This window comes from Halalkalibacter sp. HAAS-P014 (genome assembly GCF_056619965.1).
The window spans coordinates 1-57,671 of record NZ_JBWQTV010000010.1; the positions used below are offsets into that span (position 1 = coordinate 1).

A 57,671-nucleotide genomic window follows, 5' to 3' on the forward strand; every position below is an offset into this window, starting at 1 on the left:
TTTGGGGCAATGGCTTCGTTCTCTGCGCGCCTGCCTGAGGAACCCGCTCAGGCTGGCTTAAAAGATGCAGAGACTTCGCTCATTGCTTCAAGCCAAATGACCAAGAGGAAGTTCACCTCTTTTTTGGGGCAATGGCTTCGTTCTCTGCGCGCCTGCCTGAGGAACCCGCTCAGGCTGGCTTAAAAGATGCAGAGACTTCGCTCATTGCTTCAAGCCAAATGACCAAGAGGAAGTTCACCTCTTGGTCATTTGGCTTTTCTATTCTTTTGTTTGTTTGATTAGTAGGTCGATGGCTGTTTGTAGTTGGTTGTCGTTTTCTTGTGATCGGACGAGTTCTACGACTCGTTCTTGTATCATTGGGGCTGTTTCTTCGTTAATTTCCCCTGTTGGGTCTAGGTTGTTTGCACGTTGAAAGGCGGTTACGGCATGTTCTGTTTGTTCATTAAAGTAACCATCTGTTCTTCCAGGTTCATATCCAAGACCTTTTAGCATAACTTGTGCGCTTCTAATTTGTTCGTTCATCATATCTAGTTTAAGTGGTCCGTCTTCTCCGATCGAGATCGGTGCCGTATAGAAGTAATCTGGTTGTTTTACTTCATGTGTCGGTTTTACCCCTTCACCATTAATATCATTTCCAGCAGATGTTAACCATCTAAATAAAGAAAGCTTCAACTCACTTCCATCACCAAGCTGAATTGTTTGTTGAACCGTCCCCTTACCAAATGTCTGCTCACCTACAACATCATAATCGCCACCTTCAATAAGGGCAGCTGCTAAGATTTCTGATGCTGACGCCGAAGCGCGATCTGTTAAGCCGATAATCGGATACGGCTTTCGCTCACTCAGATTGGAGATAGAGCGAACTTTCTCACCTTCTCGATTTTCAATTTGAACGATTGGCGTTCCTCCAGGAATGATCAGCTTTCCGATGTCCTCAACAGCATTCAGGTAGCCTCCCGGATTTCCACGTACGTCAATTAATAATCCATCGATCCCTCGTTTTTCCAGATCATGTAAATTTTCTTCAAAACGATCAGCAGTGTCTTCAGAAAAAGATGTAATTTCTAGTAATCCGAGTTTCACTCCATCACGCTCGATTACATCAGCACGAACGGTTTCAATTGGAATCTCGTCACGCACTACTGGTACTTCAAACAATTCATTTTGCCCAGCACGCTCAATCGTTAAGTTTACCGTTGTTCCTTTTTCTCCACGAATTTGCAGTACTGCTTCATATAAGGAAAGTCCTTCAATTGATTCCCCATCAATTTCAATAACCTTATCATTTGGCTGCAATCCTGCTTTTTCAGCTGGTGACTCACGGAAAGGAGCAACAATCGTAACCTTCCCATCTGTCATGCTTACTTCAGCACCAATTCCCTCAAAGTGTGAACCGAGCGATTCAACAAATTCATTTGCCGTCTCTTGGTCCATATAAACTGAGTATGGATCATCCAGTGTTTGGAGCATGCCTTCAATTGCACCTTCATATAACTCTCGCTCACTTACTTCGTCAACATATTGTTCTTGAATAATTTCTAAAGCTTTTTCAAACTTCACTAATAATTCTTCTCTAGATGCCTCTGATTCAACTTGCTCACCCTCTGAAGCAACTGAATCTGTCTCAATACTTGGTTGCGCTGATTGATAGAACAGCCCAAACACACCTAATGCAACAACGGCTGCTATAATCATTAAATACTGCCTTTTATTCACCTATACCAACTCCCACTACGTCTAGAACCGTCATTATCGCAACCAACCTCTTTCTTTTCGATAAAGAGATAGAAGCATCAACACACTAAAAAACCAATCTTTTTCTCTATCCTATGTTTTTCTTGTCCCGATTATGTTACGTTCTTACTCTTCATTTTAGTAAATGATCGCTCATAAGTCAAAACTCTCATCATCAAAAAACTTGACAAAATAAGGCTATTGTAATTGTTTGTAAAACTAAGGAAATCTATGAAAATCACTCGACAAAAAAGCCTTTATCTACTGTTACGTTAAAACTCAGTCAAATACGCGACAATAGCCTAAAGACCAGAAAAGTACAGATCTTTTCTGGTCTTTACGTATATAACGATTGCCAACTGTTTTAAAATTTAAATATGGTTTTATTTTCATCATACAGCAATGTGATCAAAATGACATATATATGGAGTAATCTCGTACAGTTGCAATTTGTATTGATAATTCATTTAATAATCCATCTAATTGTGTACTTAACTCAATTGTATAGGGGTGGGTTAACCCAAATTCTATTCCGACTAATACCATTTGCTGTCTCACTACTTCAATTTCCTCTTCTAATCTTTCTACTAAAAAAAGCTCATTCATGTACACCCAACCTCCCTATACTATAAAAGTATTACGTATTTCTACTCTTATCTTCTATTAATTTGCACGACTTGTATATCACCTTCCATTCTTATTTTTTGGCTACCTATGGTCCTATAGTAGGAATGAACAGGAAGAAATTCCTATCCCTCTTGGTCATTCCACTAAAATTCGCCCTGATATAGGAATACGCGACCATAAAAAAGACGGCTACTTTGAGCCATCCTTTTTTATGTTTATATTTAATATTAACGTGGAATATATTTTAATGGATCTACCGCATTAGATTTCGCACCATTCCATGAACCTTCATGAACTTCAAAGTGAAGATGAGGTCCAAATGAACGTCCTGTGTTACCCATTAGTCCTAGGCGTTGCCCTTTAGATACAGTTTGTCCACTAGATACTTCTAAATTTTCTAAGTGAGCATATAATGTTTGGATACGCTGCCCGTTTACTTGATGCTCTAAAATAACTGTATTGCCATAACTTGATGAATAATACGCTTGAACGACTCTACCATTTTGTACAGCTACAACTGGAACATCTCCGGTACGACCATTTTTACCAATGTCGATTCCATAGTGCATTCTTCCCCCGAACGTTGCACGTGGTCCAAATGTTGAAGTGATTGTACCAGTAGCAGGACGCATGAATCCAGAATTTGTTACAGCTGGAGCATCATGTACTTGCGATGAGCTTCGCGATGGTGTACTGCTGCTAGATGAAGAAGAGCTTGAGCTTGAATTGGAACTTGAACTAGAAGAGCTGCTAGTTGTTGATGCTTTCGCTTCTTCTTGTTTACGTTTTTCTTCTGCTTCACGACGCTTTCTTTCTTCTTCTTCACGTCTTTGTTGTTCTTCAAACGCTGCTAATTCTTCTTTTAATGATTTTTCTTGGTCAAGCAAGTTTCCTTCTGCATCTTTAATATCGTCTAAATCTTCGTATAGTTCTGATTCAATTTCTTCTAATCGTAACATTGCACGTTCTTTTTGCTTACGTTGGTTTTCTAGGTCTGCAACCAATTTCTCTAATTCTTCTAAATGACCTTCTAGCTTTTTAAGCTCCGTTTCAACTTGTTCTTTTGCTTCTTCTAATTGACGGTGATCCTCTAAATGCGCATCGAGAATGTTACGGTCTTGCTGTGCAATGACAGTCAATGCACTCACTCGATCTAACAAATCACTAAAGCTTTGAGCACCTAGAATAACTTCTATGTAACTAACCGTACCACCTGTTTGGTACATAGAGCGTGCACGTTCTTTTAATAACTCATCACGTTCTTCAATTCGCTCTTCAAGAACAGCAATTTCTTCCTGTAACTCTTCAATTGCCTCTTGTACTTCTTCGATTTCAGCACGCTTTTCACGAGCTTTTTGATTCGTTTCTGTATGTTCGTGGTCAAGCTCTCTAATTTCATCCGTAATTTCATTCATTTCGGCTTGTAGTGAATCAATTTCGGCTTGCGTCTTTTTCGCTTCACCTTGTACTTTTGCACGTTCTTGTTCAACTTCAGATATTTTATTTCGTAGATCACTATTAGCAGATGCCGTTTCGTTTACTGGGCCAAAGCCAAAAGAACCAACTGTTAAGATAGCAGCAATCGCTACCAGTCCAACCTTTCTATTCATTCACTCGCTCCCCCTCATGTTCTTCCATAACTTAGACATTTATCCAGCAAGGCAAGATGCCTTGCTGGGATCATATACTATACTTTTAAAAATTTGCGTACCGACATGATGCTTCCCCATGCCCCAATAAACACACCAACTCCTAATAATAAAGCACTGATTTGCCATATATATGGAGTTGCAGGTAAAAGGGAGAAGAACATCATTTCAATTCTTGAACCATAGTTACTTAGTAAATAGGAATAACCAAATCCAATTACGACAATCGGAATCAAAGCTCCCAAAGTTCCTAAGAGCATTCCTTCTATAAAAAATGGCCAGCGAATAAAACCATTTGTTGCTCCAACCAATTTCATAATTTGAATCTCTCGTTTTCTTGCGACAATTGTAAGTTTAATAGTATTTGCAATTAAAAACATTGCCGTTAGCATCATAGCAATAACTAAAATAACCCCAACCGTCCGAATAAAATCTGTCACAGAAAATAAACGCTCAATAAAACCTTGCCCATAATTTACTCTCTCTACGTTTTCCAGAGGCTCTATCATAGTAGCAACCTGTTCTGTTAGCTGCGGGCTAGTTGCACGAACAACAAATGAATCGTTTAATGGATTTTCATCCCGTATCGATTCAAATACTTCACCACTCTCATTTAAGCTATCAATTAACTGATCTAAGCCCTCTTCCTTATCGACATATACAATGCTTTCAATATTTGGAAGTCTCTCTATCTCAGCTAGCAATTCAGCTTGCTGCTCTTCTGTTGAAGTTAATTCAATATATACTTTGATCTCAACATCATCTTCAAAACTAGAAGCAACATTGTTCACATTCATCATTAACAAAATAAAGACTCCGACAACTAGTAACATTACTGCTACTGCACTAATCGAAGCAAATGTCATCCAACCATTACGCCCTAAATTCTTTGTCCCTTCTTTGACATGACGTCTAAGGGTTCTAAGCTTCATAGCCGTAGTTCCCCCTCACTTCATCTCGAACGACTCGTCCACCTTCAATGGCTACAACACGCTTTTTTATCGTGTTTACAATATCCTTATTATGAGTAGCCATGATAACGGTTGTACCACGGTGGTTAATATCATCTAAGATGTCCATAATTCCCCAAGCTGTATCCGGATCTAAATTTCCAGTCGGCTCATCTGCAATCAACAAGTCCGGACTATTGACAATCGCTCTGGCAATTGCCACCCGTTGTTGTTCACCACCAGATAGCTCATGTGGAAATGACCTTGCTTTATTCTTTAAATGAACGATTTCTAATACGTCCATGACTTTTCGTTTTATAACGTTTGGATTTTCTTCTATAACATCTAGAGCAAAAGCAACATTTTCATAGACTGTTAAACTTTGAAGTAATTTAAAATCTTGAAAGACTACTCCAATTCTCCGTCTAATATGTGGAATTTGCTTTTCTTTAATCTTAGCTAAATTGGTATCATTGATAAGAATGTCACCCTTTGTCGGTTTTTCTTCACGGTACATCATTTTGATAAAGGTTGATTTCCCTGCACCACTTGGTCCAACAATATAAACAAACTCACCTTTTTTTATATTAATGCTTATCCCATTAATTGCTTTTACATTATTAGGATAGGACTTCCATACATCTTTCATTTCGATCAAAACTGAATCACATCCCCTGCTATTTTCGAGTTCTAACATCTTTGCACAGGATACTAGCTCGTCCGACAAATGTAGAAATTAAAGTTATTTTCGTACCTCTTGTCGTTTCCTAACCCATTATACCACCTCTAAAAAAAAATAGTGGGGGATTTTTATTACAATTTCATTTCACTTCTTGATAATATTTTGTAAAGAAGCACAAAAAATCCCATTCCTTAAAAAGAATGGGATTTCAATGATTATTGTGCTTCAATCCAAAGCGCTAGGTTTTGCGCTTCATCGGCATCTAAGTCGATCGGAGGCATCGTTCCTTGACCATTTTCAATGATATCGACGACTTGTTCAGCTGTGAAACCTTCCCCAGCTATAGCAGGTCCCATGCCACCTTCTAAATTTCCACCATGACATGAAATACAGCTTGTTTCATATGTGTCACGAGCTGCCGTTGCATCAAAGTCACCTGCCGCCTCTTCTGCTGGAGCTTCCTCAACTGGTGCTTCTTCTTCTGCTGGTGCTTCTTCTTCTGCTGGTGCTTCCTCAGCTGGTGTTTCTTCTTCTGCCGGTGCTGGATCGTCACCGCCACCACATGCTGATAGGGCAACAACTGCACCAAGTGCTAGTAAGAACTTCTTCATTTTGTTCCCCCCCTTCATTATGTACTAAGAGTTTCCTCTTTAGGTATTATAACCCTTTTTTGAAATTTAGGGTCTTTTAAAGCCTTCCCCAAGTACCTCAGTTGCATTCGTAACAATGACAAACGCCTTTGGATCAACCTTTTTGACCACTTGTTTCAGTTTCGTGACTTCCGTTTGGTTCATGACGCACATTAACACGTCTCGCTTTGCATCTGTGTAACCACCGTACCCACTCAGTTTTGTCACACCACGATCAACGTCTTGTAGTATACTCTGTCGGACTTCCTCTTGGTGGTCGGATATAATAATGGCGACTTTGGCATAGCCCACTCCAATTTGTACCATGTCAATCGTTTTACCTGTTACATATAAACTGATAAGCGCATAAAGAGCAAGTTCAATCCCGAATGTGAACGCAGAGGTTAAAACAATCAGCCCATCTATAATAAAAATGGCCGCTCCAAGGGATAGACCCGTATACTTATTGATAATTTGAGCTGCTAGATCGGTTCCCCCTGTACTCGCACTGGCGCGGAACACTATGCCAAGACCAATCCCGACACCAATCCCACCAAACAAAGCGCCAAGTAGTGGATCTTCAAACCCGACGGACCAATCGCGTGTTAGGAAAACGACAAGTGGCAAAAACAATGTTCCGACAAGCGTCTTCACTCCATATTTTAACCCTCCGAGTAGCAATATCCCTAAAATAAAGAGGGGGATATTCAACGCCCACTGTGTAAAGGCCGGCTCAAATCCAACCATATGCGCTACAATCGTACTGATCCCACTCACACCACCGGATGCAATCTTATTGGGCAGCAAAAAGAGGTTAAACGCAATCGCTACAAACGCTGCCCCAACTAATATGTACGTATAATCAATAAAAAATTGCATCGTTCTTCCAGGAGGCTCTTGACCTCTTTTCGGTCGCATCATCATGCTGTTCAACTCCTTTATTCAATAGAATAACCAAATAAATCCTTGCGTAGTATAGCATTCGCTCCCAAATAAGTAAACGCGAACCCATTAATGCTGCAGCGCAATAAAGAGGGGACTGACCCCTACCCCCAGGGGGTAGGGGTCAGTCCCCAAAAAACAAGCTATCTCGTTATATTGAGATAGCTTGTTGGTTATTTCCCTAGCGATTGGCGCAAGTATGCATCAATGAATCCATCTAGATCTCCATCCATAACACCATTAGTGTTTCCAATTTCAAAGTTCGTTCTGTGGTCCTTTACCATGCTGTAAGGGTGGAAGACATATGAGCGAATTTGACTTCCCCAACCAATTTCTTTTTGCTCTCCACGGATTTCATCAAGTTCCTGCTGCTGCTCTTCAATCTTCAACTGATAGAGCTTGGCATTCATCATTTTCATTGCACGATCACGGTTTTTAATCTGAGAACGCTCCGTTTGACAAGTTACTACTGTATTGGTTGGCAAGTGCGTAATTCGCACGGCTGAGTCTGTCGTATTAATATGCTGTCCACCAGCACCACTTGCCCGGTACGTATCAATCTTCAAGTCCTCAGGTGAAATATCAATTTCCACACTGTCATCAAGCTCCGGCATCACTTCACAAGAAACGAACGACGTATGGCGACGACCTGATGAATCAAACGGTGAAATCCTTACTAAGCGATGAACACCTTTTTCAGCTTTTAAATAGCCATAAGCGTTATGACCTTTGATCAAAAGCGTCACACTCTTCACTCCGGCTTCATCGCCTGGTAAATAGTCCAGCGTTTCTACTTTAAAGTCCTTACTCTCTGCCCAGCGCGTGTACATACGTAAAAGCATCGAAGCCCAGTCCTGCGACTCAGTTCCACCAGCTCCGGGGTGAAGTTCTAAGAGCGCATTGTTTTTATCATACGGTTCACTTAATAGAAGCTGAAGCTCAAATTCATTCATTGCTTGGGATAACGCTGTCACGCCTTCTTCAAGGTCACTTTGCAAATCAGCATCTGCTTCTTCCTTTACGAGCTCATATGATACTTCTAAATCCTCAAATTGTTCATCTAACTCGAGAAATGTGTTAACTTGTTCCTTCAACGCATTCGATTCATTGATCACGACTTGCGCAGCGTCTTGATCATTCCAGAAATTTGGATCTGTCATCTTTTCCTCTAACTCAGCAATTCTCTCCTGCTTCTCATCTAAGTCAAAGAGACCCCCTAAAGTCTGTTAATCGTTTCGCTATCTGTGCCAGTTCTTGTTTCACTTCTACTAATTCCATCTTTTCACCTCATAAATAAGTGCAGAGGAGACAAACAAGAGATTTCTCTCATAATGGCAAACCCCCTCTGCCCTTAATTGCTATATTTTATTGTGTGCGACCACAGCAGTTTTTGTACTTGTTGCCACTTCCACACGTACACGGGTCATTACGTCCAACTGTGACGCCTTTTCGGATCGGCTTTTTCTTTTTCGGTTCTTGATTAGTCTTTTGTTGCATTGCCTTTCCTTCTGCTACCTCTTGACGTTTTAAGTTTTGCTGTACTTGTGCTTTCATAATGTACATAGCCACTTCTTCTTCGATCGATTCAACCATCGCTTCAAACATTTCAAAGCCTTCGAAACGATATTCACGCAACGGATCGTTTTGCCCGTACGCACGTAAATGAATCCCTTGGCGAAGCTGGTCCATTTGATCGATATGGTTCATCCACTTCCGGTCAACCGTACGTAGCATAATTACTTTTTCGAATTCACGCATATGTTCAGGCGTAAACTCTTCTTCTTTAGCATTATAATTAGCCGTTACTTTTTCAACGATTAGCTCGATCATCTCTTCAGGCTCTTTGCCTTTTAACTCTTTTTCCGTTAAATCATCTTCATTTAACAAGTTTGCCTTCAAGTAATTGACAATCGCCGAAAGGTCCCAATCTTCTGGGATTTCACTCTCAGGGGTATGCAAACGAACCGTACGTTCAATTACAGACTTAATCATATTTTCAACAATTTGACGGAGGTTTTCGGACTCAAGCACTTCCATACGTTGCTTGTAAATAATTTCACGTTGCTCGCGCATAACATCATCGTATTGAAGAATTTGCTTACGAGCATCAAAGTTATTGCCCTCAACACGCTTTTGAGCTGTCTCAACCGCACGTGAAACAAGCTTACTTTCAATCGGTTGATCTTCTTCCATCCCGAGTCGTTCCATCATATTTTTCATATTATCAGAGCCAAACCTACGCATAAGCTCATCTTCCATTGACAAATAGAACTGTGTAGAACCCGGGTCACCTTGACGACCTGACCGTCCACGGAGCTGATTATCAATCCGACGGGACTCATGACGCTCTGTACCTAATACATGAAGTCCACCTAACTCCAAAACACCAGGACCTAGCTTAATATCCGTACCACGACCAGCCATGTTTGTTGCAATCGTCACAGCACCTTTATGACCTGCATTCTCAATGATTTCAGCCTCTTTTTCATGGTTCTTCGCGTTTAACACGTGATGTGGAATCTTGCGCTTATTCAGCATCTTTGAAACAAGCTCAGATGTCTCAACACTTACGGTACCAACAAGAACAGGCTGTCCTTTTTTATGCAGTTCTTCGATTTCGTTAACGACCGCTTTAAACTTCGCTTCCATCGTTTTAAAAATTAAATCCGGTTTATCATCACGAGCGATCGGTTTATTCGTCGGAATAGCCATAACATCCATTCCATAAATATTACGAAATTCTTCTTCTTCCGTCTTCGCTGTACCAGTCATCCCAGCTAATTTTTCATATTTACGGAAATAGTTCTGGAATGTAATCGAAGCTAGCGTCATACTTTCTTTTTGAATATGCATGCCTTCTTTTGCTTCAATCGCTTGGTGCAAGCCATCACTATAGCGACGACCTTTCATCAAACGTCCCGTAAATTGGTCGACAATCACAACTTCGCCGTCTTCCACAACATAATCAGAATCACGATGCATCACGACATAAGCTTTCAAAGATTGGTTTAAATGATGATTCAATTGTACATGCTTAGAGTCATACAAATTATCAATTCCAAAAGCACGTTCAGCTTTATTAACGCCTTCTTCTGTCAGCTGAACATTTTTTGTTTTTTCATCAAATGTATAATCTTCTTCTTTTTTCAAAATGCGAATAAACGAGTTAGCTTGTTGATATAATTGTGTCGAACGTTCAACAGAGCCAGAAATAATTAATGGCGTACGAGCTTCATCCACTAAGATCGAATCGACCTCATCGACAAGGGCAAAATGAAGTGGTCGCTGTACCATTTGCTCTTTGTATAGAACCATGTTGTCACGTAAATAATCAAAACCTAACTCATTGTTCGTACTATACGTCACGTCAGCCAAGTAAGCTTCACGCTTTTCCTCTTTCGAAAGCTCATTTGTATTTAGTCCAACAGTTAGTCCTAGAAACTGAAAAAGTTCGCCCATCAATTCGCAGTCACGGCGTGCAAGGTATTCATTGACGGTTACAATATGAACCCCTTTTCCCGTTAACGCATTTAAGTAAACCGCAATTGTCCCGACTAACGTTTTCCCTTCCCCTGTTTTCATCTCAGCTATATTACCTTGGTGAAGAGCAATTGCCCCAAGTAACTGGACTCGATATGGAGTCATATGTAACACACGTGTAGATGCTTCACGAACAACTGCAAAAGCTTCTACTAAAAGATCATCAAGCTTTTCACCCTTTTGATAACGCTCTTTAAAATCATTCGTTTTATTCCGAAGCCCATCATCTGAGAGCTTTTTCATATCTGATGCTAATGCTTCTATTTTGTCAACGATCTTCTCATTTTTCTTCACTTGACGTTGACTTGGATCACCGATCACTTTCTTCAATAAACCTAACATCCAATTCGCCCTTTCTTTTTCAGCTCGTTTCGTTCTAACACGAGCATAACGCATTTTCAATACCCTTAATTTTAGCAGGTAACAGGTACTCTTACAAGCGACACTCATTTAGTGGGAATGTCGAATATCATAAAATTTTTGATTTTTAAAAAATCGTAAGTAGCCCTCTACCCACTTGGCGCATACAGTGACCATAAGGAGGGATTCGATGCAAATTTTAAATTGGGGGGTAGACTCCGCAGCAGCAGTCACAGAAGATTTGTATCAATGTGTTGTAGAAAACTTTGGTAGACCAGACTTTTGGGGCAGATACTTATCAACGATTCCTAATATTAGTGATGGTTTGACGCCACAGGAATATAACTTCATCCAAAATCGAGGAATGAAGCTAATGCCGATTTATAATAATTTTCGCCAAGCCGTCGGTGCCCGAGCTGGAACTGTCGCAGCAAGAAATTCAATTTTCAAAGCAAGACAACTCGGCATTCCTGAGGGGACTTTTTTGTTCGCAAATGTCGAACGATTTTTTGACGTAGATGCAGATTGGATCATTGCCTGGGTCGAGGCATTTTACGCTAGTCCATATCGACCTGGGATTTATGCAGACCCAGATGAAGGTCCATTTAATGAAGCTTATTGTCAAGCAATTGCGATGAGTGACCGAGTTCGTGAGCAATCCGTGATTTGGAGCGCTGAACCAGAACCCGGCCCAACAACCAAACGAAATGCACCACGTCAATTCACACCAAGTCGCCCTGATTGCGAGGCAAATGTATGGGCATGGCAATATGGCCGAGATGCTGATGAATGTCCAATCGATACAGTATTAATGGAAAATCGCCTTTATCAAAATTTAGCGTAAACACAAAAGGGAGCACAGCACTCACAGCTGTACTCCCTTTTTATTTTATGCTTCTGGCTCAATCAAACCATATTTACCGTCACGACGCTTATAGACTACATTTGTAGATCCATTAACGGCATCAGAATACACGAAGAAATTGTGTCCAAGCATGTCCATTTGTAAAATAGCTTCTTCAGCATCCATCGGTTTTAAGTTAAAACGCTTTTTACGAACAACCTCAAGATCGTCCGTTTGAAGTTCTTCTTGCTCAAGTGGTTCTAATTCATTTTTAAACATATATTTCAAGCTTCCCTCTTGGCGAAACTTGCGATTTACTTTTGTTTTGTGCTTACGAATTTGACGCTCTAATTTTTCAACAACCATATCAATTGCCGCATACATATCCGCTTTCACTTCTTCTCCTCTAAGTAACAATTGAGGCATCGGGATCGTAACTTCAATAATATGTTGGTTATTCAATACTTGCATACGCACATTGACATCGGCAATGGGAGTAGTATCAAAATAACGCTCCAGCTTCCCAACTTTCTTTTGTACATATTCTCTTAAAGCTGGTGTTACCTCCAGGTTTTCACCACGGATATTATAGTTCATAAAACAACTCCTCCTTTTCTATGTATATACTTCTATTTACCCCGATAAAACTCCTGCTTAAACGTTGGAAAATTAAAACAATGTGTCGCTTTTGTTAACATTTTGTCGTTTAGTTTATGAGAGGCGAGAGGTTGTTATGCTTTTTTTCGAGAGGGAGTTTGGGGTTGGGTTGGATCTCGTTGGGTTCCTGCCGCTTCTGCTCCGATTCCGGCCGGTCTCTCTTACTTTCCGGCTGCTTCTGCTTTGGTTCCGGCCACTTCTGCTCGGGTTCCGGCCGGTCTCTCTTACTTTCCGGCCATCTCTCTTTCCTTTCCAGCTACTTCTGATCGGATTCCGGCCGATCTCTCTTACTTTCCGGCCACTTCTGCTTTGATTCCGGCCACTCTCCTGCTTTCCGGCTGCTTCTGCTCGGATTCCGGCCGGTCTCTCTTGCTTTTCGGCAACTTCTGCTCGGGTTCCGGCCACTCTCCTGCTTTCCGGCCATCTCTCTTTCCTTTCCGGCTGCTTCTATTCCGATTCCGGCCGGTCTCTCTTACTTTCCGGCTACTTCTGCTCCGATTCCGGCCACTCCCCCTCTCTTTCCGGCCACTAGCTTCACCTCGGTACTTCTTCGCACTCCATCGCACGAAAACTACTGTACTATAATACTAAGAAATGTAAAAAGGCCGATCCCGGAATATACCGGGATCGGCCTGTATGGTCTTTAGCTATTATTCATTTTCCTACCCAGGAATGTGAATTAAAGCTTAACTACGTTCGCAGCTTGTGGACCACGCGCACCTTCAACGATTTCAAATTCTACATCTTGACCTTCGTCAAGAGACTTGAATCCATCTGCGTTGATAGCTGAGAAATGTACGAATACATCGTCTCCATCTTCGCGCTCAATAAATCCAAAACCTTTTTCTGCGTTAAACCATTTTACTTTTCCTTGCATGCTTTCACATTCCCTTCGTAACTAAAATACTGTGGATATGTTTTCCACATCTTTACTATAACAGCGCTCTCACGCCTTTGTCAAACGCTTAAACGTCAGACAACTCGCCAAATAACAACATAGACAACAAACACTCTGTCGAATTTTGACAGCGCTTACACCACATAGCTTTAATTTATCCCTTTTTTACAGATGCCCACAAATGTTTGTGAAAATAAATTTAACTTTCAATGAAATTAAATTTATTTTCTTTACCATGTATGATTACCTAACAAGGATTATTGTATTCATACAAATAAACCATTACAATATATTTAACAAGTGACAGAATAATCATAAAAATGACAATGTTTTCAAGTTTAACTAGATCTTTCTTACGGTGCCTTCCTACTTACTAGCGGCCCCTTGATCTTCGCAGTCCCCTTGCACGTGCCCTAGTGAGCTTCTGATGTACACTAACTCTAAAAGAGCTGGTGTACATTTTTTATTTCCTTCTTATATCCCTATAAATAACAGGTAATGTTTGGTAGAATGAAGAAATGTAAATTTAGCAAGGGGGAGACTGAATGGCTAAGATAAATAAATGGCTTATTGCATTAAGTACGATCGCCTTACTTACAGCTTGTAGTGAAACACAAACTGTTGAATCAGAGACTACCCAAGAGCCCGATTTAGAAACAGAACAAGAAGAAATACAAGAAGAGACTCTTACTGTTGATGACATTTTAGAAAACTCGCTAGATGCGATGGCGAACGTCCAAAGCCTTTCTACAGAGATAGAACTAACGCAAGACGTCATGATGCCAGATGAAAACCCTGTTTCAACATCAAGTAATTTGTATTTTGAAATGACACAGAAGCCCTTAACAATGCATCAAATCATCGATATGGAAGTGCCTCAAATAGGCGATCTTTCATCGGAAATTTATATGGTAGAAGACGGGATTTATTATAAAGATCCAATTGAACAAGCTTGGTTTACGTACCCAGAAAGCATTACATCAGATTTAATGGTGTTAGAGGAGTCTCAAGTTACTCCTCAACAACAAATTGAGTTACTTACTAAGCATACAGAGCATCTTTCTTATGAAGAAAATGATACACACTACATTATTACCATTGAAGGTTCAGGACAGACAGTGGAATCTTTCGCACAAGACATTACAAAGCTTATGCTTGATGAACTTGCTACACAGATGGAAGACTTGATGATGATGGCCAATATCGACGAATTGGATTACACATTGTATATCGATAAGGATACATTCTTGCAAACAAATTTAGAAATGGCTATGACGTTTGAACTTACAGTAGAGGGCGAGTCGCTCATCATGAAAACAAACACAAATGCGACTTTCGATAAATTCAATGAGATTGCTGAAATTAGAGTCCCGGATGATATCTTAGAGAGTGCAGAAGAGTTTACATTCGATCTATCTGAATTTGAAGATCTTGATGAATTTGATATTGACGCCATAGATGAACTTGAAGAATTTGAAGAGGTGGACGAGTAACATATATGAAGCGGCATCCAATGATGTCGCTTTTTGTGCGCCACCATGTTGCCCCTGCTCCCCACCGAACTCTTGTTCTCATTATAAACAGAACAGCCCCCTTTTGTAAACAGAAAATTCAAATATTTCAAAAGAAGCCAAACCTCTTGGCTCAGCTCCCTTCTCCCATTACCGATCGTAACTCTCAAACCGTTTAAATGTCATGACTGCTAAAATAAAAAACAAAACTGATAATAAGGTTGTACTTGTGACAACAAGCCAAACCGAACGAAGCCATTCCTGCTCTAGCAGCACAATGGACGCCTGCGCACGCAAGTTCCCGGGACTCCATTCCATGTATTTTGGTAGCAACGTTGGTAGCAGGCTCAATAGCGCTAAGAAGAGAATGCTAACTCCAGCAATTCCACCGTTACTTCGTAGCAACGTTCCAACCAAAACGGTAACAGCGACAATAAATACAATCCATAAACTATACACGACTAGGCTGCCTACCATCGCGTTCCACGACACTTGTGAAAACAATAAATTCGTATAATACCATGTCAATCCATAGCTAAGCACTAATGATACTAACAAAATACAGAGCTGCGCTGCAAACTTGCTTCCAATGTATTGCCACGCACTCACTGGCCGTACCATAACTAGCATTAACGAACCGTTTTGACGTTCATTAGAGATGATCCCCATTGTCGCAAGCACAAAGAGCAGTGTTCCGATTGTTCCATATTGAGACATTACTCCTATTAACACTTCTTCACCAGTTGGTGTCGGAATATCAATAACAGCACCTTCAGGAAGATTGCCAGCAGCCTCGAGAATTTGTGGCATGTAATAACTAGTAAGTGGCTGAGAGATGCCGATAATGATCAGCACAATTGGCAGCCAAATCCACTTGCCATTGCGCAAACTTTCTTGCATTTCTTTCTTGAATAAAACCCAAAAGTTATTCATCGCTCATCACCTTCATGTATGCGTCTTCTAAAGTGTCTTCCATTATTTCATACTGGATGAGCGTTGCTTTTTTTCGGAGTAACGCTTCAAGCAAGGTATTCGTTTCACTCATCTCTACCATTGTAATGATAGCTGTTGTTTCACCAAGATATTTTGCCTCTTTTATAAGCACAACATCTTCAAGCAATGGTTTGATTGGCTGTTCCGTGCGTAACTTAATGGAAAGTACATCGAACTCTTTTTTTAACGACTCCAGCGTTCCATCCCATTTTAAATGTCCGTCTTTTAACATAAGAATCTCTTCACATACTTGCTCAGCATCATGCAAAATATGAGTAGAAAACAAAATCGTCATTTCTGCTTTTAATTTTTCAATGAGTTGCAAAACATCACGTCTTCCAGTTGGATCGAGCGCAGAAACTGGTTCATCTAGAATCAGCAGTTCCGGCTCATGCAACAGTGCTTGTGCTAACCCTAGACGTTGCTTCATTCCCCCCGAGTACCCGGCAATTTTTTTGTTCTTCACATCTCCGAGACGGACAAATGCCAATGTTTCCTCGATGCGCTTTTGAAGTCGTTTTTTCGGGACATTTGACAGCTTACCGGCAAACAGCAAAAATTCTTTTGCTGTCATCCAGTTAAAAAACGATGGATGCTGAGGCAAAAAACCGATTAGCTCTCTGTAGTCTTTTTTCTCATAGCCAACAAATTCAACTGAGCCTGATGTCGGAGTTAAAAGACCAGCGAGCATTTGCAGTGTCGTTGTTTTCCCTGCACCATTTGGTCCGAGCAAGGCGATGCAGCGACCCTTTTCAATAGAGAAGGAAATCGAATCAACTGCTTGGTGCTCCTTAAAGCGCTTTGTTAGATCATGAATGTTTACAAGCATCGTTATTCCTCCTAATTATTTTTGCGACCAATTAAGAAATATAGAACAGCACCTAGTAAGTTCACAAACAAAATAATTATGACCCACATCCATCTCGGCCCGTTTGTCTCTTCCTGGTTAAACAGGCTGACAAGTGCAGCGACTGTTAAAATCGCCTGTAAAACTAAGATAGGCGCGAGAAGTGCCCAGTTGATTTCGTATAAAGCATCCATGATCATCTCTCCTTTTCTCTTTGTTTGGTTCTACGTTTTTGTGGCAAAATGACAAATAGCAAATAAAATAAACTCGGCAACGGAAATTGAATCAATCCCCAAATTCCCCAAAACCAAGCAAAGCTCCCTCTTTTCTTCGCATCAATAAAAAGAACAATACTTTGAACGAGCAACAGTATGACGACAAGTGGCATGATGACGTATAACTCAAAAGCTGTCATAAAATCACTTTCCCTTTTCTCTTTTTCAAAAGCAGATAGAAAACGATTGGCGCAACAAAGACAGCTATCAATTGAATCGTGACAAAAATAATTGGGGCTTGGAACACGCTTGTAATCACTACGCTCAATATGAGAACAGCAACTAGCATAAAGATGAGCAGTTCTTTATAAAATGCGCGTCTCTTTTCTAGCTGATGCGTTTCGAGTTGCTCTTTTATGTCGATTGCAGACAGTTGAGGTGGCTCGCTCAGTTCATCTAATTGCTCCCAGTCTCGCCGTAAATGACGGATTATCTCTTCATCCCTTCGCTTCATCATCCCACTCCTTTCGTACTCGCTTTAATCCATTGTGAACACGCGACTTTACCGTACCAGGACGTATCCCAAGCATTCCACTAATTTCTTCATAGGTATAGCCATAATAGTGATGCAACAAAATCGGCACCCGTACATCTGCTTGCAACTCGTTAAAATCAGCAAACAGATCACTCCACTCCATCCCTTTTTTGTTCGCCTGCCATAAAAGCTGACGTGAAAGAGACTGCCTCAATTGCTCATGCCACTTGCGCTCGCGCATTTCCTTCCGTTTCAAATCAATGTAGAGTCTCGATGCGATTGAGATCATCCACGTCGAGAATTTTCCGTCCCCTTTAAAAGATGACAGGTACAAGTAGCATTTCAACATCGTCTCCTGCGTAAGGTCACGGCTTACTTCCTCATCTAATGTAAGTTTCAGAAGATATTTATATAAAAATGAATGATAGCGCTGAAACAGAAGTGCAAACGCGTCCTCATTCCCGGAGCGAGCTTCTTCGATTAAAACCAAGTCTTCCTCTTGTTCCATAAGACGCCCCTTTCTTTGTGGTTAGTTATATGACGTTTCGCAGATATGAATCGTTCATTTGATTTTATAAAATTTTTATACATGAGAAAAGTCGACAATAATCGAGTCTATTAACCAGTTTTAAGAATGAAAACTATTATCAAGTATATAATAAAAAAAGTTTAATGAAATGAAAGGAGATGTATTATGTCATTAAGGAATCAGTGGGTGATTAGTGGTTTAATGATTCTTTTCTCTTGGTTATCCTTACTGTTTTTAGGTAAAAAACATATAAAAAGGTTTCTCCCTGCTGCTATCCTTATTGGGGTTCTTGAAAGTCTAACTTCTCAAATTGGGAAACGGCGCAAGTGGTGGGTGTTTCACAATAACCCAAAATCATACCTCTCAGGGGAATTCCCTTTTCAGATAGGCCCTTTTTTGGTCGGTTCATTGTGGATTTTAAAATGGACATACGGAAATTTCACTCGGTTTCTATTGCTTAACGCTATTGTAAATGCAGCCTTTGCCTATCCTGTATTAAAGATAATGAAGAAACTGAAAATAGCAAAACTCGTACGTATGAACCATTTTGAGTTTTTCCAGTATTTCTTTTATAAAGCATTTTTGCTATATGGATTTCAAGCGTTTTTCGATAAAATATCTAAAAGAAAAGTATAAGAAAAAACCAGCTCACTTTTCGAGCTGGCTCCCCTTACACCCCACGCTTGTCAAAGAACACTCCATCTGACGTTGGTCCGTCATATGGGTTCTCATACTTGCGACCTGTTTCTTTTTTTACTTTGATGTCTGTTAAGTTCAGGCGAAAACTCTCTCATTCGTAATGCTCCAAATTCAATCATTTGTTGAATGCGACGAATCGAAAACCCTGTTAAGTTAGCGATATCAAGAACCGTCAGCATTGGAGTATTCTCAAGTAAGTCTTTCACTCTCTGACAATCTTGCCTAAATATGTTATAACAATTTGTACAAAAAGGGAAAGTTTGAACTTCTTTTACTCTGCCACACTCCGAGCAAAACCCATCCTCTGCCATTGTCAACCTCCCAGTATGCATGTTCTTCATGGCGATAATCCATTCGTACCTCCATAAACAGGTAACCTTCCAACGCAAACCCTAGATATTAGTATAAATGAAGAAAGTCTATAATAGAAGGATCCTATAAAGAATGACTGCCTCTTCAGGGTCAGGCCCTTGATTTTGAGCCAGTCCTCTTGTTTCAGTTACTGGTCGCTACACTTTAAATTGATTTACAAGCATCTTCAACTCATCAGCTCTTTCAGCTAAGTGTGTTGCTGATGTATTAATTTCTTCAATTGTGGCTAATTGCTCTTGTGAGGCAGCAGCTACTTGCTGCGAATAGCCAGATGAAGATTTGGCAGAATTTGCAATTCCTTCAACTGCTGCTGACACTTCTTCTGTACTTGCTGACATTTCTTCTGATACAGCGGACATATCCTCTATTTGAAGTGATACATGTTCTATTTGTTCTAACATCTCAGCAAATGTCGACCCAACTTCAGCAATTAAAGAGATTCCCCCTCTAACATCTTCTTTGCTTCCATCCATTGAGGCGACTGCTTCACCCGTATTCTTTTGCATTCTATTAATTAATTCGTGTATTTTTGTTGCAGATTGGCCTGTTTGATCAGCAAGTTTGCGAATTTCATCAGCAACGACGGCAAATCCTCTTCCTGCTTCTCCCGCTCTAGCCGCTTCAATCGCTGCATTCAATGCAAGTAAGTTCGTTTGTTGTGAAATATCAGTAATTAACTGAATGATTTCGCCAACTTGTTGCGAGTCTTTTTGTAAAAGGTGTATGATTGATGTTGTGTCATCCGTGCTTTTATTTATTTGACTCATTTGCTCTGTAGCAGTATCAATCGCTTTTTGACCTTCTCTTGCCTTTGCTGTCATTACGTTGGATGATTCAGCTATCTCTGATGAGACTTCAGCAACTTTTTGTACACCGACAGAAATTTCTGACATTGCTCCTGCCGTTTCTTCTGAACTTTGTGCTGCCCCTTCTGCTCCTTGCGCAATCTCTTGAATTGATGCAGCAACTTGATGCGTCGCAGAGCTTGTTTCTTCAGAGCTTGCTTTTAGTTCCTCGGATGAACTGGCCACGTGTTCAGAAGTATCCAATACCTTTTGCATAATACCTCTTATGTTCATGATAAAACGGTTTGTCGCATCTGCCAATTGTCCGATTTCATCGTTGCTTTTGACATGGATTTTCTGCGTTAAATCGCCTCCATTTGTCGATAAGGCGTTTAGTTCATTTCTTAGGACTTCAATCGGTCTCGTTATTCCTTTTGCAAAAACGGACGCAATCAAAATGATAAGAAGTGCTGAGACTACCATAATTACAATAATCCATGTTTGTAACGAATGAACGGCTGACAACGCTTCTGCTTCATCAATTTCTACAATAATCGCCCAATTTAATCCGTCAATCTCTAACGGACTATAAGAGCTTAATACTTCCCGGCCTCTATAATCTGTAATCAGCTTAACGTCTGTTAAACCATTAAACACGTCACGAGTCGCTTCCGTATCAATTTCAACGACTCCAATTCCATCCTCACGTAAGCGTGATTCCGTTCTCATCAATAAATCTGAACCAACAAGATACGTTTCTCCTGTTTCGCCGAGCCCGTAGGCAACGTTTACAACACCATTGATTGCTTCATCTGAGAATTGCAGTGCAACAACCCCTAGCCTAGTACCTTGACTATTTTCTACTGGAGCAGCAATAAATGATGCCGGTTCCCCGGAAGGTTCATAATAAGCATAGTCAACAATCGTACTTCCCTCACTGGCTCCTTGAAATGCTTCGGCTAAACCAGAATCTTGATAAGGACCTGTGCGTAAATTGGTTCCCAAATCGTCTTCCTTCTCTACCGTATAGACAACTTCCCCATCCATATCAATGAAAAATAAGTCATAATACTGATACTGTTCAATATAATCCTGAAAGAAGCTCTGATACTCGGAATTTAATCGCTGATAACCTCGACTATTCATTCCATTTTCTTGAACCTCTTCGCTAAATGCGACTAGTCCCTCTTCAACCTCTGTTAGTTGAGATAAGATCGTTAAACCGGCTTGCCTTTCCGAAAAATACTGCTCAATATTAGCTTTTTTCACATTCATAATAGAAAGCAGTTGATTTTTTGCTGCTTCCTCAAGTGAATTGCTCGCCTTGTTTATACTTAACATACTAACAATAAGCAAAGGCACTAAGCTGATAAATAGAAACATGATGAGCATTTTCGTCGAAATTTTAAAACTGAACCCCTTTTTTGTCCTCCCCATTAGACCCTCCTACTTTCTACTTAAAATCAATACGACTTACCTTTTCCCCATTTCTTTTGTCACGAAACATGCGTTTGTGACAAATTGCAACATTAACCGGTAAAATTTTCATTGATTTACCAATCTTATTTTATCAAATTCGCTTGATATAGCAAGATTTATTATTTCATTAGAACGATTCTTTTTAGTGCTTTATTACCTTTTAGATACTTATATGGAGAATCATAAAAGTAGGAAAAAAGTCTGTTATGCCCCTCTTCAACCATTGCATACTGCCATTGAAAAAGCAGACCATTTGTTGTATAACTCAAAACGAAATGGTCGAAATCAAATCACTTTCGGATAAATAGGTAAAGGCTGTTCAGAAGGTTTTCCCTACTGAACAGCCTATTTTCCTTTATCTGCTTATTTCGTCTCCTGCAGCTTTTTTATCGATTGATACATTTGCGTAAAACGAGCGTCTACCTTAGAGAAGATCGTATTAGCTGGGAATTCGCCATTTGCATCACGAACATTTCCTGCACTAACACCTGTTAAAATCTCGATTCCATCGACAATATGACCGATTGCCCATATATGGAACTCCCCTTGTTTAACAGCTTCAACGACTTGCTCATCTACCATTAGATTTCGTACATTTTGCTTCGGAATGATGACTCCCTGCTTTCCTGTTAACCCTTTTTCCTTGCAAATATGGAAGAACCCTTCGATTTTCTCGTTGACGCCACCAATTGGTTGAATTTCTCCCCACTGGTTAACAGAACCTGTCACGGCAATCCCTTGATAAATCGGTACTTCTGCAAGTGATGATAACAGCACATACAGCTCTGTACTCGAGGCACTGTCCCCGTCAATTGGTGAATAGGTCTGTTCAAACGTAATGCTTGCTGCTAACGGAATTGGACGATTTTTCGCAAATTGACCAGATAAAAATCCTGTTAAAATCATCATTCCTTTATGATGAATTTGTCCACTTAACGCAGCTTCCCGTTCAATGTTCATAATCCCGTTTTTCCCAGCAAATGTTTGCGCTGTAATTTTCGTTGGGATCGCAAAAACGGAATCCCTTGTCCCCATAACAGCGAGGCCATTGATTTGCCCGACCCGTTCGCCGTCTGTATCAATCATAATCGTGCCGTTACCGATCATCTCACGATACTTTTCCGGCACATGATTAGAGCGTTGAAGTTTTTCAGCGAGCGCTTTTTCGATATGACTTGCATCAACAAAAGGTTCGCCTTCTTTTTTCGCCCAATAACTGGACTCAACCAGCACCTTCGTAATATCTTGAAAGCGCGTTGTTAGTTTCGATTGCTCCTCCACTAAACGCGAGCTATAATCAATCACTTTGGCAACGGCCCTCCGGTGAAACGGCAACAAGTTTTCCTGCTCTGCAAAATTTCGTACAAAGCTCGCCATCTTCCGGTTGTTCTCCTCATCTTTAGCCATCTCCGTATCAAATTCCACCTTCACCTTGAACAACTTATCAAAGTCCTCATCGAGCCTTGAAAGCAATTCATAAAGGTAGTAGGAACCGATAATAATCACTTTGCTTTCTAACGGAACAGGCTCAGGCTTGATCGTACTAGTTGGATACATCCCTCTTTCTTCATATGGATTCTCAATCTTCACATGACCAGTTTGCAACGCTCGTTTTAAACCAGCCCACGCATTAGGTTGTTGAAGCAGTTCAGCTGCCTGAACAATCAAATAGCCCCCATTTGCTAAGTGAAGCGCACCTGGTTTAATAAATGAAAAATCTGTTATCCAGCTCCCGAACTCGCCTTTGTACTCTAGCTTCCCAAAGAGATTATGGTACGTTGGATTCGTTTCGTAAATGACAGGTGCACCGTTAAGATTTTTGTTGTTAATAAATAAATTAACCTTATAACGATGCAGCTGCTGCTCCTTCGATCCTGTTAGCGCTATCAATATATCTTGATCCTCTTCTTCGTCTTCGAAAAAGAACGCAAAATGCTCAATGACATCCTCAAAATAAGACTGTAAATACGACATCACATTCTTATTTTCTTTGTACGTTTCCCTTAGTGGGTGGAATAAGCCTTCAACTGCGTACGACGTTGTCTTTTTCATAAACTCATGAATATTCTCTCTCAAGTCTTCTTCTATCTTCCGAATCTGGTACATCGTTTCTTGCAGTTTTTCTTCTACTAATTTCTCTTTTTCTTTTAACGTTTCTTTATGTTCATTTGACAACTGATTGTATTCCATCACATTCATCGGCTTCCCGAAGCGAAGAGGGATCGTATTAATTCCTGCTTGTGTTCGTTCAATTTTAAAATTTTGCTCTAACGCAAAAGCATCCACTTCACTTGAAAGCGTCTTCACCTTTTCACGAAAACGCTCCAAAATCTCACGCTTCTCTTTCTCATACACTTCACTCGAAAAAGCTCCTCGAATCTCGCGTTCAACATTAAGTAACAACGCCTCAATTTCACGTTGGAACTGCTGCCCCTGCCCTGCAGGAAATGACATCGCAAGTGGCCGATCAGGATTGTCAAAATTATACACATAGCACCAATCAGTCGGCACATCACGTGTCTCGGCAATTTTTGTAACACTCTCCTGTGTATACGTCATTCTCCCCGTCCCCGTTGGTCCAACAACAAATAAGTTATAACCCGTTTGCTCAACCGATAATCCAAACTCCATCGCCTGCTCTGCACGCTTTTGCCCAATCATTTCACTTGGACTTATTTGTAAATCATCTGTTGTTTCAAACGAAAATTGTTCAGGATCACACTCTGACCGTAGTTTAGAAACACCCAACTCGTGGATGGATAAGACACTTTGGTATTGTTCTTTGTTCATAAGAAGCCCCCCTAATGAGCATAATGCTAGAATCATAGGTAATATCGAAAACGGTTACATTCTTTACTCTACTAGTTTAGACAAAATTCTCTGTTTTTTCTGTGATATTTGTCATTGTTCATGAAATAAATACATCTTTAGGGGGAATATTCCTTTTCAAGAGCTAGAAAAATAGAAATAGCCCTACTCCCATTATGGAAGTAGAGCCATGTCCCGTTTCATATTGAAAACCAACGGAAGCAAAAACACTATCCTTTGCTTCCTACCCTTACTCTAAGTTTGCAACCAAACGTCCCGTTACTTCATGGCGTTCCAAACGTTCTAAGCCATCGGCGATCTCGTCAAATGTAATATCCGTTATGGTTGGATTTAAATGTCCTTGAGACATTAATTCATAAATGGCAGCGATGTCTTCTACTGTTCCTCCAACACTACCTTTTAATTGAACTGACTTTAAGATTAAGTTGCTTGTATTGATCGTAGTTTCTAATTTACCCATTCCTACTAGGACAACTGTTCCTCCAACACCAACTGTATCAATGGCATCTGCTGTTGTCGTACCGAAACCAGCAAAGTCAACAATTAATTCTGGTTGATATTCAGCAAGTTCTGTTACATTTTCTACAACAACTTTACATCCGATTTCTTTGGCCAATTCACGAGCTTCTGAACTAACATCAGCAGCGTAAACTTCACATCCAGCAACAACTGCTGCACGAGCAGCCATTTGTCCTAAACCACCAATACCAATAATCCCAACTTTCATACCTGCTTTTGCCCCACCTTTTTGAAACACTGCATGGTAAGAAGTCATCCCAGCATCAGTACCTGCTGCAGCTTGGGCAAACGATACATTTTCCGGAATCGGCACAAGATCAACAGCTGGGACTAATACTTTATCAGCATATCCTCCGTCACGTCCGTTACCAGGTCCTAATCCATCTTTTCCAACAGGACAAACACCAACACGGTCCCCAACTTTATAATCTGTTACCCCTTCTCCTACTTCAGCAATGACACCAGCGATTTCATGCCCTAAAACGATCGGAACTTTAGCTAATATATTCATCCAGCCTGGGTCGCGTAATGTCGCAACGTCTGAATGGCATAAACCTGCAGCTTTCACATCTATAATTACTGTACCTGGAGTTGCTTTTGGATCTTGCTTTTCTATTAATTGTAATGGTTCATTTGTTCCTGTAAATTGCCAACCTTTCATTTCCATTACCTCCATCTAAGATGATTTCGCTTACATTTAAAGTTTAGGTGTTCTTTTTAACCTCATCAATCATCAAAGAATTGTATTTGTTCATTAGTGAACAAATGTACTAGGATTGTATAGTATTATTTGCGAAACTGATCATTTTAGGAGATACTTATTTTGAGGTGAAACAAGTGACTGAGCATTATGATAAACGAGTTTTGCGATCAAAATCTGCTATCAAAGAAACCTTTTTAAACCTACTATATACAAAGCCTTATAATCAAATTTCCATCTCCGAAATTGTTCGTGAGGCCAATTATAATCGTGGCACGTTTTATGCGCATTTTGAGACGAAAGATCATTTGCTTAATGAGGTTGTCGATGATGTCTTACATGAAATGATTATTCAAATACGAAAACCTTACCAATCGGCCAATCGAGTCGATATGGAACAACTAAATATAAATGATGTCACTTTATTTCAGTACTTTAAAGAAAATGCCAAGCTCTATAAACTATTATTAAGTGACCACATCCAAGTAGACTTTCGTTTTCAAATGGCAAAAGCGTTGGAACAGATGTTTATTTCTGAATACGAGTATGAGTTAAATGATGAAGCATCCCTTGATATAAAATGGCTATATACGTATCGGGCGTATGGCCTTACAGGGCTCATTATCCGCTGGATTGAAGAAGACTTTCCCGATTCCCCTGAACATATGACGGAACAAACATTGAAACTGATGACGACTGCCACGAAGGTGTTTCATGTGAAAAATAAGCGCTTATAAGTGACAAGAAGCCAGCTCCTATTAAAGAGCTGGCTTCAACAATATTAAGGCTGATTAGGATCGTGGATAGACCACGATCCTACTTATATAACAACTAAAACATTGGATTGCCGTTTCCTCCCTTTAGCCTCTACTAGAAAAGATTGACATTCACTAGAATATTATTTTAAATAGTAGGTACTTAGAAGGAGTGATTGCATGTTTATCCGTAGGAAAATACTCTTGCTACTAGTCCTCGCTAGTTTAGTAGGAGTCGGTGGTTGTGACTTTAATGTAACGATTACAGTAAATGAGTCGGAACCTGATAAAGAACAAGTAACAGCTATAAATGAACCTGTTCGTGAAGAGGAGGAAGCTGAACCTAACGACGCGCAATTTGCGGAAGAACCGGAAGTTCAAGAAGAAATACAGATTGATCATATCGAGGAAGATTTAGAGGTAGACTACGAGCCACAGATTTATCAAGAAACAGACGATACCGGTACAGAAATGTGGGATGAAAACCTTGAATATGAAGTAGGGGACACCGGTGTTGCTGTAACAGAAGAAGAACTAGCTGCTGCCCAGCACAGCGATGGTATAGAAACAGGAATGGATGATCCCTATGAACAGCAACAGGAAGGTTATAGGGAGACAATGAGAACAGCAATGGATCTGACTATCGGAATGAGCAGACAAGAGGTCAATTCCACGCTCGGAGAAAAAGAGGATCCTTATGATGACTATGCTTATTTCCCTCTTATTTTATACTACAAAAATGAAAAGTTAATTGGGTTGCATTACGTATATGCGATGCCTCACGAAAATGATATTACCAAAGAAGGAATTCAGCGCTCTGATTCCTTTGAAAAAATCTATGATACATACAAAAACTATGATATGTCATTTTATTATGTTGATGCTTTCGATTATCCGAGATTCATGTTTGTAAATGTTGCTGATGAAATCTATTCCTTTGAATTCTCTGAATGGGATTACGATGGAACCATTTACCTGGTTGGATTCGGCAGAGGGAATGAAGCATTTATTGAAAGATCTCCAATTATTTCTCATCGTGACCTTACGGAAGGTAGGAAAGACGGCAGGTAACGTAATCTAATAAAAAAATAGGACGGCTGAAAACTGTACTATGATCGGACTTATTTGAAGCGCTCTCGAGAACCATTAAGGAACGTGAAACGAACATAAACAAGTTTTACTAATTTAAAAGATCTACGAAGGAGGGATGGACGGTAGATATTCAACTGTTACCATCCACTCCTTCTTCTATCTTCCTCAGCTTCTTGGAACGAGACAGGAGAATAATTCCCTTCTCGTGCTTCCAAGACAACAATAAATCTTTCTCCATTAAAAAAGTCCCCTCCCTTCGTCCTAACTACCGATACACGGGCATATTGATCATCGCGGCTATTTAGTGTCGCTTGATAAACCACATTCTTGCTAGGTTCAAAGTGCATCCTAACAAAATCTTGAGCGAGTATTTCAAGATGGCGATCTGAATTAGGCTGAATCACATTAACCGCTTCATAGCGCTCACTTATGACATTACCATCCTCATCTTTTTCTACAAATAAAACCTCGGTCAATCCGTCGTCTTCCTCAAGTTCGGCACTTTCTGCTTCTAATCTGTCTAATTCCTCTAATTCCTTTGCGACAGCTTCATAATCAATATCATCCATTGGCTCCCCAGGAAGTTCAAACTCCTCAAACGGTTCCACTTCAGTACTTTCTACCAATGGTATTTCTACTTCTTTCTTGTCTTCTTCTAGTAATTCACTTTCATCTATTTGTTCCTCTACCTCAACCTCTTCTGCAACAACTTCTGCTTCGGTCTCTTCATCTATTTCTTGTGTACTCGTTTCTTCCTTTGCTGATGGAAGCACCCCCACCTCTTGCAGCTCTGAAAAAAGAAGATAGTACACAAAAATACAAGCAGGTAGCAATAAACAGATCAAAAAAGAACCTATCATTGGTTTAATCACATAATCACCTATTCTTTTGGGTCACAGGATAAAGATATCGCTTTTTCTCTCATGACTTTTTGTCCTTTGATTCTATTTTACCATATTTAACTATAACTGCAGCCTATCTAGTACGTAAAAAGCTCTCAAATAGCTTTGAGAGCTTTAATTTAAAACATTAATGTAAAAACTGTCTTATAGACTACGTTTATCAATAAACGCTCCTTCATTCGTGGTTAATTCGTACGGGTTGTCATACTTACGGTTCATCTTCTTTTTTAAATGCATCTTATCGATATCCACTTTTACTTGTAGCTTTACCCGTTTTAAATTGGCTTCGATTTCCTTATTTAACTGAATTAACTTTTTCGCCAATTCTATTTCTTGAGGGCTTTTAGCTGGAGACTCAATTGTTGTTATTAACGATTTTCTATCTGAAAGAAGTGACTCAACTTTTGTAATCTCTCTCTCCCTCTTCCCAATATCAGAGGCAGTCATTGAATGTAAAAGCTCGAGCAACTCATTTGAGATCTCAATTAAACGGTTAATAATTACAATCATTATCCTTTACCTACATGACGGCTTTTGCGATCAATTAGCAATGCTTCTTTCCAAGTATCGCGAAAATCTTTGATTAACCCTTCTGCTTCATTAAGCTTTTCCATGCTGTTTTCTGTATTTGCTTCTGTTAACCGATTTAAAATAAAATCATATAGTGCTAACATATCTTTCCCAAGCTTTGTATCAGTCTTTAATGTTACCATTAACTCTCTAATAATATTTTGTGCTTTTACTAGGTTTTGATGCCGCGCTTGGATATCTCCATCTGCAATTGCTTTTCTTGCTAGTCCAACAAATTTTAGACAGCCATTGTAAAGCATAAGTGTCAGTTCACCGGGTGAAGAAGTTACTGCTTTATTTTGTTGGTAGGCTTGTTGTGGATTTCCCATAGCCATTTTCTCTCATTCCCTTCTAATACATTCCGCCCATTAATTGGCTCATTAAGGCATTTCCTTGTGCATTCGCTTCATTAACTGCCCGTTCCATTCGTGTAAATTGTGTCCAATACCGTTGCTCAATTTGTGCAAGCCGTCGTTCAAAGTTATCAATCTGTCTATCAACATTTATCAAATCTCTTCCAAGTGTAAACTGCTGATTCGTGCGGTTTTCATTCCCAGCTCGACCGACAATTTGATTAATCGAGCTATTAATGGTTGACCGTAACCGTCCGATTAAACCAGTTTGATTTTGAATCTCCCTACGTTCTTCTGTAGTTCGCTCTGATGTTTTAATACTTGTTAATTCAGAATCAGCGACGCTATTAAGTACTTGGTGAACAGCATCAGGATCATCCTCTAAGGCTGCTCTTAATTTTTCTTCATCTATTTCTAAACGGCCACCGTCACGAAAGTTACTTGTCGTCGTAATACCAATTTGAGAAATATGGTTAAACTGCCCTGATGTTTGAACAGGTGTGTATAAATCTGTTCTCATTTGTGTCAATAGAGCAGAAAGAGTTGGGTCTCGGCGAAGCAACCCACTTTTAGCTTTTTCATCCCACATTTCAACTTCCCGTTCTGAAAGCTCACGGCGCTGTTCATCTGTGAGTGGTGGAAAATCACGATGACGTGGCTCATTTAACATCACTTGTATTTCAGCAATTGTTTCATTGTACGTATCGACAAAAGCTTTAATTTTCTCAAACGCATCATCAGTGTTAGATGTAACATTTACTGTTTTAAATTCACCGTCCGTCGGCTCAGTTATATTAAAAGTCATCCCTCCGATTGTAATACGGTTAGAGCGTGATTCCCGTTCAATTGTTTCACCGTCAAATATTGGGTTTTGAAATGCTACTTTAGCATTAACACCGCCTGTTTCGTTTTCTTGTTTTATATTTAATACTTCTGTTAAAAAGCTTGTATCGCCACCGAATATAATTTGATGATCGGAAGTCTTCCCATCATCTAAAAATTCTCCTGTTTCTTTTCGTTCAAAAACAACACGGTCAAAGGCACTATCATAATAAGCACGAACACCAAGGTTAGAATCGTTAATTTGCTTCAAATTATCATTTAGAGATTTTGTTGTATCAATGGTAAAGTTAACCGTTTCATCCTCACCCTTATTATTAAAGGTTGTAATCGAAAACGTTGTATTATGATAGTGATCAAGATTCCCTACCGATTCTTCCTGCTGATTCAACCGGGTTGAAGCACTGAATTGCTTTTCTCCTGTTGTAATTGCCGTTTCACTTATGTTCCTTGTTTTAGTTGCTACTTGATCCACCTTAAACTGATAAGAGCCTGCTTGAACACTGGCATTTGCTGTTGCCGTAAACATTTGTGGATTCGAGGAGGTTGCTTGCCGTGTGTTTAAATCAGTCCGTAAACGAATCGATCCTGCCGATTGTTCTAATGTACGTAATTTTAAATTCATATCACGGTAAGCATCTCTTTGCCATTCTACCGTTTGCTTTTGTTGGAACAACCGATCAAGTGGCTGCCTCTCTACTTGCATTAATTGTTGCACAATTGATTCGGTATCAATTCCTGATGCTATACCACCAATTCTCACTCTTTACACCAACTCTCATATTTTTCTGTCTATAAATAAACCGATTGTTTCTTTTACCGCAGCACGTATATCCAGCAATTCCTTAGGGGGAATCTCTTTAATAACCTCTTTTGTATTGCCATCCACGACTGCTACATAATATTCATTTAACTTTTCATGAAGACTGAATTGCAGCTGTGTATTGGACATCTCAAAAAACTTATTAAAGTTATCAATCTCGTTAATAATATCTTTTAATTTAATAGAGTTATCCTGCTTTTCCGACAACTCTTTCTCTGTTTTATTCACTGATTCAGAAGTTTCTTTATTTTTATGATAATCATATGTTGGTGATTTAGACATGCCAAGATTAACTTCCATCGTACTCGCTCCTTAATTAAGCCTTTATTTCTAGTATCGGAAGAAATAGTAATTTTGTTTAGTTATTTTTTTTATGAAATTATTAGAAAAATAATTAAAGGCTGTTGAGAGTTTTCTCAACAGCCAAAGGATAGTGATTTATTTTTTCTTATTATTATGTTGCACATTAGCGGTAGTATAACCTACAACTAGTTCATCTCCCAGCATAGCTCTAAACTCAAGTCTCTCTTCAGGTTTATTCCACTCGAAATCTTCTCTGTTAAATTTAAACTGGCCTCTTTGAGCTTGATTTTGATGGCCATTATTTTTTGAAACTGCTGAAACTCCATTAACAGTTACACTTTCGAGATCGAATTGATTTAGGTTAAAACCTTGAGGCAGATTTGCCTTAACAGTAAATACTCCACTGTTGCCAGTTATTACTTTTGGTAACACTTCTAATTCAGCAGGAATATAAACTACAACCTCTTTTTCTACTGTTGACTGCCAACCTGCATGGTCTTCAACTTCTACTTTTATCGTATAAGTTCCAGGCTGGTCTAATGCTACGATCTCACCGTTACTAATTTCCACTTCATTGACTGTCAGTTTTTCTTTAGCAATTCCAGAAATGCTATCATCGGCTTTATAATGGATTTGAAGCTCTGTTCCCAGTGCATATTCTTTATTTAGTTCTAACGAAATAACTGGAACAGTTTTATCAACTTTCACGGTTTCTAAAGAAGCTTCTTCGATATTGCCAGCGTAGTCCACGCTGTAATAAGATACTTCATTTTCTCCCTCTTGTGTTACGGTGAATTCCGTTCCCTCTTCATACTCAGATCCATTGATTGAGTAATAAGTTGCTGCTACTCCGCTTTTATCATCTGTCGCTGTCAGTTCGACCTTGAAGTCTGCCTTTACCCACTCATTAACTATATTTGAAAATGTTTCAGGGGCTGTCTTGTCTACTTTTACTGTTTCAGTCTTCGCCTCTTCCACATTTCCAGCGTTATCTACACTGTAATAAGATACTTCATTTTCTCCTTCTTCCGTTACTATGAATACCGTTCCTTCTTCATACTCAGATCCATTGATTGAGTAATAAGTTGCTGCTACTCCGCTTTTATCATCTGTCGCTGTCAGTTCGACCTTGAAATCTGCCTTTACCCACTCATTAACTATATTTGAAAATGTTTCAGGGGCTGTCTTGTCTACTTTTACTGTTTTAGTCTTCGCCTCTTCCACATTTCCAGCGTTATCTACGCTGTAATAAGAAACTTCATTTTCTCCCTCTTGTGTTACGGTGAATTCCGTTCCCTCTTCATACTCGGATCCATTAATTGAGTAATAGGTTGTTGCTACTCCACTTTTATCATCTGTCGCTGTCAGTTCGACCTTGAAGTCTGCCTTTACCCACTCATTAACTATATTTGAAAATGTTTCAGGGGCTGTCTTGTCTACTTTTACTGTTTCAGTCTTCGCCTCCTCCACATTTCCAGCGTTATCTACGCTGTAATAAGAAACTTCATTTTCTCCCTCTTGTGTTACGGTGAATTCCGTTCCCTCTTCATACTCGGATCCATTAATTGAGTAATAGGTTGTTGCTACTCCACTTTTATCATCTGTCGCTGTCAGTTCCACTTTGAAATCTTCATTTACCCACTGATCTATAATGTTTGATGTTGTCTCAGGCGGCGTGATATCACTAATGATCTCTACTGTAACAGCATTAGAATGGACAGATTCGCCAAAACGGTCATGAACAGCGGTTACGACATAGTTGTGAGTACCATCCTCAATATTTCTTACCCAAAAGTTAAGGCGGTCTGTTGTACCTAGAAGCACCGGTTCTCCTGTAACAATCTCATAAATGTTATAAGAACTGCTATATGGAATTTCATCCCAGTTGATTCGAATGTCATTTTCGTTTTCTGCTCCAATGCGAATAACGGGTGCTGAAACTTCTGGAAAGTCCAATGTTATGTTAATTTGACTCGCCTCATGAGATTCGCCAAAACGATCATTGTAGGACGTCACTTCAAATGCATATTCTCCCTCCGGCAAATCTCTAAACCATTGGTTCACACGGTCTGTCGTTTCAACCAACTCACGCTCTCCATCTATCCATTGATAAATATAATACTCTGTTGCAAATTCTGTTTCATTCCATCTTAACTGAATATCATTTCCATTCGCTAATCGTTCATTCAATCCGCTTGGCGCTTGCATTGTTGGGTGGACCAAATTTACTTCTAGCAATGCTGGTTCTGATTCTCCAAAACGGTCACTGTAGGACGTTACTTCAAAATGATAAACTTCCTCCGGCATATCTCTGAACCATTGATTTACGCGATCTGTTGTAGCCACTAATTCACGTTCACCATTAATCCATTGATAAATATTATATTCTAGCGCATATGATGTTTCATCCCATCTTAACTGGATGTCGTTTCCGTTTAGCAGCCTTTCATTTAATCCGATCGGTGCTTGCATTTTCGGATGAACTAAATCCACCTCTAATAATGAAGGTACGGATTCACCAAAGCGATCACTGTACGATGTTACTTCAAAATGATAATCTCCCTCTGGCATATCTCTGAACCATTGATTTTCACGATCTGTTGTAGCCACTAATTCCCTTTGCTCATCGATTAATTGATAAATTCGATATTCTGTGGCATAGTCAACTTCGTTCCATCTTAATTGGATATCATTTCCATTCGTAATTCTCTCATGTAACTCCTGTGGTGATTGCATTTGTGAATGGACTAAATTGATCATTAATTTCGATGCCTCGTTTGACTCCCCGAATCGATCACTATAGGATGTTACTTCAAACACATACTCTCCTTCTGGCATGTCCCTGAACCATTGACTTTCACGATCTGTTGTTTCAACTAGCTCTCTTTGGCCATCTATAATCTGATAAATTCGATATTCTGTTACAAATTCTACTTCATCCCATCTCAATTGGATGTCATTTCCATTAGCTAGTCTTTCATTTAAACCGGTCGGTGCTTGCATTTCTGGATGAACTAAGTTCATTTCCAATTGCGATGATTCGACTGATTCTCCGAAACGGTCACTATAGGATGATACTTCAAAATGATAGTCACCTTCAGGCATATTTCTGAACCATTGGTTCACTCGGTCTGTTGTTTCAACTAATTCGCGTTGCCCGTTGATCCATTGATAAATTTTATATTCTGCTGCATATTCTACTTCATCCCATCTCAGCTGAATATCATTTCCGTTTAGCAGCCTTTCATTTAAACCGGTTGGCGCTTGCATCTCTGGATGAACTAAAACAATGTTCAATAGTGCAGAATCAGACTCACCAAAGCGCTCATTATGTGATGTTACTTCAAAAGTGTATTCACCCTCCGGCATATTTCGAAACCACTGGTTTAACCGGTCTGTTGTTTCAACTAATTCTCGCTGGCCATCGATCCACTGATAGATATAATACTCTGTCGCATACTCCGCTTCATTCCATCTCAGTTGGATGTCGTTGCCGTTTGTATACCTTTCGTTTAAGCCCTCTGGTGCTTGCATTTCAGGATACACAACGTCAACTGTAACTGTTTGTGAACTGACCGACTCCTCATCACCTGATACAGATGTAATCGCATACGTGTAGGTCCCTTCAGCTAACCCTCTAATAATAGCTCTGTTTCTTGTAACCTCGGCAGTAAGAACCTGTTCCTCACTTACTTCATACACACGGTACTGGTTTACTCCTGAGACATCTTCCCAATCAATCCGGACATCACCAGGGTATGTCTGATTGACCGTTACATTTGCAGGAGCATCTAAATCATTAGATGCTAGTACAACAGAGGTTGGTAAAATTAATTGAAGCACCAATATCACTGCCATAAAAAATGCTAACTTGCTAGAATTTTTTTTCATTACTTTTGCCCCCTTTTCTAGAAAAAAGACCATAAAAAAAAGCCTTACAAGAAAGTAGGCATAAAGACTCCTATCATCTTGCGGTAACCGGCTACCATCTACCCAGAGGTAGGTCAGGCCCTTGGCTTTGCGTCTCATAGTTTCCTATGATTTGCCTTTTTCACTAGATATTTTCTATCATATCCATATTATGAGATTTGACTTATAAATTGTCAATACAATTCATTATTAGGAGTGTCTTTAAAGCTATATATCGATACTAAATTAGTCTTCCTTTTATAAAAATAGGAATATATTACTTTTAAACTGATAGTATAAACTAATTGATTGAGATAAACTTTCTCACAAATCTAATATCATTAATCTAGGCTGCTAATACCCTCTTATTTAACTTAATAATTAAACTTCGGCTGTTAGACACCCAAAAAGAACCTTAGAAATAATTTTTCTAAGGTTCCAAAGGGTACTAAAAATTAGTTTAGAAGTTGTAATACAGCTTGTGGCTGTTGATTTGCTTGAGCAAGCATTGATTGAGAAGCTTGGTTTAAGATGTTTGTTCTAGTGAACTCCATCATTTCTTTAGCCATATCAACGTCACGGATACGAGATTCAGCAGCTTGTAGGTTTTCAGACGCATTATCAAGGTTTTTGATAGTATGCTCTAAACGGTTTTGATTTGCTCCTAAATATGAACGCCATTCAGAAACCTTTTCAATAGCAGCATCTACTAAAGCAATATCAGCATCAAAAGATGTTCCGTCAGCAACGACTCCATCCACTGTAAGACCAGCTGAATCCAAATCTTCATCTAATGTTAAAGTAAGTTGTTGGCCGGCATTTGCTCCTATTTGTAAATCATAATCAAAGTTCCCATCAAGTAGCTTCTTGCCATTAAATTCTGTTCTCTCGGCAATACCATCTAACTCATTATTTAACTCTGTAATTTCATCTTGAATAGCTTTTAAATCTTCAGATTCTAGCGTACCTTCATTTCCGGCTTGAACTACCAATTCACGCATTCGCTGTAAAATTGCATGAGTCTCATTTAAAGCACCCTCAGCTGTTTGGATTAGAGAAATACCGTCTTGTGAATTACGTGACGCTTGATCTAAACCACGGATTTGTCCACGCATTTTTTCAGAAATCGATAGACCTGCAGCATCGTCACCAGCACGATTAATACGAAGACCTGAAGATAACTTCTCCATTGCGTTTGAATTTTGGTTAACGTTAATTCCCATTTGACGGTGTGCATTCATTGCAGATAAGTTGTTGTTAATAATCATAATAATTTTCCTCCTTGAAATTACTCCGCCCACGTCCTTGTGGTTGGATAAAAAGTAGTTAAGTTCGCTACATTGTAAGCGGCCGTCTCACAATGTAACTCCTTACACTATTATTATCGGAGTGCTTTTTTAAATGTTTAGTAGTTTTTTATATTTTTTTGATTATTTTTTCCTAGAAAAGTTATCCATTATCTAATCTTTACTAAATACCTCTGTATTTTCTAGCTTTTTTAGGTCTAAGTGCATAGATTTCTTTTTATTTTCTATTGATAAAAGTCACATTTTTGTCGATATAACTAGTATACAGTTCTTTTCTATTATATTTAATTTCGATTGAGGAGGTTTCGCTTGTTTTTTGGTTGCTAGTTTCATGAACGAGTGCACATACAATTGCTATTCTAACTTAGAAAAAGAGGAGACATTATGGACAAGACATCAATTATCGGAATTATTTTAGGGTTTACAGCCGTCTTGCTTGGCTTAATTTTTAAAGGTACGAGCTTGGCTGTTTTGTTAAATCCGGCTGCATTTTTTATTATTATCGTCGGTACAATTGCTACGATCTTAATCGGTTTTCCGGGAAGCGAGATTAAGAGAATCCCTAAGTTGTTTGGGGTGTTATTGAAAAATCAAAAGCAGCCAGACACTGCTGAGGTGATTCAGCTTTTCACTAGATATAGTTCACTCGCCCGTAAAGAGGGGTTGCTTGCGTTGGAGCAGGAGATCGATTCGGTTGAAGATCCGTTTTTAAAGCAAGGCTTAAAAATGATCGTCGATGGGCAGGAAGCGGATTTTATTCGCGATACAATGGATGAAGAACTTAATGCAATTGAAGAGCGTCATGCTGCTGGGGCGCAAATTTTTACACAGGCTGGTACGTATGCTCCGACACTTGGGGTGCTTGGAGCAGTGCTCGGTTTGATCGCGGCGCTTGGGGATTTAAATGATATGGATGCACTTGGTTATGCGATTGCGGCAGCGTTTGTGGCGACGTTGTTTGGGATTTTCACTGGGTATGTTTTGTGGCATCCGTTTGCCAATAAGTTAAAGCGTAAGTCTAAGATTGAGATTATGACGAAGAGCTTAATGATTGAGGGAATTTTATCGGTTCAAGCAGGAGTTCCTCCTCGTGCGATCAGCGATAAGTTGATTGTGTATGTGCCTCAATCTGAACGAAGTAAAGTGGAAGAGATTATGAACCAAGGAGAGAGCGTGAATGGCTAGGAGGAGAAAGAACCATCATGAAGATCATGTTGATGAATCGTGGTTAATTCCTTATGCCGATGTTCTTACATTGTTGCTGGCACTTTTTATCGTGTTGTTTGCGATGAGTTCGGTTGATGCTGAGAAATATCAACAGTTAATGGGGGTTTTTAATGATCAATTCCAAGGGGGGACTGGGATTATGGAGCACCCTTCGCCAGTTTCAAGTTCGTCTCCTTCCCCAGATCAACATGAGGATCAAGTAGAAAAGGACGATCGTGATCAGGCAGTGCAGCAGGAGAACCTCGACTTACGCAAGCTTAAAGAGGAAATTGATCACTATATTGAAGAGCATGACTTGGATTCGGATTTAGAAACACAGCTTTCAGAGGACGGATTGTTGCTGACGATTTTGGATAATGCGCTCTTTTATTCGGGAAGTGCTGATGTAAGACCGGATGCAGTCAGACTCGCTGAACAAGTTTCAGATTTATTAATTTCTGATCCACCACGGAGAATTGTTGTTGCTGGGCACACCGATGATATTCCGATTAGCAACGCAAACTTTCGCTCCAATTGGGACTTGAGTGCTCAACGTGCCTTAAATTTCATGAAAATTTTAATTGATAACGAGGACTTGAATCCACAAAACTTGAGTGCAACAGGGTATGGTGAGTATCATCCCGTTGCTTCAAACGAGACCGAAGCAGGCAGAAGCCAAAACCGGCGTGTCGAAGTATTGATTATCCCGAATTATCAATTGAATTAACTAGGCTAGTAGGCTATCCCTGATCAAGTGGGATGGCCTTTTTAATCTCGTTTGAAATTATAAAAAAAAAGATAGATCTCTATTTGGGACCTACCTTTAACCACTCATATTTTAAAGACAATTCGTTCCTCTTCATCCAATGATGCATGGACATGATGTTTTGTTCCTGTAAAGTCATGTTTCTTGTTTCCGATTTTAATCGTTGTTCCTTCCATTGCTGTTCGAATCGAAATGTATTGGTCATGAGGAACAGCGATTAATGTTGTAGTTCCGAATTCTGTACCAGCCTCATTTATTTCTACTCCTTGGCGCCCGTATACTTCTCCTCCACGAAGAATGCCTTTGATTTGTAAGAAGCCTCCTGCATGAACTTTTGTGTTGATGCATCCTTGACCTGTTATCTCAATATTTCCACTGCAATAAAGTTTACTGTTAGAAGCGCTTGGTATATTGATAGAGGAAGCTGTTTCCTCATTGATTTGACTGAAATCATGTAATTCTTTCATTTTTCTCGATAGATTAATCACTTTCTCTAAATCAACTGGTTCCTTTGTTATCGAAAGGAATATTTGCTTCAAGACAACAGCAACTGTTCCCCACTCGCTAATGTCTAAATAGCCTGAACTTTTTCTTACTGCTGCTATGTATTTCCTTACAAGTCGTGGGTACTCTTTAAATTTCTTCTCTACTAAAATTCGAAGTAATGGTTGCAGTCCGTTTCTTGAAAAATCATCATAGTTAAAGTTACGGGACTTCATCAGTTGATGAATGACCGCGATCATTGTTTCTGTATGCTTGTGTAGAGTTCCAAGAAGTTCGCCTAATTCAACTTCCAGCATACTATTTTTTCCTGCCGTTAGTTCTGAATTGCTAATGTTTCGATAGGATACAATCGCTCCAGCTGCTGTTAAAGTGGCACGGTTCACTTCTTTTCGAACCGTTATATCCCCTTCAGCCTCGACCGTCATCCCTTCACTCACTTTGCCTAAAACGTCTACATCGCCAACAAAACGAATATTGCCCGAGATCATATTCACATCTCCATTATGGGTGAGCTTTAACATCACAGACGCTTTGACGACTCTCCCTCTTTTCTCAATTTGAGGGCGTCCTGATATCGTTGAAATGAGTTGGTCCTCCACTTGCGAAACACCTTTTCCTAGTTTAAGAGTAATAGGATATGTTTGTTTAACAGGAATCAGCTCATTTGTCACGGTACGACCAGGTTCACCAGGTACTGGAGAATGAACGATCGCAATCACTTGTCCTTTTGCACAGTTAGGGATCGTTTTACTTTCACGGAAGTCGACTCGCCCATCTTCCTGCTCCGTCAAACCTACTTTCGTTTCTGTATCCACTTTCATTTCAAGCCAACCGTCTTTTCCTTGTTTCGCTAGGGTCCCTGTAGCGATCTCAAATGTTCCACGTTCCTCGGTTTGAATCGCCTTTACAATTTCAGCTCGATTAATCCCGTGCTGTATATGTAAGTTTTCGAGTTCTTTTGTAATAAGTTCCTCGTTTAAACGATTTTGAACTTCTTTAACCTCTGTTACCTCTATTGTTAGATGTTCATCAGGGGAATGATCCGGGATCGTCCGAATCAGCTGATATCCAGGTTCAACCGTTAACAGGGCTTTTAATTTATCATGGTCAACCGTTATATTCCACGTTGTTTCTTGCTCTTCGTTTTGAACATCGAGTTCAATTTGATCATCTTCTGAAACTAGCGTTGTACCTGTTACAACTTCATGATTCTTTTTGACTTGTACCCCTGTTGTACCCGTAATCAGTGGATAAGAGCCTGGAGACGCTTTGCAATAAACTTGTCCCCCTTCGATCCACACTTTTCCTAACAGGGATTCATCTGATCTTATTGACTGGTCATCCTTTTGTAATTCATTATGTATATTGAAACCTTCAACAGGGATAGTAGAAAGTGCTTCTTCAAGTAATTCCATCTGGTCTGGATTTTCTTGATCTTGTATCGACTCTTTCTCGCTCATTCGTTTTGTCAATTTAACGATTGCTTCTTTTGAGCCCATTCCTAAAAAGCCTTTTGTGCTATGTTGGATGATTTCGATATGTACTTCTTGTTTCGTTGCTTCTAATAGTGATAGTCCAATCTGAATCGCTTCAGATAGATCTTTTCCTTTTGAAACGATGCTCTGCATTTTAGCTCACCTACTTGTGTAATACTCTTGAAAACGTGATAGTAATAATCTTATCTCCACTATGGTTATATTTTACCATACCTTTAGTGTGGTATTTTCCATATCCTTTAAAATAGCCTATGGTTTTATTTTCCACTCGAAACAAAAAAACACCCCGAGTACCGTTGAACGAAACGTTGCTCGAAGGTGTTTCTCTATTTCTGCTCATGCTACGGGAACAATCTACTGCATCACTTTCTCTGTTATAAACACTTGATTTATCGTTCCTTTTGTTAGAAACGAACTAAGCTCATTTTTAATACCATTTTCCAGCTTCTCAAATCCCCCATCTTCTTGAATGGCTTTTTTATCTAGAGATGCAAGGTATAGAATGACTTTGTTTTCAGCGAGAGGATAGGCATTTTCTAATTCTGCTCTAGCACGTTTTGAATCCGTTTCAATTGCAAATGCTACTTGCAGATGACTTTTATTTTGAATCGATGTGACGATCCGGTCTGTATGAAAGACCCGGTCTTCCAACGTGTTCAATTCATTTGATGTAGGTGGTGAAGTATCTATATTATCGTAAACAATATAGCCTGTTAAGCCGACGACAGCGAGCGACAAAATCGCGATTAGGAAATTTTGCATAGGATCATTCCTTATTCATGAAAATGGAGGGTATGTGACAAAAGGTCAAGTTCAGACCTTTTGTCACATACCCTTAGATATTTTCGTTTCTGCTGTTTCGATTGATTCGATTAAGATTGTTGGTTGGTTGCTTAAGTCGATTTCTTTATTTAATTCCAGCAGACGGACAATCGGGCGGTGTGGATTCGAAATGATTCTTGTTACGATGCCTTTTCGTTTTCCTCCGATATTTAGTTGTACATTGGTACCTGGAGGGTAACTAATAATCCCTTGGCTAAAGGCTAACACAATCTGGTGGTTATATTTTGTTTCAGAGTAGGTCATGATCTGCTCGATCGCCTCATGTGGCAAGGCTGCTTCTACTGAAATCAAATGGTCATATTCGTTTGCGAGACTGCATATTTGTGCAAACTCCAACACCTGATCATCTATCAGCTGCCTTGGGTACCCTTTTCCATTTATCGTTTCATGATGTTGATAAGCAACATGCGCTGATATTAGGCTAAACTCCCGGTGTGAGCGAATGATGTTAAAACCAGCTTCCGGATGGTCTTCTTTCTTCGTTGTTTTTGCTTTTCCAATGTCATGCAACAAACAACCAATCCCAAGATCATTGAGCTGTGTGTATGTACAACCAATCTTTTTTCCAATTTGCAAACCGATTAGCGTGACATTTACAGCATGTGCAAATGCAGATAATTGTTGGTCAACAGCCGTCGAAGGAACAAGCATGATCGCACTTCGTTTTTGAACTTCTGTAATCAGTTTCTTAACTGCTTGTTGAATATCTTTTAACGGCAACACTTGATCGCTTTGCGCTGACTTATATGCTTGTTCGACAACAGAGATAATATCGAGCCATGTTGGCATATCAACCATTTCTTCAAGTGTAATCCCTTTTGATGCCATATCTTCAATGAATAAATATTTTATCCCGAGCTGCATGAGCTTCTCTTTGTACTTAGGATGAATCGTGCTTCCAGCGCCTAATAAAACACGTCTTCTCGAGTCATAAACAGGCTTTGCCAATTGCATAAATTGCTCTTGATATTCCTCAATTCCAATCATTCTCATCTTTTCACCTTCTAACTGAACCTTTTTGCCATCCACATTTCTCGACTGCAACTCCTCTATTTTGGGAGTTGATGTTTTCACTTATCCTTATTGTTAATATGTCTGCTAACGGTTGAGGGAGAAACTTTGTACGATTGACTAATTTCGCTCAGTGTAAATCCCTTTTCGTAGTAAAGCTTTTTCCAAATAGGTGTGATACGTTGAATGTCTTCTGATGATGCTTTCTTACTTCGAACCGTCACGCGTTCTTTAATATTTCGGTATACTGTATCTGGACTTACATCGTATTTTTCTGCAATGTATTGAAATGACAACCCGTCTTTATAAAGTTGTTCCCATTTTTTAATAAAGGGTTCATAAACGTACTGATTATTTGTCACCTCTAACTCAACATCATCCTTAATTGTATTAAGAACAATTTTAGAGTGAACTTGATACGTGTCGGCGATCGCTTTTAGAGATTTGCCTTTTTTAAATAAAGAGATCCACGTCGGTTTTAACTCGTTTAGTAACGGCTGTACTTTTTTATACACATTGGTTTTGACCGTTGTTTCACTCACCTGATTTCTTCTCGCTATGTCGGCAAACGACTTGCCTTTGTAGTATTGCTGGATCCATTTCTCGATTTGTTTCCGGTCAAATTGTGATCTCGACTTGCGTTTCACCTTATGCTTAATATATTTCGATACGGTTTCAACTTGGACCGAATATTGTTTCGCAATCGCTGAAAAGGTTAATTTCTCTTCATCATAAAGGCGAATCCATTCATTCTCCAAATGGGCATATTGCTTTGCTTTTCCTCTAGGCATGCTCTCTCTCCTTTTCCGTTAGTCGTCCACTCTTACACAAATATTCCTTCTCCAACGATGTCCGGGATCTGCAACAATTCAAAGACTTCCATCACTTCATCTCTAACATTCGTAATTTTGACGTCAATTTGTTTGCTATTTAGTGTTTCTACGGCATTTAACAACAGTCCGATCCCCGATGAATCAATAAATGGCACGTGTTGAAAATTCATGCTCACTGATTGGTATTGTTCCATTATAGGAATGAGTTCAAGCTCGATGACTTCTGTACTGTCAATATCTAAATCCCCTTCAAGGATTAATTCGAGCTTTTCATTTTCTTCTCTTTTTGTAAATTGGATCATCTTGCTTCCCCCTCAAAGTAGTGCGTGGTCTTATTTAAAAACAATCCGGTTTTCCCGATCAAGAGTTGCATATACATCATGCTTCGTTTCGGTAAACACATGTTTAACGTTTCCAATTTTAATCGCTGTTCCTTCCATTGCTTTTCCGATGATGATCTGTTGATCAAAAGAAGTTGCGATAACCGTTGGTGTACCAACTTCGGAACCTACTTCTTTAATGATTGCTCCTTGCCGGCCATATACTTCTCCACCTCGGACCACCCCGTTAATCCTTGCATATCCACCTGCATGAACCTTCGTATTGACACACCCTTGTCCACTAATTTCAATATCTCCACTGCAAAAGAGCTCACTGTTTGAAGCATTTGGAACAATCATATAGGAGTCTGGTTCAACAGGTGTTTGACTGAGCTCATGTAGCTCTTTCATTTTTGTTGATATGCCTTTAACTTTCTCGATTGTTACGAGCTCATTTGATAATGAGAGGAACAATCGTGTTAATTGGGTTGCAACATTTCTCCATTCCTCATCATCTAAATAGTCCTCACCTTTCCTGAGCACTTCAACATATTTCTTCGCAAGTGGAGGGAAGGTCTGAAATTTCTTCTCTAATAAAATTCGTATTAATGGTTGTAAGCCTTTTGTTGTAAAATCATTGTTCTTAAAGGCAGGAGAGTTCGTTAACTGATTGACGACACCAATGATGTTTTCGGTATGCTTATGCAAAATACCAAGTATTTGGCCTAATTCAGCTACAAGCATGTTATTTTTTCCTGCTGATAATTTCGAACTGATGATGTTGCCGTGTGACATAATTGCTCCTGATGCTGTAAGAGTGGCGCGATTTATTCCTTTACGTACCGTAATATCGCCGGCTGCCTCAATCTTCATCCCTTCTTCGACTTTCCCTAACACTTCGACATCACCGATGAAATGAATATTGCCCGATTCTAAATCTACATCACGACCATGTGTTAGTTTTTCCATGATTGAGACTTTCACTAGCAATCCTCGTTTCTCGACTTGTGGGCGTCCATGTTCAGTTGCGACAATCTTGTCATCAACTAGGGAAACTCCTTTTCCAAGAAGAAGCTTAACCGGAAATGTTTGTTTTGCAGGCAAAGGTTCATTCGTGACGGTTGAACCAATTTGGCCTGGGATTGGTGGATGAACAATGGCGATGACCTGCCCTCTTTCACACGTTGGGATCGATTTGCTTTCACGGTAATCGATCCGGCCATCTTCTTTTTCTTTAAGCCCTACTTTCAAATCCGTTTCTACTTTCACTTCGATCCAACCATCTTTGCCTTGTTTCGGTTCCATCCCCGTTGCAATTTCAAACGTTCCCCGTTCCGTTGTTTCGATTGCTTTGACGATCTCATCTTGATTAAATCCATGCTTAACTCTAAGTTCTTCGAGTTTTTCAATGATGGTTGTGTAACTTATGTTATTACAGACCTCTTTAACCTCATTGATAGCTAGTTTAATATGCTGATCCGGCACGATATCTTGGATCGTGCGAGTGATTGTATAACCTGGCTCGACGTGCAAGAGGACCTTTAATTTATGTTGGTCCATCGAGACTTTCCATTTTGTTTCTTTTTCTTCATCTGTAACTTCTAATTCCCATTGATCACTTTCTGAAACAACGGTTGTTTTTTCTGTTACGAGTTGTTGGTTCTTTTTCAGTTTGATTCCTTCTGTTACTGTCACCATCGGAAAATGGTTTGGAGACGATTGGCAGTGCAATTGTCCGTTTTCCACCCATACCTTCCCCATCATCGTTTCTGATTTCTTCTCTTCCCTTGTTACATTCTGGAAGTCATGCTCTTTGATCGTTATCTTTTCATCAGGGATGCTCTCGATTGCTTGCTCAAGTAATGCCATTTCATCTGTTACCTCAAGAGCTGTTTGTACTTGGTCATGTTGACTTTCTCGCTTCGTCAACTTTACGATCGCTTCTTTTGTGCGAATGCCGAGAAATCCTTTGGCATTATATTGGATGATTTCAATGTTCACTTCTTTTTTCGTCGTCTCTAATAATGTTAGCCCTAAATTAATCGCTTCTGAGATGCTTTTTCCTTTCGACACAATTGATTGCATATTGACCCCCACCTACTCGTGAAATACTGGTGAATTTAAGCTCGTAATATCTGATCTCTCGTACGTCAGTTTCAAAACAACCATCGTAATATCATCTTTTTGCGCTGCTCCATCCATGAAAGCATGAACGGAATCAATGACACTTTTCTCGATTTCTCCTACATCACTGTCTTGATGTTCCCCTAATGTTTCGGTTAAGCGTTCTAATTGATATTGTTCTCCATGTGGATTTTGCGCTTCAACGATTCCATCTGTGTAAAAAAAGACTGTATCATTCTTTTTTAGTGATATCGTTTCTTCGCGATAAACTTGATTCGGCAGGCCCCCAACCATTATCCCTTTTGCCTTTGGAAGAAGAGTGACATCCCGTTTAGCCCCATTGATATGTAGAGGCATATTATGACCAGCATTTGAATAGGTCAACACCTCGGTTTCAGGATCCCAATCGGCACAAAACAACGTTACAAATGATTTTAATTTGCGCAAATCTGCATATAGCGCTTGATTCATTGCTGTTAGTGTTGCACCAGGTCCAGACGTGCTTTCAGCAGCAGTACGAAAGGCTCCTCTCGTTAAGATCATCAGCATTGCTGCTGGAATTCCCTTTCCCATCACATCGCCTATGACGATACGAATTTTTCCGTTAGCAAGTGGATAAAAGTCATAATAATCTCCACCAATTAGCCTTGCTGGAAGGGATGAACCGATCACTTCGCCATTATCAATTGTCGGTGTGTTGCCATTTAATAATGTCGCTTGAATGTTTTTAGCAAGGTTAATTTCCCGTTGCAATGTTTTGTCAATTTCCTTTATCGTATGCTTAGGTACCGAAAGCCCATCAAAATACATCAAATGACCTCCCCTTGAACTGCTTCTAAAATTTGATATAACCCAACCATTTCAAACACTTGGTGTGTTAAGTCATTCACTCCTTGGAGGACGATCTTAAACTGCTTTTCTTGTGATAGATGAATGGCGTTAATAATGGAACCAATTCCTGTTGAATCCAAAAATTCTAACTGAGAAAAATCTAGCACTAACAAGGTAATATCATCAGCAATACTCTCAAGATAAGGATCAACCCTATTTGTTGTGGAAATATCCATTATGCCGCTAATCATCAGTTTCATCGTTGAACCGTTTATTTCTTTTTCAACATGTAAGTTCATTTTTTAGTTCCTTTCTTATTTCCTATTGGTCATCTTTTACTTTAAAGAAGGTGATTTTATTGTTTAACTCCATTGATAATTGGTCCATTTGGTGCAGCGCTTCCTTTAGTTCATGTAAAGTGTCATGGAACATAAGGGTAATCTCTGTCACATCAACCGAATGACCTTTCACCATTTTTTCTAGATTGATTATCTTTTCAATAATCTCGCGTAATGGTGCTTGTAAAAGAAGCGCGCTTTCCGTCTGCTCATCTTCCATCGAGTTAGAAAAACGCAGGATTTTCTCTAAGGAGATCTCGATTTCATTTAAAAGATCTTTTGATTCAGCTGTTATCGCCGTCGATGTTTCCCCCATCGTCTGGATCGATGAGTATACTTGCTTAGAAAGGACACTTGAGACAATAACTAACGAATTCGATTCTTCTTTTACACCCGTAATCAGTTGGTTGAAACGCTTCGTCATCTCATTAATGTTCTCAGCAAGCCAATCTAGTTCATTTTTTTCATTGATTACTAGTTCATTCGTTAAGTCTCCACCAGCGACATCTTGAATATGGGTAACAATCTCATTTAATGGCTGCAATTGCCTTTTAACGATAAGACGAATGATGATAAATAACGCTAGTGAGATAACGAATAGTCCACCTACAAACAAGAACAAAAGTTGATTTTCGGTCTGTTTTTGTTTCGTCAAGTCAAGCACAACTGTCATTACACGGTCATTTGGTAGTGCTTTATACACTTTTTTGTAGCTAACCCCATTTTCTTTGAACATGATGCTTTCGCTTTGTGCGCTGTTTTGAACTTGTTCTAATAGCGCTTCATCTTCTTCGCGTTCAAGTTGATTGCTACCATATAAGATAGGCAGATCAATATCAGGTTCAATGATGTCATTTTCATCTCCCTTTAACCAAGCCGGTACATTCATGACAGCAATCTCGTGGATCGTACTGTCTTCTTTCGTTATTTTTTCAATCATTTGCGTTGGCCCAGCTTGAAAGGTGACATTGTATATTTCTTCATCTAGTATGTAAGGGTTGATCATAAAGTCTGTCGTACCGTCATAGTAGTAACCAAATTTATAGTATAGATGCTCAAACAACTCAGCCCTTGAGATCGGGCCGACCCAATAATTCTCTAGACTAAACCCTTCCTCTACTGTTACTTCTTCTTCTGACATTAATTGATCAAATGCTGTAAACCAGTAGCCCCAATCTTTTGAGCCCATCTGAAGCTGCGTCTCATCAGAGGATCCGGTCACGACGATATCATCATCAATCCTCTCCCATAGCGAAATTTCTTCAACATCCCACCGATCGGCGAGTTCTCTCAATTCTTCTTGGCTAATCTCTTCTACTTGCCTTCCTCGCAACTCTGACATAATCCCCTTAGAGGATAAATACAATTGTTGTTCGATCATATTTTCAATCGTCTCAACCGATTCTTGTGTCGATTCCATCGCATGAAGAACGGTGCTCGTCACATGGTTGAGTTGATCCTCTTGTAGTTCTTCCATCCTTCCATTTAAAAAGTAAGAGCCTACGATAAACGTGAAAATCGTAATTCCTCCTACGTAGAACCCAATTTTTTTTAGTAGCTGCATCATCATCTGATTTTGTTTCATCATGTTCCTCCAGTCATCAGTCTATTACCCAGCACTTTGCGTCCGTGCTTCTTTCCAATCAAACGTTAAGATGAGAGTCGATCCCCTTTCTGAAGTAGACAAAATCACTTGTTTTGTCATTTTCATCATTAACGTAAACCCTTGTCCCATTGATCGTTTCGATGAGTAACCAGCTAATAGTGTATTGTTCGGCAAGTCTTTCAGAGGAAACCCTGGCCCACGATCAGCAATGATAAAACGGATCTCGTTCGTCTCTTCATCTTCAACGATTGTCATCGTACCTTGTTCTGCGTGTTTGATCGTGTTTGTAATCGCTTCAGACAACACGAGTAGCCAACTCATCATTGTTGCTTGATTATCAACCTTTTGTTCTAGCATCTCTTTCGCTTGATTCCGGCAAATAGGAATGTCCGAACGTTCTTTCACCATTCCTTCACAAAGCACAGAACCCGATACATAGCTGCTTACTTCCTCTTCTTTAATAAGCAAAAACTGACCTTGAGTCGCAGCATAAATGACATCCCGGTAAACGGACCAAGTTTTTTCCTCATCTGAAACCTCTTCCTTTTCCACAGTTGGCTCTTGTTTCATGACCATATTTGTTGATGAAAACAAGTCCTGTCGATGCATTGCATAGACTTTTAACATTGCATTTTGAAGATCGTCACGAACATCTAGCTTTTTAATTTGACTTGAGACATTTTGATTTTGCTCATTCCAAGCTAGCATCTTCTCACTTAAATAGAGTAAGTACTCATTACTCTTTGGTGAATTCTTGCTCAAAAAGGATGGCTTTGATAAAGACAGATAAAATAACGCATCGCCCACATCATCATGGAAGTGCAAGTACTGACTTAACTTTCGGGCAAGAAATCCTCTTTTTACCATATAGCTCATTTCCGTATAGGAAATATCTGATGCAAGAGATGGTGCACCCATCTGAGTAGCGATCGTCGTATCTTTAAAAACCTTATCTAGAAACCGTTTCAATGAATGCCCCTCCTTTGATAGATTTTTCATTCCTCATTAAAAACTTCGCTGCATTATGCCAATAAAAAACAAGCCCACCAAAAGGAGGGCTTGTAAAATAATGGGTAATAGATGATCGCCATCTCCCCATACTCTAAAAATCCAACCTTTTCGGAAACCAGGCGATCATAGCTGCAAGCAGCCTTAGACCCATAGCTTTGCGTCCTTATTTTTCAATAAGTTTGCCAGTATCGAAGGTTCTATTTATTATTTATATCGTTTCGCTTTTGTAGGACTTAAGTGGCAAGTTATTCCTTTTCTTTTTTCTTAATCTTGTTACTTTATTTTCCACTAAAAATCCATTTCCGTGAATCAGCGCGTGTTCTTATTTTCCACATAACATACAAAGGTGAGATTAGGACTTGACTCCTTTTATAAAGGATATTTCTTTTCTCCATGAGCCTTTTGCTATCATAGGAGCAATATTCAATAGGAATCTGTTCCTATTGATTGAGGCTACTAAATTAGTACTTGTTTGAAAATAGTAATATACTAGTATATAATCAAGGAGTATAAAGTTTCACAAATTTGTGAAAAATTCACTCTGCAGGAACTGATAGAATTCCTTTTGCTATCTCTATTGCTAAGAGATAGCCTTTTTAAATTCTGACCATTTAATTAAGGGGGAGTTTAGTAGTAGTTATACATATACCTTTAGATCTATTATCAAAAGACATTTTCTAAGACCCTATTGGAGGAAGCATCAATGAAACTTACATTAAGAAAGAAATTATTTACAAGCTATTTAATCATCTCCCTGTTATTTGCTGTTGCGAGCATCGTTTCGTATGTCTCGCTTAAGCAAACGAACAATTCCTATACCGACTTGCTAGATAACGTCGTTAGTCTGCAATCGATTTCACAAGAAGTTGATACGCTCGTTAGCAATCAGACAAGTGAACTTAGAGGGTTTTTACTTTACAGAGAGGAAAGTCACTTTGATCAATTAAGGGAACAAAATAATCAAATTAACTCGTTACTCGAACAAGCGAGACAATACACAGAAGCAGAAGAAGTCGTTGCTTATTTTGATACTTTAGAAACGATCAATAAAGATTTTCTCGAGGCAGCTGAGCGCTCTATCGATGTTGCTAGGACAGATCTAGAAGCTGGGATTCAAATGGCTAATTTAAATGTTGTTAGTCTTAGTGAAGAGATGAGCACCTTATCTCGTGACTTTACCAATCAACTCGGGGAATATCTTGAACAAAATCAAACAGAGACGAACCGAGGAGCGCAGACTGCCATTTTTATTGCGATTATAGTTAGTGCGCTGGCCTTTTTAATTGCAATTGTAAGTGGAGTCTTAGTATCCAATATTATTGCAAAACCCATTATTCGCTTGCAAGAAGTAGCCAAACAAGTCGCTTCTGGGAACTTAGCAGTCAAAAAAATGACCTTGAAAAGCGAAGATGAAATTTATCATTTAAATGAATCCTTCAACATAATGAGTGATAACCTTCGTGGAATGATCGCTCAAATTCAGTCAAATTCAGAGCAAGTAGCTGCTTCATCCGAACAATTAAATGCTAGCGCAAATGAATCAGCTAAAGCAGGTGATCAAATCACAGAATCGATACAATCAGTCGCTTCTGGAGCAGAAAAGCAACTTGAAAGCACGATGATTGCCAATGATAAAGCTAATGAAATATCGGTTGGAATTGAACAAATTTCACAGTCTATTCAATCCGTGACTGAAGCTACAAATGTAGCACAACAAAAATCACAAAATGGGGTTGAGGTCGTTGGAAGAACGGTGAGTCAAATGAGCACCATTAGCAGCTCGGCAACAGCAGCTTCAAACGTGATACGAAATTTAGAGGAGAAGTCAAAGGAAATCGGCACGATCATTTCTATGATTACGGACGTCTCCGATCAAACAAACCTGTTAGCATTAAACGCTGCGATAGAAGCAGCTCGCGCAGGTGAGCATGGAAGAGGATTTGCCGTTGTTGCCGATGAAGTTCGTAAATTAGCTGAACAATCCAATCAATCAGCCAGTCAAGTTAGCACATTGATCAAAGATATCCAACGTGACATTCAGTTATCGGTATCTACAATGGCTGAAGGCGAGGATACTGTGAAAAAAGGGCTTGTCTACGTAGAAGAGGCCGGTAATGAATTTAAAGGGATTTCTCATTCCATTAGTGAAATTGTTACGCAAATTGATGAAGTGTCAGTTGCGATCCAACAAATCGCGATTGGTACCGGTTCGATGCTTGAGTCAATTAATGAAGCCTCTACAATAGCCGAAAGTTCCTCGTCCTACTCACAAAATGTCGCAGCATCTGCAGAACAACAGACCGCTACAATGGAGGAAATATCAGCTTCGGCTGAAATGCTTTCAAAAATGGCCGAAGAACTTCAAGAAACCGTTAAAAGATTTCAGATTTAAATAATAAAAACACCTCCAGCCTCAAATCATTTAGTTTGAGTTGGAGGTGTTTTTATGTTTGTACATAACGGAAAATTACTCTCATCTATTGCATTACCTTTTCAGTTATATACACTTGTTCAATTTTCCCCTTTGTTAAAAATGGGCTTATTTCTTCCTTAACATTTGCTTCAAGTTTTTCAAAGCCACCTTCTTGTTGAATTGAATGTTTATCTAATGATGAAAGATGAAGAATCAATTTGCTTTCAACAAGTGGGAATGCATTCTTTAATTCCCTTTTCGTAGTTCTGGAGTCTGTCTCAATAGCAAATGCAATTTGTATATGGCTTTTGTTTTGAATGGTTGTAACGAGCTTATCTGTATGAAAGACTCGATCTTCTAGTGTACGTAATTCATTAGATGAAGCATCGGACGAATTAATATTTTGAAAGATAATAACGCCTGATAAACTAATAACAACTACAGTTAACAAACCTATGATTAAATTTTTCATATATGCCTTCCTTGATGTTGTGATTATTTTTACTACAATGGTACGTTACGTTCCTCTTTTAAAATAGATTCTATGAAAATCGTTGGTTGATAATTAAGATCGATTTCCCTATTTAATTCAAACAGTCGTACAATCGGACGATGTGGATTGGAAAATACTCTCGTAACGATGCCTTTTCCTTTGCTTCCTAAATTTAATTGAACGTTCGTACCTGGAGGATAACTTATAATCGCGTGGCTAAAGGCTAAAACAACATGGTGAGGGTATTTTGTTTCAGAGAAAGTCATGATTTTCTCGATCGCTTCATGCGGCAAGACTCCTTCTTCAGAAACCAAATGATCATAGTCATTAGCAACACTGCAAATTTGCGCAAACTCTAATACCTGTTCTCCCATTAGCTTTCTAGGATATCCTAGTCCATTGTTCGTTTCATGATGTTGATAAGCTACATGGGCCGAGACCAAACTAATTTCACGATTTCTTCTAATGATGTTGAATCCAGCCTCAGGATGCTCTTCCTTTTTCATTGGTTTTGCCTTTCCAATATCATGCAATAAACAACCCACTCCAAGATCATTCAGCTGTGTATACGTATAACCTAACTTTTTCCCAATTTGTAAGGCAATCAATGTGACATTTACAGAATGAGCAAAAAGGAATAACTTTTGATCAACGGCTGATGTCGGAATAAGCATAATCGCATTACGTTTTCGAACTTCGTCTATTAGCTTTTTAACCACTTTTTGAATGGCTTGTACTGGTAAAGGTAGGTTCAATTCCACTTCCTTAAATGCTGTTTCAACTACAGAAATATGCTCCAGCCATGTTGGCATATCCAACATCTCTTCTAACGATATCCCTTTTGATTTTGCATCTTCAATGAATAAATACTTAATCCCAAATTGTATTAATTTCTCTTTATACTTTGGATGAATGGTAGAACCGACTCCTAATAAGACACGCCTCTTCGAATCACAAACTGGCTTCGCTAATTGCATGCAATGCTCCTGATAGTCTTCAATCTCGATCATTCTCATATATACCACCTACAAACCTTATGTAAAAATTTATTATAATAATCTTTCTAATGCATCGCCAATTCGATCAGGTGTAAATGGTTTAACGATAAAGTCTTTCGCCCCAGCTTGTATAGCCTCAACAACCATTCCTTGTTGTCCCATAGCTGAGCACATCACAACCGTGGCATTTGGATCACGTTTCTTTATTTCTTTTAGAGCTTCGACACCATCCATTTCTGGCATTGTAATATCCATTGTCACTAAGTCGGGCTTCAGCTCCTCATATTTTTGAATCGATTCCATTCCACTTGCCGCTTCACCGACAACCTCGTGACCAAGTTTACCCAAGATATCCTTTAATTGCATTCTCATAAATGCTGCGTCATCTGTTACTAATATTTTTGCCATCTTCTACACTCCAAGTTTTTTAAAATATATACCGGTCATTAATCAACTAATAAATACACGTTCAGGTCCCCTGCATTTTCAAATGTAACAGGCATAAGACTCGCTTTTTTGTATCCACTGAGAAGGGTGTCACCTTCCATGATCATGGGCGCCGTAATGTCAGTTTTAACACCTTGCTCGACAATCAGTGTTGACATTCCACCGGCAATCAAATTTCCAAGTTCTCCACTAAAAGATGGGAGCATCTCTCCATTTATTGGCATACCAAACATGGTTTCACCTATCGTTGAGAAAACCTTCGTTTCTCCGGCTAATACCAACTTACCTGTAAAATCTCCTGTGATCCCAACAACAACAGCAAAATTCAAGCGTAATGGATCTGTCATTAACGCAGAAGTTCCTAATTGAGTAGTCAAAGGAACGACATTTTTAATCGAGTTGAATACACCGTTTGACAAGTGGTTGATTATCGTATTCGACTGATCATTTGTATATAGCATAATAGTACCTCCGTCATTTGATTAATAGGTTCTATAAAACTCACTAAACAACACTCACATATACTAGACTTTAATCCTGATAATATCATACTACAAATTTCCTAATTTCGACATAACTTCATTTCTTTTTCTAGGTTTTATTGTTCTGTATATGTTTACTAATAGTAGGAAGGACAACCTTGTATACACTACTAATTCCTTATAAGGTAGAACGTCTATTCAATCCTCTTAACCTTCACTAGTGCTTTCCATACAATGTAAAACTTCCACAATCTCTAACATTAGAGGCTGTGGAAGTAGCAAAGTTTAGGGTTGCTGAAATCACTTACTCTAGAACTTACCTAGCTTTTATTGTAAGTTGTTCTAATAACTATAGTTTAAATACATCTACCGTGTTTTTTAATTCATTTGCATATTCACTTGTCTCTTCAGCACTTGCTGCTACCGTATCCAATGATGCTGTTGCTTCTTGTGTTGCTGCTGCTACTTCTTCTGCGTTCGTCGCTGTATTTTCGATAACTGTAGCAAGTGACTGGATTAGTTCCACGATTTTTTCCGATGTCGCTACCTCAGAATCTGTGATATTGCTTATCTCGTCTATATCCGAGACTGTCGTTCCAATGGCCTCCAGTATATTTTCCAATGCAGTACCAGCTTTTGTGACAGAGACAACTCCTCTTTCAACTTCTAAACGACTTTTTTGTGTTACCTCAACGGCCCCCTTAGTACTCTCCATAATTTTAGTAACTAAATTGGAAACTTGACTCGCACCGCGATTTGATTGCTCTGCCAACTTTCTCACTTCATCAGCTACTACAGCAAATCCCTTTCCAGCTTCTCCGGCTCTTGCTGCTTCAATCGCTGCATTTAAGGCTAATAAATTCGTTTGATCCGCGAGTTGGGTAATTGTTTCTGTAATCAGTCCAATTTCTTTTGAGTGCTTATCTAAAACTTTCATCATTTCTTCTGTTTCTTCTGTTTTTTCTTTAATATTCTCCATTCTCGTCATTGTCTCATCTACTGTCGTTCTTCCTTCAGAAGCAGTTTCTAGCGTTAATTTCGAACTATTTGTCGCTGAAACTGATTTTTCTTTGGCCTTTTGAATAAGTGAAGAGAGCTCAAGTAACACATTCTTCGCTTCAATTGTTGCACGAGTCCCAGTATCAGCATCATTAGCTACCTGTTGAGTGTTTTTTGCTATATCTTCAGCACCCGCTGTGATTTCTTCAGAAGATGCTGCTAACTCTTGGGATATAGCAGCCATATCATTTGATGCTTGTCGCACGTTCCCTACAACATCTCGAAGTCTTGATGTCATGTTATTAAACGCTTGTCCGAGCTTTCCAATCTCATCGTTTGAGCTACTAGTTACAAACTGAGATAAATCACCGTCACTCACCTTTTCTGAAACCACTTTCATTTCTTTTAACGGTTTTATAATCGATTTAATCACGAACCAGATCAGAATCGCTCCTATGATAATAGAGATGATGATAACAATAAGAGTGAATGTGAAAATTGGAGCCGCACTACGTTGAATTTCCTCAGCACTTATGGTGCTTCCAACTTTCCAGCCTGTTAATTCGTTCGTGACAAAGGTACTTCTCATCTTTTGTCCACTTTCGTTGACATAGTCAAATTGACCATTATTACCACTGGTCAAGTATGCTCCCCAGTCTTCTTCCATCGGCTCTCCTGCCTCTAAATCCGGGTGCACAATCGGCACATTGTTTTCATCTAAAATAAAAACAAAACCTTCGTCACCAATTGCTATACTAGAAATAATGTTTTGAAACTCCGATAAGTCCATCTGTAATCCAATAACTCCTGATTGATCACTTGTTGCTTTAGAAAAGGTTATAACCATCCCTCCAGTCGAGATGGCAATATACGGATCTGTAATACTTACTGCCTCTACATCCTTCATTGCTCCTTCATACCATGGGCGTGTGCGTGGATCAAACCCTTCATTCTCTGGTCCGGGATTAGGTTCACGAATCATTTCTCCTTCTTCTTCTGTTCCTAAATAAGCAAAATCTAACTCAGTATGATTCTCTACATAATCATTTAGAATTTGTCGAACTTCAGGGCTTTCCCACCCATCATATAAATCTTCGTTAATCAATTTTGATAAAAAATCAACATCAGCCATTTTACTAGAGATTAGATCATCCACTTTTTGACTGACAATATTCGAATTCTCCATTGCATCTTTCATCATCTGCTGTCCTAACGTACGTTCTGCCGATTGGTACGACGTAATACCAATTACTAGTGACGGTATGATCAGTACGATTAAAAAGGTACTAATCAACTTAAGTTTTAATGTCATTTGTGCTTCCCCTTTGAATTGTTTATTTTTCACCCATTTGTATACGCTTACCATACAAAAAGACTTCTTTTTCTTTATAGTTTACTAAGTTTTATATCTTGGTAATGTAATATAGATCACACATTAATGATCCAATAAGAAAAAGACCGTTCCTTAGGGCTAGTGGGATTGATCTAGGGAACAGCCTTCTTTAGTTTGGAGCGGTTTTTCCGGCCGGTCTTGCTCGGGTTCCGGTCATAGTCACTCCATTTCCGGCCGGTTCCTTTTTTTCCGGCCACTTCTCCTCGCATTCCGGCCGGTTCCCTTTCGGTTCCGGCGGCTTCTCTCTTCTTTCCGGCCACTTTCTTTCTGTTTCCGGCCGGTCCCTTTTTTTCCGGCCACTTCTCCTCGTATTCCGGCCGGTTCCTTTTCGGTTCCGGCGGCTTCTCTCTTCTTTCCGGCCACTTTCTTTCTGTTTCCGGCCGGTCCCTTTTTTTCCGGCCACTTCTCCTCGTATTCCGGCCGGTTTCTTTTCAGTTCCGGCGACTTCTCTCTTCTTTCCGGCCACTTTCTCTCTGTTTCCGGCCGGTCCTTTTTTTCCGGCCACTTCTCCTCGTATTCCGGCCGGTTTCTTTTCAGTTCCGGCGGCTTCTCTCTTCTTTCCGGCCACTTTCTCTCTGTTTCCGGCCGGTCCTTTTTTTCCGGCCACTTCTCCTCGTATTCCGGCCGGTTTCTTTTCGGTTCCGACGGCTTCTCTCTCATTATTAGCCCATACAAAAAAGCCGAGAACCCATGTTAGTTTCTCGGCCTACCTTATGTTATTTTCCATCTTTTAAAAAACCTTTTAACACATCTACAGAAACCGTTTGTGCTGCTGCACTGTTTTCTTCTTGGATAGCCAGATATATTTCTTTACGGTGAATCTCGATATTTTTCGGTGCATTTATTCCAATCTTAACTTGATCGCCTTCTATAGCAATAATTTTAAGTTCAATGTCGTCACCGATTTGGATCGCTTCTTGGATCTTTCTTGAAAGGACAAGCATTACTTATCCCCCTTTGTAACAACAACCTCTTTAAAGATAGGGTGTTTTGTTTGATAGTCGCTATCACTTATCAATAATTGCTTTCCTTTTTGCTTTACAGCATTGATGATGACTGGTCCTTGAAGATTAGCTGTTGTTTCATTAAATGGTTCTTTCACCGTTAGCATAACAAATGTTGCAACATCTTCTTGCTTATCGATTTCCAATGCATCGATAAGTGAGTCAGGAAGTTTG

56 protein-coding genes and 2 riboswitches (1 of these 58 running past the window's edge) are annotated in these 57,671 nt (G+C 39.5%); of the genes, 9 read left to right on the forward strand and 47 right to left on the reverse strand.

What is annotated here, in order from left to right:
* On the forward strand, positions 1 to 183 hold a 183-nt coding region (locus AC1FXZ_RS07645; RefSeq protein WP_480052223.1), incomplete at its 5' end, for a hypothetical protein.
* A 75-nt stretch (positions 184 to 258) separates the two neighbouring features.
* Here the strand turns inward: AC1FXZ_RS07645 and AC1FXZ_RS07650 are convergent.
* The 9 genes from AC1FXZ_RS07650 to secA form a co-directional block, all read right to left on the reverse strand.
* On the reverse strand, positions 259 to 1,716 hold the full coding sequence (locus AC1FXZ_RS07650; RefSeq protein WP_480052225.1) for a S41 family peptidase: 1,458 nt from the start codon (positions 1,714 to 1,716) through the stop codon (positions 259 to 261).
* 426 nt (positions 1,717 to 2,142) lie between these two features.
* The gene (locus AC1FXZ_RS07655) at positions 2,143 to 2,340 is read right to left on the reverse strand and encodes a Spo0E family sporulation regulatory protein-aspartic acid phosphatase (RefSeq protein WP_480052227.1); all 198 of its coding nucleotides are present in this window, start codon (positions 2,338 to 2,340) and stop codon (positions 2,143 to 2,145) included.
* A gap of 248 nt (positions 2,341 to 2,588) precedes the next feature.
* Positions 2,589 to 3,971: a murein hydrolase activator EnvC family protein gene (locus AC1FXZ_RS07660; RefSeq protein WP_480052229.1), complete on the reverse strand. Its 1,383-nt coding sequence runs from the start codon at positions 3,969 to 3,971 to the stop codon at positions 2,589 to 2,591.
* 77 nt (positions 3,972 to 4,048) lie between these two features.
* Positions 4,049 to 4,942 (reverse strand): permease-like cell division protein FtsX, encoded by an 894-nt coding sequence (ftsX, locus tag AC1FXZ_RS07665; RefSeq protein ID WP_480052231.1) that lies wholly within the window; start codon positions 4,940 to 4,942, stop codon positions 4,049 to 4,051.
* Complete coding sequence (ftsE, locus tag AC1FXZ_RS07670; protein ID WP_480052233.1) at positions 4,932 to 5,618, reverse strand: cell division ATP-binding protein FtsE; 687 nt, start codon at positions 5,616 to 5,618, stop codon at positions 4,932 to 4,934. The genes ftsX and ftsE overlap by 11 nt, the downstream gene beginning before the upstream one ends.
* A gap of 239 nt (positions 5,619 to 5,857) precedes the next feature.
* Entirely contained in the window at positions 5,858 to 6,253 is a 396-nt protein-coding gene (locus tag AC1FXZ_RS07675; RefSeq protein ID WP_480052235.1) for a c-type cytochrome, read from the reverse strand.
* Between the two features lie 66 nt (positions 6,254 to 6,319).
* Positions 6,320 to 7,192 carry a YitT family protein gene (locus tag AC1FXZ_RS07680; protein WP_480052584.1) on the reverse strand — a complete coding sequence of 291 codons (873 nt, stop codon included), beginning with the start codon at positions 7,190 to 7,192 and terminating at the stop codon, positions 6,320 to 6,322.
* A gap of 194 nt (positions 7,193 to 7,386) precedes the next feature.
* A protein-coding gene (prfB, locus tag AC1FXZ_RS07685; RefSeq protein WP_480052237.1) for a peptide chain release factor 2 occupies positions 7,387 to 8,491 on the reverse strand; the annotation gives its coding sequence in 2 pieces (ribosomal slippage) (positions 7,387 to 8,418 and positions 8,420 to 8,491; 1,104 coding nt in all).
* Positions 8,492 to 8,578: 87 nt separating this feature from the next.
* Positions 8,579 to 11,095 carry a preprotein translocase subunit SecA gene (secA, locus tag AC1FXZ_RS07690; protein WP_480052586.1) on the reverse strand — a complete coding sequence of 839 codons (2,517 nt, stop codon included), beginning with the start codon at positions 11,093 to 11,095 and terminating at the stop codon, positions 8,579 to 8,581.
* A 208-nt stretch (positions 11,096 to 11,303) separates the two neighbouring features.
* On the opposite strand from secA, the gene AC1FXZ_RS07695 reads away from it, so the two are divergent.
* Positions 11,304 to 11,957: a glycoside hydrolase domain-containing protein gene (locus tag AC1FXZ_RS07695; RefSeq protein ID WP_480052239.1), complete on the forward strand. Its 654-nt coding sequence runs from the start codon at positions 11,304 to 11,306 to the stop codon at positions 11,955 to 11,957.
* A gap of 45 nt (positions 11,958 to 12,002) precedes the next feature.
* On the opposite strand, the gene hpf is transcribed toward AC1FXZ_RS07695, so the two are convergent.
* From hpf to cspD, 3 genes are all read right to left on the reverse strand, one after another.
* The gene (gene hpf, locus AC1FXZ_RS07700) at positions 12,003 to 12,554 is read right to left on the reverse strand and encodes a ribosome hibernation-promoting factor, HPF/YfiA family (protein ID WP_480052241.1); all 552 of its coding nucleotides are present in this window, start codon (positions 12,552 to 12,554) and stop codon (positions 12,003 to 12,005) included.
* Positions 12,555 to 12,668: 114 nt separating this feature from the next.
* Positions 12,669 to 13,019 (reverse strand): hypothetical protein, encoded by a 351-nt coding sequence (locus tag AC1FXZ_RS07705; RefSeq protein WP_480052243.1) that lies wholly within the window; start codon positions 13,017 to 13,019, stop codon positions 12,669 to 12,671.
* Between the two features lie 274 nt (positions 13,020 to 13,293).
* Positions 13,294 to 13,491 carry a cold-shock protein CspD gene (cspD, locus tag AC1FXZ_RS07710; RefSeq protein WP_003323048.1) on the reverse strand — a complete coding sequence of 66 codons (198 nt, stop codon included), beginning with the start codon at positions 13,489 to 13,491 and terminating at the stop codon, positions 13,294 to 13,296.
* Between the two features lie 566 nt (positions 13,492 to 14,057).
* On the opposite strand from cspD, the gene AC1FXZ_RS07715 reads away from it, so the two are divergent.
* Positions 14,058 to 15,005, forward strand: coding sequence for a DUF6612 family protein (locus AC1FXZ_RS07715; protein ID WP_480052246.1), 948 nt, complete (start codon positions 14,058 to 14,060; stop codon positions 15,003 to 15,005).
* Between the two features lie 168 nt (positions 15,006 to 15,173).
* On the opposite strand, the gene AC1FXZ_RS07720 is transcribed toward AC1FXZ_RS07715, so the two are convergent.
* The 6 genes from AC1FXZ_RS07720 to sigY are packed head-to-tail and all read right to left on the reverse strand — an operon-like array spanning position 15,174 to position 18,121.
* Entirely contained in the window at positions 15,174 to 15,956 is a 783-nt protein-coding gene (locus tag AC1FXZ_RS07720) for an ABC transporter permease (RefSeq protein ID WP_480052248.1), read from the reverse strand.
* Positions 15,949 to 16,845, reverse strand: coding sequence for an ABC transporter ATP-binding protein (locus AC1FXZ_RS07725; protein ID WP_480052250.1), 897 nt, complete (start codon positions 16,843 to 16,845; stop codon positions 15,949 to 15,951). The genes AC1FXZ_RS07720 and AC1FXZ_RS07725 overlap by 8 nt, the downstream gene beginning before the upstream one ends.
* Before the next feature lie 11 nt (positions 16,846 to 16,856).
* Positions 16,857 to 17,057, reverse strand: a complete 201-nt coding sequence (locus AC1FXZ_RS07730; protein WP_480052252.1) for a PLD nuclease N-terminal domain-containing protein — start codon at positions 17,055 to 17,057, stop codon at positions 16,857 to 16,859.
* Positions 17,058 to 17,059: 2 nt separating this feature from the next.
* Positions 17,060 to 17,278, reverse strand: a complete 219-nt coding sequence (locus AC1FXZ_RS07735; RefSeq protein ID WP_480052254.1) for a transcriptional regulator — start codon at positions 17,276 to 17,278, stop codon at positions 17,060 to 17,062.
* Complete coding sequence (locus AC1FXZ_RS07740; RefSeq protein WP_480052256.1) at positions 17,275 to 17,592, reverse strand: YxlC family protein; 318 nt, start codon at positions 17,590 to 17,592, stop codon at positions 17,275 to 17,277. Before AC1FXZ_RS07740 ends, AC1FXZ_RS07735 begins: the two co-directional genes overlap by 4 nt.
* Positions 17,576 to 18,121, reverse strand: a complete 546-nt coding sequence (gene sigY, locus AC1FXZ_RS07745) for an RNA polymerase sigma factor SigY (protein ID WP_480052258.1) — start codon at positions 18,119 to 18,121, stop codon at positions 17,576 to 17,578. The genes AC1FXZ_RS07740 and sigY overlap by 17 nt, the downstream gene beginning before the upstream one ends.
* A gap of 186 nt (positions 18,122 to 18,307) precedes the next feature.
* On the opposite strand from sigY, the gene AC1FXZ_RS07750 reads away from it, so the two are divergent.
* A complete protein-coding gene (locus AC1FXZ_RS07750) occupies positions 18,308 to 18,778 on the forward strand; it encodes a hypothetical protein (protein WP_480052260.1) in 471 nt (156 codons plus the stop codon).
* Positions 18,779 to 18,870: 92 nt separating this feature from the next.
* On the opposite strand, the gene AC1FXZ_RS07755 is transcribed toward AC1FXZ_RS07750, so the two are convergent.
* The 4 genes from AC1FXZ_RS07755 to AC1FXZ_RS07770 all read right to left on the reverse strand — a co-directional run bounded on the left by AC1FXZ_RS07755 (position 18,871) and on the right by AC1FXZ_RS07770 (position 25,486).
* A complete protein-coding gene (locus AC1FXZ_RS07755; RefSeq protein ID WP_480052262.1) occupies positions 18,871 to 19,152 on the reverse strand; it encodes a hypothetical protein in 282 nt (93 codons plus the stop codon).
* A gap of 198 nt (positions 19,153 to 19,350) precedes the next feature.
* Entirely contained in the window at positions 19,351 to 21,435 is a 2,085-nt protein-coding gene (locus AC1FXZ_RS07760) for a methyl-accepting chemotaxis protein (protein WP_480052264.1), read from the reverse strand.
* A gap of 405 nt (positions 21,436 to 21,840) precedes the next feature.
* Positions 21,841 to 24,267: a Lon protease family protein gene (locus AC1FXZ_RS07765; RefSeq protein WP_480052266.1), complete on the reverse strand. Its 2,427-nt coding sequence runs from the start codon at positions 24,265 to 24,267 to the stop codon at positions 21,841 to 21,843.
* 268 nt (positions 24,268 to 24,535) lie between these two features.
* A complete protein-coding gene (locus AC1FXZ_RS07770; protein ID WP_480052268.1) occupies positions 24,536 to 25,486 on the reverse strand; it encodes a zinc-binding dehydrogenase in 951 nt (316 codons plus the stop codon).
* Between the two features lie 167 nt (positions 25,487 to 25,653).
* On the opposite strand from AC1FXZ_RS07770, the gene AC1FXZ_RS07775 reads away from it, so the two are divergent.
* Together AC1FXZ_RS07775 and AC1FXZ_RS07780 are read left to right on the forward strand one after the other, a co-directional pair.
* The gene (locus tag AC1FXZ_RS07775; RefSeq protein ID WP_480052270.1) at positions 25,654 to 26,262 is read left to right on the forward strand and encodes a TetR/AcrR family transcriptional regulator; all 609 of its coding nucleotides are present in this window, start codon (positions 25,654 to 25,656) and stop codon (positions 26,260 to 26,262) included.
* 198 nt (positions 26,263 to 26,460) lie between these two features.
* Positions 26,461 to 27,351, forward strand: a complete 891-nt coding sequence (locus AC1FXZ_RS07780) for a hypothetical protein (RefSeq protein ID WP_480052272.1) — start codon at positions 26,461 to 26,463, stop codon at positions 27,349 to 27,351.
* A 158-nt stretch (positions 27,352 to 27,509) separates the two neighbouring features.
* Here AC1FXZ_RS07780 and AC1FXZ_RS07785 read toward each other — a convergent pair whose 3' ends face one another.
* From AC1FXZ_RS07785 to AC1FXZ_RS07815, 7 genes are all read right to left on the reverse strand, one after another.
* Positions 27,510 to 28,244, reverse strand: coding sequence for a hypothetical protein (locus tag AC1FXZ_RS07785; protein ID WP_480052274.1), 735 nt, complete (start codon positions 28,242 to 28,244; stop codon positions 27,510 to 27,512).
* Positions 28,245 to 28,418: 174 nt separating this feature from the next.
* Positions 28,419 to 28,784, reverse strand: coding sequence for a flagellar protein FliT (fliT, locus tag AC1FXZ_RS07790; RefSeq protein ID WP_480052276.1), 366 nt, complete (start codon positions 28,782 to 28,784; stop codon positions 28,419 to 28,421).
* Positions 28,784 to 29,179 carry a flagellar export chaperone FliS gene (gene fliS, locus AC1FXZ_RS07795; protein ID WP_480052278.1) on the reverse strand — a complete coding sequence of 132 codons (396 nt, stop codon included), beginning with the start codon at positions 29,177 to 29,179 and terminating at the stop codon, positions 28,784 to 28,786. The genes fliT and fliS overlap by 1 nt, the downstream gene beginning before the upstream one ends.
* 16 nt (positions 29,180 to 29,195) lie before the next feature.
* Positions 29,196 to 30,800 (reverse strand): flagellar hook-associated protein 2, encoded by a 1,605-nt coding sequence (locus AC1FXZ_RS07800; protein WP_480052280.1) that lies wholly within the window; start codon positions 30,798 to 30,800, stop codon positions 29,196 to 29,198.
* Between the two features lie 15 nt (positions 30,801 to 30,815).
* Positions 30,816 to 31,160 carry a flagellar protein FlaG gene (gene flaG, locus AC1FXZ_RS07805; protein ID WP_480052282.1) on the reverse strand — a complete coding sequence of 115 codons (345 nt, stop codon included), beginning with the start codon at positions 31,158 to 31,160 and terminating at the stop codon, positions 30,816 to 30,818.
* A gap of 138 nt (positions 31,161 to 31,298) precedes the next feature.
* The gene (locus AC1FXZ_RS07810) at positions 31,299 to 35,054 is read right to left on the reverse strand and encodes an OmpL47-type beta-barrel domain-containing protein (RefSeq protein WP_480052284.1); all 3,756 of its coding nucleotides are present in this window, start codon (positions 35,052 to 35,054) and stop codon (positions 31,299 to 31,301) included.
* A 79-nt stretch (positions 35,055 to 35,133) separates the two neighbouring features.
* A riboswitch (cyclic di-GMP riboswitch) is annotated at positions 35,134 to 35,220 on the reverse strand.
* 307 nt (positions 35,221 to 35,527) lie between these two features.
* Positions 35,528 to 36,340 carry a flagellin N-terminal helical domain-containing protein gene (locus AC1FXZ_RS07815; protein WP_480052286.1) on the reverse strand — a complete coding sequence of 271 codons (813 nt, stop codon included), beginning with the start codon at positions 36,338 to 36,340 and terminating at the stop codon, positions 35,528 to 35,530.
* Between the two features lie 423 nt (positions 36,341 to 36,763).
* Here AC1FXZ_RS07815 and motA point away from each other — a divergent pair, with 423 nt between their 5' ends.
* Positions 36,764 to 37,564 carry a flagellar motor stator protein MotA gene (gene motA, locus AC1FXZ_RS07820; RefSeq protein ID WP_480052288.1) on the forward strand — a complete coding sequence of 267 codons (801 nt, stop codon included), beginning with the start codon at positions 36,764 to 36,766 and terminating at the stop codon, positions 37,562 to 37,564.
* Positions 37,557 to 38,312 carry a flagellar motor protein MotB gene (gene motB / locus AC1FXZ_RS07825; RefSeq protein WP_480052290.1) on the forward strand — a complete coding sequence of 252 codons (756 nt, stop codon included), beginning with the start codon at positions 37,557 to 37,559 and terminating at the stop codon, positions 38,310 to 38,312. Before motA ends, motB begins: the two co-directional genes overlap by 8 nt.
* 104 nt (positions 38,313 to 38,416) lie before the next feature.
* On the opposite strand, the gene AC1FXZ_RS07830 is transcribed toward motB, so the two are convergent.
* The 10 genes from AC1FXZ_RS07830 to AC1FXZ_RS07875 all read right to left on the reverse strand — a co-directional run bounded on the left by AC1FXZ_RS07830 (position 38,417) and on the right by AC1FXZ_RS07875 (position 49,226).
* The gene (locus AC1FXZ_RS07830) at positions 38,417 to 40,483 is read right to left on the reverse strand and encodes a flagellar assembly protein A (RefSeq protein WP_480052292.1); all 2,067 of its coding nucleotides are present in this window, start codon (positions 40,481 to 40,483) and stop codon (positions 38,417 to 38,419) included.
* Positions 40,484 to 40,705: 222 nt separating this feature from the next.
* A complete protein-coding gene (locus AC1FXZ_RS07835; RefSeq protein WP_480052294.1) occupies positions 40,706 to 41,113 on the reverse strand; it encodes a flagellar basal body-associated FliL family protein in 408 nt (135 codons plus the stop codon).
* A gap of 63 nt (positions 41,114 to 41,176) precedes the next feature.
* Positions 41,177 to 42,223, reverse strand: a complete 1,047-nt coding sequence (locus tag AC1FXZ_RS07840) for an HD-GYP domain-containing protein (RefSeq protein ID WP_480052296.1) — start codon at positions 42,221 to 42,223, stop codon at positions 41,177 to 41,179.
* A 41-nt stretch (positions 42,224 to 42,264) separates the two neighbouring features.
* A complete protein-coding gene (locus AC1FXZ_RS07845; RefSeq protein WP_480052298.1) occupies positions 42,265 to 42,996 on the reverse strand; it encodes a hypothetical protein in 732 nt (243 codons plus the stop codon).
* 32 nt (positions 42,997 to 43,028) lie between these two features.
* Positions 43,029 to 43,340, reverse strand: a complete 312-nt coding sequence (locus AC1FXZ_RS07850) for an STAS domain-containing protein (protein ID WP_480052300.1) — start codon at positions 43,338 to 43,340, stop codon at positions 43,029 to 43,031.
* Between the two features lie 30 nt (positions 43,341 to 43,370).
* The gene (locus AC1FXZ_RS07855; protein ID WP_480052302.1) at positions 43,371 to 45,443 is read right to left on the reverse strand and encodes a flagellar assembly protein A; all 2,073 of its coding nucleotides are present in this window, start codon (positions 45,441 to 45,443) and stop codon (positions 43,371 to 43,373) included.
* Between the two features lie 12 nt (positions 45,444 to 45,455).
* Positions 45,456 to 46,292 carry a PP2C family protein-serine/threonine phosphatase gene (locus AC1FXZ_RS07860; RefSeq protein WP_480052304.1) on the reverse strand — a complete coding sequence of 279 codons (837 nt, stop codon included), beginning with the start codon at positions 46,290 to 46,292 and terminating at the stop codon, positions 45,456 to 45,458.
* A complete protein-coding gene (locus AC1FXZ_RS07865; protein WP_480052306.1) occupies positions 46,292 to 46,612 on the reverse strand; it encodes an STAS domain-containing protein in 321 nt (106 codons plus the stop codon). Before AC1FXZ_RS07865 ends, AC1FXZ_RS07860 begins: the two co-directional genes overlap by 1 nt.
* 22 nt (positions 46,613 to 46,634) lie before the next feature.
* The gene (locus tag AC1FXZ_RS07870; RefSeq protein ID WP_480052308.1) at positions 46,635 to 48,236 is read right to left on the reverse strand and encodes a HAMP domain-containing protein; all 1,602 of its coding nucleotides are present in this window, start codon (positions 48,234 to 48,236) and stop codon (positions 46,635 to 46,637) included.
* A 24-nt stretch (positions 48,237 to 48,260) separates the two neighbouring features.
* Positions 48,261 to 49,226, reverse strand: a complete 966-nt coding sequence (locus AC1FXZ_RS07875) for an ATP-binding protein (RefSeq protein ID WP_480052310.1) — start codon at positions 49,224 to 49,226, stop codon at positions 48,261 to 48,263.
* Between the two features lie 149 nt (positions 49,227 to 49,375).
* A riboswitch (cyclic di-GMP riboswitch) is annotated at positions 49,376 to 49,462 on the reverse strand.
* Positions 49,463 to 49,971: 509 nt separating this feature from the next.
* Between AC1FXZ_RS07875 and AC1FXZ_RS07880 the strand changes: the two genes are divergently transcribed.
* A complete protein-coding gene (locus AC1FXZ_RS07880) occupies positions 49,972 to 51,660 on the forward strand; it encodes a methyl-accepting chemotaxis protein (RefSeq protein ID WP_480052312.1) in 1,689 nt (562 codons plus the stop codon).
* An 85-nt stretch (positions 51,661 to 51,745) separates the two neighbouring features.
* Here AC1FXZ_RS07880 and AC1FXZ_RS07885 read toward each other — a convergent pair whose 3' ends face one another.
* From AC1FXZ_RS07885 to fliW, 8 genes are all read right to left on the reverse strand, one after another.
* Positions 51,746 to 52,153 carry a flagellar basal body-associated FliL family protein gene (locus AC1FXZ_RS07885; protein ID WP_480052314.1) on the reverse strand — a complete coding sequence of 136 codons (408 nt, stop codon included), beginning with the start codon at positions 52,151 to 52,153 and terminating at the stop codon, positions 51,746 to 51,748.
* 32 nt (positions 52,154 to 52,185) lie between these two features.
* The gene (locus tag AC1FXZ_RS07890) at positions 52,186 to 53,190 is read right to left on the reverse strand and encodes an HD-GYP domain-containing protein (RefSeq protein WP_480052316.1); all 1,005 of its coding nucleotides are present in this window, start codon (positions 53,188 to 53,190) and stop codon (positions 52,186 to 52,188) included.
* Between the two features lie 33 nt (positions 53,191 to 53,223).
* The gene (locus tag AC1FXZ_RS07895) at positions 53,224 to 53,580 is read right to left on the reverse strand and encodes a response regulator (protein WP_480052318.1); all 357 of its coding nucleotides are present in this window, start codon (positions 53,578 to 53,580) and stop codon (positions 53,224 to 53,226) included.
* A 38-nt stretch (positions 53,581 to 53,618) separates the two neighbouring features.
* On the reverse strand, positions 53,619 to 54,080 hold the full coding sequence (locus AC1FXZ_RS07900; RefSeq protein ID WP_480052320.1) for a chemotaxis protein CheX: 462 nt from the start codon (positions 54,078 to 54,080) through the stop codon (positions 53,619 to 53,621).
* Positions 54,081 to 54,450: 370 nt separating this feature from the next.
* Entirely contained in the window at positions 54,451 to 56,412 is a 1,962-nt protein-coding gene (locus tag AC1FXZ_RS07905) for a methyl-accepting chemotaxis protein (RefSeq protein ID WP_480052322.1), read from the reverse strand.
* A gap of 240 nt (positions 56,413 to 56,652) precedes the next feature.
* Entirely contained in the window at positions 56,653 to 57,153 is a 501-nt protein-coding gene (locus AC1FXZ_RS07910) for a hypothetical protein (RefSeq protein WP_480052324.1), read from the reverse strand.
* 56 nt (positions 57,154 to 57,209) lie between these two features.
* A complete protein-coding gene (gene csrA / locus AC1FXZ_RS07915) occupies positions 57,210 to 57,437 on the reverse strand; it encodes a carbon storage regulator CsrA (protein WP_480052326.1) in 228 nt (75 codons plus the stop codon).
* Positions 57,437 to 57,671: the 3' portion of a flagellar assembly protein FliW gene (fliW, locus tag AC1FXZ_RS07920; RefSeq protein ID WP_480052328.1), read on the reverse strand. Its footprint extends 215 nt past the window's final position; only the last 235 of its 450 coding nucleotides appear in the window; the start codon falls outside the window, past its right edge — the gene reads right to left on this strand; it ends in the stop codon at positions 57,437 to 57,439. Before fliW ends, csrA begins: the two co-directional genes overlap by 1 nt.

What these genes read in the sequence shown, in the direction of transcription:
- AC1FXZ_RS07655 (WP_480052227.1), bottom strand. Translation starts at nt 2,340, where the DNA reads ATGAATGAGCTTTTTTTAGTAGAAAGATTAGAAGAGGAAATTGAAGTA.
- AC1FXZ_RS07660 (WP_480052229.1), bottom strand. Translation starts at nt 3,971, where the DNA reads ATGAATAGAAAGGTTGGACTGGTAGCGATTGCTGCTATCTTAACAGTT.
- ftsX (WP_480052231.1), bottom strand. Translation starts at nt 4,942, where the DNA reads ATGAAGCTTAGAACCCTTAGACGTCATGTCAAAGAAGGGACAAAGAAT.
- AC1FXZ_RS07675 (WP_480052235.1), bottom strand. Translation starts at nt 6,253, where the DNA reads ATGAAGAAGTTCTTACTAGCACTTGGTGCAGTTGTTGCCCTATCAGCA.
- AC1FXZ_RS07680 (WP_480052584.1), bottom strand. Translation starts at nt 7,192, where the DNA reads ATGATGCGACCGAAAAGAGGTCAAGAGCCTCCTGGAAGAACGATGCAA.
- secA (WP_480052586.1), bottom strand. Translation starts at nt 11,095, where the DNA reads ATGTTAGGTTTATTGAAGAAAGTGATCGGTGATCCAAGTCAACGTCAA.
- AC1FXZ_RS07695 (WP_480052239.1), top strand. Translation starts at nt 11,304, where the DNA reads ATGCAAATTTTAAATTGGGGGGTAGACTCCGCAGCAGCAGTCACAGAA.
- hpf (WP_480052241.1), bottom strand. Translation starts at nt 12,554, where the DNA reads ATGAACTATAATATCCGTGGTGAAAACCTGGAGGTAACACCAGCTTTA.
- cspD (WP_003323048.1), bottom strand. Translation starts at nt 13,491, where the DNA reads ATGCAAGGAAAAGTAAAATGGTTTAACGCAGAAAAAGGTTTTGGATTT.
- AC1FXZ_RS07715 (WP_480052246.1), top strand. Translation starts at nt 14,058, where the DNA reads ATGGCTAAGATAAATAAATGGCTTATTGCATTAAGTACGATCGCCTTA.
- AC1FXZ_RS07720 (WP_480052248.1), bottom strand. Translation starts at nt 15,956, where the DNA reads ATGAATAACTTTTGGGTTTTATTCAAGAAAGAAATGCAAGAAAGTTTG.
- AC1FXZ_RS07725 (WP_480052250.1), bottom strand. Translation starts at nt 16,845, where the DNA reads ATGCTTGTAAACATTCATGATCTAACAAAGCGCTTTAAGGAGCACCAA.
- AC1FXZ_RS07730 (WP_480052252.1), bottom strand. Translation starts at nt 17,057, where the DNA reads ATGGATGCTTTATACGAAATCAACTGGGCACTTCTCGCGCCTATCTTA.
- AC1FXZ_RS07735 (WP_480052254.1), bottom strand. Translation starts at nt 17,278, where the DNA reads ATGACAGCTTTTGAGTTATACGTCATCATGCCACTTGTCGTCATACTG.
- AC1FXZ_RS07740 (WP_480052256.1), bottom strand. Translation starts at nt 17,592, where the DNA reads ATGAAGCGAAGGGATGAAGAGATAATCCGTCATTTACGGCGAGACTGG.
- sigY (WP_480052258.1), bottom strand. Translation starts at nt 18,121, where the DNA reads ATGGAACAAGAGGAAGACTTGGTTTTAATCGAAGAAGCTCGCTCCGGG.
- AC1FXZ_RS07750 (WP_480052260.1), top strand. Translation starts at nt 18,308, where the DNA reads ATGTCATTAAGGAATCAGTGGGTGATTAGTGGTTTAATGATTCTTTTC.
- AC1FXZ_RS07755 (WP_480052262.1), bottom strand. Translation starts at nt 19,152, where the DNA reads ATGGCAGAGGATGGGTTTTGCTCGGAGTGTGGCAGAGTAAAAGAAGTT.
- AC1FXZ_RS07760 (WP_480052264.1), bottom strand. Translation starts at nt 21,435, where the DNA reads ATGGGGAGGACAAAAAAGGGGTTCAGTTTTAAAATTTCGACGAAAATG.
- AC1FXZ_RS07765 (WP_480052266.1), bottom strand. Translation starts at nt 24,267, where the DNA reads ATGAACAAAGAACAATACCAAAGTGTCTTATCCATCCACGAGTTGGGT.
- AC1FXZ_RS07770 (WP_480052268.1), bottom strand. Translation starts at nt 25,486, where the DNA reads ATGAAAGGTTGGCAATTTACAGGAACAAATGAACCATTACAATTAATA.
- AC1FXZ_RS07780 (WP_480052272.1), top strand. Translation starts at nt 26,461, where the DNA reads ATGTTTATCCGTAGGAAAATACTCTTGCTACTAGTCCTCGCTAGTTTA.
- fliT (WP_480052276.1), bottom strand. Translation starts at nt 28,784, where the DNA reads ATGATTGTAATTATTAACCGTTTAATTGAGATCTCAAATGAGTTGCTC.
- fliS (WP_480052278.1), bottom strand. Translation starts at nt 29,179, where the DNA reads ATGGCTATGGGAAATCCACAACAAGCCTACCAACAAAATAAAGCAGTA.
- flaG (WP_480052282.1), bottom strand. Translation starts at nt 31,160, where the DNA reads ATGGAAGTTAATCTTGGCATGTCTAAATCACCAACATATGATTATCAT.
- AC1FXZ_RS07810 (WP_480052284.1), bottom strand. Translation starts at nt 35,054, where the DNA reads ATGAAAAAAAATTCTAGCAAGTTAGCATTTTTTATGGCAGTGATATTG.
- AC1FXZ_RS07815 (WP_480052286.1), bottom strand. Translation starts at nt 36,340, where the DNA reads ATGATTATTAACAACAACTTATCTGCAATGAATGCACACCGTCAAATG.
- motA (WP_480052288.1), top strand. Translation starts at nt 36,764, where the DNA reads ATGGACAAGACATCAATTATCGGAATTATTTTAGGGTTTACAGCCGTC.
- motB (WP_480052290.1), top strand. Translation starts at nt 37,557, where the DNA reads ATGGCTAGGAGGAGAAAGAACCATCATGAAGATCATGTTGATGAATCG.
- AC1FXZ_RS07830 (WP_480052292.1), bottom strand. Translation starts at nt 40,483, where the DNA reads ATGCAGAGCATCGTTTCAAAAGGAAAAGATCTATCTGAAGCGATTCAG.
- AC1FXZ_RS07835 (WP_480052294.1), bottom strand. Translation starts at nt 41,113, where the DNA reads ATGCAAAATTTCCTAATCGCGATTTTGTCGCTCGCTGTCGTCGGCTTA.
- AC1FXZ_RS07845 (WP_480052298.1), bottom strand. Translation starts at nt 42,996, where the DNA reads ATGCCTAGAGGAAAAGCAAAGCAATATGCCCATTTGGAGAATGAATGG.
- AC1FXZ_RS07850 (WP_480052300.1), bottom strand. Translation starts at nt 43,340, where the DNA reads ATGATCCAATTTACAAAAAGAGAAGAAAATGAAAAGCTCGAATTAATC.
- AC1FXZ_RS07855 (WP_480052302.1), bottom strand. Translation starts at nt 45,443, where the DNA reads ATGCAATCAATTGTGTCGAAAGGAAAAAGCATCTCAGAAGCGATTAAT.
- AC1FXZ_RS07860 (WP_480052304.1), bottom strand. Translation starts at nt 46,292, where the DNA reads ATGTATTTTGATGGGCTTTCGGTACCTAAGCATACGATAAAGGAAATT.
- AC1FXZ_RS07865 (WP_480052306.1), bottom strand. Translation starts at nt 46,612, where the DNA reads ATGAACTTACATGTTGAAAAAGAAATAAACGGTTCAACGATGAAACTG.
- AC1FXZ_RS07870 (WP_480052308.1), bottom strand. Translation starts at nt 48,236, where the DNA reads ATGAAACAAAATCAGATGATGATGCAGCTACTAAAAAAAATTGGGTTC.
- AC1FXZ_RS07880 (WP_480052312.1), top strand. Translation starts at nt 49,972, where the DNA reads ATGAAACTTACATTAAGAAAGAAATTATTTACAAGCTATTTAATCATC.
- AC1FXZ_RS07885 (WP_480052314.1), bottom strand. Translation starts at nt 52,153, where the DNA reads ATGAAAAATTTAATCATAGGTTTGTTAACTGTAGTTGTTATTAGTTTA.
- AC1FXZ_RS07890 (WP_480052316.1), bottom strand. Translation starts at nt 53,190, where the DNA reads ATGAGAATGATCGAGATTGAAGACTATCAGGAGCATTGCATGCAATTA.
- AC1FXZ_RS07895 (WP_480052318.1), bottom strand. Translation starts at nt 53,580, where the DNA reads ATGGCAAAAATATTAGTAACAGATGACGCAGCATTTATGAGAATGCAA.
- AC1FXZ_RS07900 (WP_480052320.1), bottom strand. Translation starts at nt 54,080, where the DNA reads ATGCTATATACAAATGATCAGTCGAATACGATAATCAACCACTTGTCA.
- AC1FXZ_RS07905 (WP_480052322.1), bottom strand. Translation starts at nt 56,412, where the DNA reads ATGACATTAAAACTTAAGTTGATTAGTACCTTTTTAATCGTACTGATC.
- AC1FXZ_RS07910 (WP_480052324.1), bottom strand. Translation starts at nt 57,153, where the DNA reads ATGAGAGAGAAGCCGTCGGAACCGAAAAGAAACCGGCCGGAATACGAG.
- csrA (WP_480052326.1), bottom strand. Translation starts at nt 57,437, where the DNA reads ATGCTTGTCCTTTCAAGAAAGATCCAAGAAGCGATCCAAATCGGTGAC.